The sequence below is a fragment of the Streptomyces sp. NPDC004435 genome, from assembly GCF_042873895.1.
Taxonomy (GTDB): domain Bacteria; phylum Actinomycetota; class Actinomycetes; order Streptomycetales; family Streptomycetaceae; genus Streptomyces.
Genome location: NZ_JBIAMB010000009.1, coordinates 166,751 through 223,264, shown reverse-complemented (window position 1 = coordinate 223,264; position 56,514 = coordinate 166,751). Strand labels below are relative to the sequence as shown.

The following is a 56,514-nucleotide window of genomic DNA, read 5'->3' as shown; positions in this document are numbered from 1 at the left end:
GCGTCGGGACGGCCGGCGACGGCGGCGGTGGGTCGGTCCTGCCCGGGTCGGCGGGCCAGTCCGGATCAGCGGGTCTGTCCCGGTCAGCGGGCCAGTCCGGCCAGCCTCCGGCGGTCGAGCGGGGAGGCGCGGCGGTCCAGGCGCTGTTCGAGGAGGTGGCGGGCGGTGTCGCGGTGACCGGCCTCGACCAGCGCGTACAGCAGGGTCTCCTCGACGACCTCGCGCTGTGCCGCGCTGCCTCCGACGCGGCGCAGCGAGGGCAGCAGTCCGCGCAGTTCCCGTACCGCGAGGGCCCACTCCTCCTCCACGACCGCTTCCAGGGCGGTGCACAGCGGGGCGACGACCTCCCGCTGCACAGGGTCCGCACCGGCCGCGTGGGTGCGCAGGCGGCGGAGGGCGGGGAGGTCGCCGGCGGCGGCGAGGGCGAGGGCGCCGTGCAGCGCCGTGAAGGCGGTCGAGGGGCGTTCGACCAGCTCGCGGGCGACCGCGTCGAGCACGCCGTCGACGGGGACGCGACCGGTCCAGTTGCGCGACATGCGGGCCCGCCACAGCAGGGAGCCGGAGTCGACGAGCGCCCGCACCCCGTTCACCTGGCCGGGGGCGAGCTGGGCGAACCAGCGGCGGCGGACCGCCGCCGAGTCGTCGAGGGCCAGTTCGTGGAGGGCCACGTGCCAGGAGAAGTGCGCCCGGTGGACGGCTCCCCTGCCGTGGCCGCCGATCCAGCCGTCGAGCCATTCCCGGCCGGCACGGTGCTCGCCGGACTCGTAGTGGACGTGGGCGAGGGCGTGCACCGCGTGGCCGGAGGCGGGCTGCGCGGCGAGCGCGGCCCCGGCCAGCTCGCCGGCCTCCTCGATCCGTCCCTGCTCCTGCCGTACGAAGGAGAGGAGCGAGGTGTGGAACCAGTGGCCCTCGAAGGCGGGCGCGGTCCGCTCCACCAGTCCGAGGGCCAGGGTGCCGTCGAGGTCCGTGACGCCGGAGAAGGCGATGGTGGGGACGGCGATGCCGAGCGCGAACGCGTCGGCGGGGAAGCGGCCGAGGTGGTCGACGAGCGCCGTGTCACCGTCGCCCGCGCCGAGGCCCCCGGCACCCGCGTGGCCCTCGTGCTCCCTGATGCGACGCGTGACGACGTCCACGAACGACCGCTCCCGATCGTCGCCGCGTTCCCGCACGCTGCGCTGGGCGTCCGCCAGCGCGCGGGCGACGTCGACGTCCGCTCCGCACTCGTGACCGAGCAGGGCGAGTGCGGCGTGCCCGAGGGCGAACCCGGGATCCAGCTCGGTGGCGCGTGCGAAGGACTCGGCCGCCTTCGCCCGTACGGTGATCACCCGGGCGAGTCCGCAGCGGAAGGACGCGGCCGCCGCCGCGTGGGTGGACAGCGGCAGCCCGAACTGGTCGGTGGGCCGGCGGCGTACCGCCCGAGGCGCGCCGGCCAGGGGGGCGAGCACGGCCTCGGCGACCTCCTTGGCCTGGCTCCGGATCTCGGGGATCGCGGTCGTCTCCCACAGCTCGCCCCGGCGCGGCGCGCCCAGGGTGAACAGCGGCCGGTCCAGACCCCCTCGGGCGTCGCGCAGCCTGCCGCCGTCGGTCGACACGCCGATGCCCAGCGGACCGGGTACGGCGAGGCCCTCGGAGAGCAGCCCGCTCCACAGCGGGTCACCGCCGCCGTCGGCGCGCAGCCCCGGCCCCGTACAGTCCACGACCCAGGCCACGCGCAGTTCGCGCCCGTCGGCGAGGGAGACGGTCGGGCCGCCGTCGCCGCGGAGAGCCACGGAGGCGACCCGGCCGGCGTGGACGCGGAGCCTGCGCGCGGCGCGTGCCCGGGCGACGGTCTCGGCGGTGGAGGGGGCCATCCGGTGCCGGTGCACGTTCCACGGTGTGGCGTCGCGGCCGAGGAACTCCGCCCGCTCGTCGTCGGTGAGGCCCTGCCAGAGCCGGGCGATCTCGGGCCGCAGCCCGTCGAACGCGGGCCGCCAGTCGCCGTGGACGCGGCGCGTGGCGGCGAAGTGGCGCGCCAGCTCCCTGCGGAGGCGGGGGAACGGGAGGGCGTCGAGGCCTGGGGGCGGGGGGACCGGGGGCAGCGGGGCGACCGCGTGCGGCCGGGGAAGCAGCCCGCCGCGCGACACGGCGTGGACCGTGCGGCCGGGGCGGTCGAGGACGAGCGCGAGATCGACGGCGGTGAGTCCGGTGCCGACGAGGAGGACGTCGTCCGCCGCGCCGACGGCGTCGAGCGCGCCGGGCGCCCAGGGGTCGGGGACGAAGCGGTCGGAGGCGACCAGCTCCGCCGGGGCCCACGCCGCCCGGCCCGCCGCGGGCCCGGTGGCGAGGACCACGGTGTCCGCCGTCACCGTGCCGCCGTCGGCGAGCCGGAGATCGAGACGCCCTCCGGCCGCGTCCGCGCACCCCACGGCCCGGGTGCGCAGCCGCCGTACGCGCACGGCGCCGTGCGCCGTGATGATGGCCCGGCCGAGCGTGTCGGCGAGATAGGAGCCGTAGCGGTACCGGGAGGCGAAGTCCGCCGCGGTGACGGTGGGTTCGCCGTGCCGGCAGAGCCAGCGCCGGAAGTGGCCCGGGTCGTCCGGGTAGCAGCTCATGCCGCCGACGGGCACGTTGAGCCGGTGCTCGGGGACCTCGGTGGCGTACGCGGTGCCACGGCCCGCCTCCGGCGCGGGGTCGACGAGGACCAGGTCGAGCGGGACCCGCCGCCGGGCGGCTCCTTCGCACAGCTGGACGGCGACGAGCGCACCGGCCGCGCCCGCGCCGACGACGGCCACGGTGGGGCGGGGACGGGTGGGCGCGACGGACGGCGAGGGCGGGACGGGGACCACGGAGACCTCCAGCCAGGGACGGGTACCGCACGAGAATGTTCACTATGTCGATGAACAAAGTGGAGTGGCAACGCCGCTTCCGGACAACAACGCCGCCGCGGCACACGGTTGACGGCCCGGAAGCACCTCGGCCTGCCGGGCGCGCCGCTCCTCGTGAGACATTGGGTCCGTGAGGATCTCTGCACGAACGGACTACGCCATCCGGGCCATGGCCGAGCTGGCCGGCTCGGCGGACCGGCCCCTCAAGGCCGAGGACATCGCGGGACGCCAGGACATCCCCGTCCGCTTCCTCTTCGCCGTGCTGAGCGACCTGAGGCAGGCGCGTCTGGTGCGCGGCGTGCGCGGCCCCGACGGGGGTTACTCCCTCACCAGGCCGCCGGCGGAGATCACCCTCGCCGACGTCGTGCGCGCGATGGACGGGCCGCTCGTCAGCGTGCGGGACCTGAAGCTGACGGGTCTTGAGTACCAGGGCGCGGCGGCTCCCCTCCCCGACGTGTGGCGTGCCGTACGGACGAGTCTGCGCCAGGTCCTGGAGAGCACGACGCTCGCGCACCTGGCGTCGGGAGCGCTGCCCGAGCCCGTAAGGGAACGGGCCCGCGAGTACGACGACGACGTGCGGACCTACCCGTAGCCTCCATGGTCGTGGGGCGACCCGGCCCGTACGCTCAAGGCGTGCCGTCCCCCACCGAGACTCCCGAGCTCGCCGGATCCGCCGCCGGCCGCCCGCGCCGCCTGGTCGTCCTGCGGCACGCCAAGAGCGCCTGGCCGGACGGCGTCGCCGACCCGGACCGGCCCCTCGGCCCGCGCGGGCTGCGGGACGCCCCGGCGGCCGGGCGCTTCCTGGCGGGGAGCGGCCCCCTGCCCGACCTGGCGCTGTGCTCCCCGGCCCGGCGCGCCCGCCGGACCTGGGAGCTGGTCGCCGCCGAGTTCGACGGCCCGGTGCCGACCCGTCACGACGCGCGGTTGTACGGGGCGGACGTCCCGGACCTGCTCGACGTCCTGCGCGAAGTACACGACGAGGTGGTGACCCTGCTCCTGGTCGGGCACAACCCCGGCCTCGAAGAGCTGGTCCTGCGGCTCGCGGGCAGCGCGGCCGGGGACGCCCTGGACCGGGTACGGACCAAGTTCCCGACCTCGGCCGTCGCCGTCCTGACCTGGTCCGGTACCTGGCCGGACCTCAGCCCCGGCGTGGCGTTCCTGGCGGACCTGACGGTCCCCCGGGGAGCCCGCGACCCGCGCTGAGCGAGGCACAGGTCCCCGCGTCACCGCTCCCCCGCCCCTCGCCCCTCGCTCTCCGAGGTCACCGCGCCGTCCCTCACTCCCCCTGGCCGGCCTGTCTCCAGGGCCACGACGCCCCTCACGGGGAGGTCGGTGTCGTTCGGCGCGCGCCGGCCGCGGCCCGCGCGCCTCCTCGCGCGCCCTCGCACCCACCTCGACCGCTCCGTCCGCGGCATCGTCGGCGTTTCGGCCAACCGCCCCGTCCCGCACGTCTGTTGCGGGAGGCGGATCGGTGCATTCCCCATGCTCCGACACGCGCCGATTCCCGGGGTTCCGGTCACGGCCGAAAGACACCAGTTCGATATTCCTGTCGGGTCGTTGAGCTTCAGGACAGCGCCGGACGACCGTGCAGGAGGACCCGCCGTTGACCTCGATCCCCAGGAACGACCAGTCGCCGAACACACCGCCCACGTCCCCTCCTCCGCCCCCACCACCAGCGGAGATCACCTACTCGGGGCAGTACTCCGTCAATCCGCTCGCCGAGGTCTCCTTCCGTCTGATGTGCGCACGGATCCCCGCCGTCCTGGGCCGGATCGCGCGGCTGTCGTGGCGGATCGACCGGCGGGCCGTGCAGCTGCTGCTCGGCTGTCAACTGGTCACGGGCCTGTCGGCCGCCGTCCTGCTGACGTCCACCGCCCGCGCCATGGAGCCCGTCCTCGGGGAGGGGTCCGCGGGTGACCGTCTCCGTGGCGCGCTGCCGGCGTTGCTGGTGGTGACGCTCGCCGCCGCGCTGACCCGCACGGCGGGGGCGGTGGCCGCGTACGCGGAGCGGCGGATCACCCCACGGCTGACGACGGAGACGGACTCGGCCCTGGTCGAGGCGGTGTGCCGGGTGGAGGCCGCGGCCTACGCGGAGGAGGGGTTCTCCGAACGGCGTGAGGCGGCGGAGCTGGGGGTGATGCGCACGCACGTGATGGTGACGGACGCGCAGCGGTTCGTCTCCGCAGTGGTCCGCATGGTCACCGCCGGAAGTGTGCTGTCGGTCCTGAACCCCCTGCTGCTGCCGCTGCTCCTGCTCGCCGTCCTGCCGGCCGGTGCGGGGGCCGTGCTCAGCGCGCGCGTCGACTACGCGATCCACTACGCGAACGTGGCGGACCGCAACGTCAGGGGGATGATGCGCTGGTGGGCGACCGAGTCGAAGTACAGCGACGAGGTCCGCGCGAACTCGATGACCGACTATCTCGTCCACTGGTACCGGGCGCTCTCCGGCCGGTGCGACCGGCGCACGCTGGCCGCCGCGCCCCGTACGCTGCGGATCGCCCTGCTGTCCGCGCTGGCCGGCGGGGTGTTCCTGCTGGCGACGTGGGGTGCGCTGGCGTGGCTGACGGTGTCCGGCCGCATCGACCTCGCCGTGGCCGCGACGGCCGTCGTCGCCGTGCAGACCATGCTCGCCGCCCTGTCCCAGGTCGTCGTCAACGGCGCGGCGGTCTTCCACACGAGCCTGTACCTCGGTGACATGCAGTCCTTCCTCGACGACGCGGCGGCCCGCGCACCCCGGCGCGGCCCCCACCGGCTGACCGCCCCGGTCGACGAGATCCGTCTGGACGAGGTCGCCTACCGGTACCCGGGCAAGGACAGGCCCGCGGTCGACGGCGTCTCCCTGACCCTGCGGCGCGGTCAGATTCTCGCCGTCGTGGGCGCCAACGGGTCGGGGAAGTCGACGCTCACCCGCCTGCTGACCGGCGTCTACCTGCCGGACAAGGGCTCGGTCTCCTGGAACGGCACCGATCTCGCCGGGGTTGAGCCCGCCACGGTGTGGGAGCGGACCGGTCTGGTCCCGCAGATCTTCGCGCAGTGGCCGCTGCGCGTGCGCGAGAACGTGACGCTGGGCCAGCCGCACAGCCACGACGACGCGCCGGTGTGGGAGGCCGTCGACGCGGTCGGCATGCGCGACGCGGTCGAGGACCTCCCGGCGGGGCTGGAGACCCTCCTGGCCCGGGACGTCTTCGGCGGGACGGAACTGTCCGGCGGCCAGTGGCAGCGCATCGCCTGCTCCAGGGCGCTGTACCGCCGGCCCGGCCTGCTGATCCTCGACGAGCCCACCTCCCAGATGGACCCGCGGGGCGAACACCAGATCTTCGAGCGCATCAAGGCCATCGCCGCCGACCGCATCACGATCGTGGTCACCCACCGTCTGGAGAACACCAGGATCGCCGACCACATCATCGTGATGGAGCACGGCCGGATCACCGAACAGGGCCGGTACGACGACCTGGCGCACGGCGGCGGGACCTTCGCCGAACTGCTGGAACTGTCCCAGGACCGCTGACCGCCGACCGCTCCCGCTCGTCACGTCCCGTCCTGCCCCATGGCAGGACGGGACGCACCCTCGGGCCGCCGTTCCGGTCGGGGCGGACCGGACGGTGCCTCAGGCCCCGGGGTCGCGCAGGCCGACGCGGTCGAAGGCCCAGAACGGCTCCGAGTAGACGAAGGTGCCCGTCATCCACGGCTCGTGGGCGGACAACCGGGCGACCTGGAAGGCGGCTTCGGGGATCCGCGGAGACGGCGAGCGGAAGCCCAGAAGCGCCGTGGGTGCGCCCCCTGACCCTGTCGTCGGCCCGCCGCCCGCTCTGACGGAGCGGGCGGCGGGGACGGAGCGGGCGGCGCCGTCAGTCCTTGTACTCGGGGCAGGTCCGGTCCAGGAGGCGCAGCATGGCCGCCCAGGCCAGGTCGTAGGCGTCGTCGTCCGCGAAGTCGGACGCCGACGTCTCGCCCGCGAGCTGCCGGGCGGTGTACTCGCAGACCTCGGCGGGCGGGACGACCAGGGGGGCGCCGCCGGCCTGGGCGGTGACCTGGATCTCGCAGGCCCGCTCCAGGTAGTACATCCGCAGGAAGGCCTGGGCGGCGGTCTCGCCGACGGTCAGCAGGCCGTGGTTGCGGAGGATCAGCGCCGGGTGGGCGCCGATGTCGGCGACGATCCGGCGCTGCTCGTCGAGGTTGAGGGCGACGCCCTCGTAGTCGTGGTAGCCCACGCGGTCGTGGAACTCCATCGACATCTGGTTGAGCGGGAGCAGTCCGTGCTCCTGCGCGGCGACGGCGCAGCCGGCCTTGGTGTGGGTGTGCAGGACGCAGTGCGCGTCGGCGCGGGCGGCGTGGATCGCGCTGTGGATGACGAAACCGGCCGGGTTCACGGGGTACGGGGTCGGTTCGACCGGATGGCCGTCGAGGTCGATCTTCACCAGGTTGGAGGCGGTGATCTCCTCGAAGAGCAGCCCGTAGGGGTTGATGAGGAAGTGGTGCTCGGGGCCGGGCAGCCGCAGGGAGATGTGGGTGAAGATCAGGTCCGTCATCCGGAAGTGCGCGACGAGCCGGTAGACGGCGGCGAGTTCACGGCGCAGCCTCAGCTCCTCGGAGCCCGCGTCGACGAGGGGCCGTGTGGTCGGCGGGAGGGGATCGGTGACGGTCATACGGGGGCTCCTGCGGCGGTGGGATCGACGACGGGGGTGAGGGGACGGCCGGTGCGGTGCCAGGCGACGATGTTCTCGGCGGGGCGGCAGACGTAGCCGCGGCGCGAGGTGTCCGAGAGGAAGGCGCTGTGCGGGGAGAGCTGGATGCGGGGGTGGTGGCGCAGCGGGTCCTCGGCCGGGGGCGGCTCGACGGGGAACACGTCGAGCGCGGCGCCGGCGAGGTGGCCGGAGTCGAGTGCCGCCACCAGCGCCTCGGCGTCGACGAGTTCACCGCGCGCGACGTTCACGAGGAAGCCGCCGGGACGCATCCGCTCCAGCAGGGCTCCGTCGACGAGTCGGTGCGTGCCCGGGGTCAGCGGGACGTGCAGGGACAGGAGGTCGGCGGAGGCGGCGAGTGCGCCGAGGTCCGCGTGCCGTTCGACGCCGGCCGGCCAGAGGGCGGCGTCGGCGTGCGGGTCGTAGGCCGCCACCCGGCCGAAGACGGGAGCCGCGATCGCCGCCAGGGTGCGGGCGATCCTCCCGAACCCGACGAGGCCGAAGGTCAGTTCGCTCGCGCGGCGCGGCAGGAACTGCTGCCCGGCGAAGTGTTCGTTCCAGCCGCCGGAGCGGACGACGGCGTCGGCCTGGGGGAGGCGCCGGAGCAGCGACAGCGCGGAGGCGAGCGCGTGGACGGCGACGTCCTCGGTGGCGACGTCTGGCAGGTTCGTGACCCAGAGCCCCCTCCGGTGGGCCTCGGCGACGTCGACCATGTCGTAGCCGGCGGACATCGTGGCGAGGATGCGCACGCGCGGCAGACGGTCGAGCAGGGCGGCGTCGACGCGCGCGTATCCGACGATCAGGGCGTCGGCGTCCCGGGCGGTCGCGGCGAGGACGTCGGGGTCCCGGGTGCCGGCGACGCGCACCTCGAATCCCGCGTCCACGAGCAGCCGCACCCCCGGGCGCGGGTCCAGGTCCTCGGTGTCGGTGAAGACGGCGACGGGACGACTCACGGCACTCCCCTCTGGAGACGGATTGACGATTCGTTCGCTCGAATCGACCTCAAGCTACGTTTCATCCGTTCGCGATGTCCAGAGCCGCCGATCCAGCATGCCTGTGACGCATGTCACGGTCGATTCGCCATCGGCGGCCGGTGACCGAGAATGACAACGCACCGGGCGCCCGAGCCCCGAACAGAGGAGAACCTCCTGTGGACCTGGACCACATCGATCTGGCCGTCGTGCGCGAGCTGCAGATCGACGGCCGCCTCACCTACGAGGCCCTGGCCCAGCGGGTCGGCCTGTCCCGGCCCGCGACGCGCGCCCGGGTGCAGCGACTCCTGGAGCCGGGGACCGTACGCGTCGTCGCCGTCGTCCACCCCTCGATCCGCGGGCTGACCGCCTCCGCGCACCTGTCGGTCGACGTCCACGGCGCGGCGGAGCCCGTGGCGCGGGCGATCGCCGCGATGCCGGAGGCGCCGTTCGTCACCCTCACCGCCGGCCGGCGGTCGATCATGGCCGAGCTGCGCACCCCGGGCTTCGAGGCGCTCGACCGGGCGATCGAGGCCGTCCGGTCGGTGCCGGACGTCGCCCTGGTCGATCCGCTGATCAGCACGCGCCACCTGAAGGACCCCTATCTGATGGTGGACGACCCGACGGTCTCGGACCTCGACGAGACCGACCACCGGATCCTCGACGCCCTCGAACAGGACGGCCGGCTGCCCTTCGCCGACCTCGCCGAGCGGGTCGGCCTCTCCCCGGGCGCCACCCGCGCGCGCACCCTCCGGCTGCTGGAGGGCGGGGTGGTCAAGGTGCTCGCGCTCATCCGGCCCGAGGTGCTGGGGCTCGGCTACCTCTGCGGGTTCGCCGTGGGCGTCGAGGGCCCGCGCGAGCCCGTCGCCCGGGAGCTGACGACCTGGGGCGAGGTCTCCTTCCTCTCGGCGTGCGTCGGACGGGCGGAGCTGGTCGGCACGATCACGGCCGAGTCCCTCGCCTCGGCACGGGCGACGCTCGACGCCGCACGCGCCCTTCCCGGCGTACGGGAGGTCGAGAGCTGGGTCCACCTGGAACTCGTCAAGGAGCGGTACGACCTCCGCACCCCGGCGTCGTAGCGCACCACCAGCCGCGAAGGCATCGTCGGCCGCGAAGACACCGCCACAGACGATCCGTAAGTGAAGGGAGCCAAAACTTCCGAACAGAATTATTCCTTCACCTCTGGCCAACGTCTCGTTCGTTCTCTATCGTCCTGACGAACGATTCAGCCGTTCTGGCAACTCTTGGCCGAAAGTAGGCTCCCCCATGCACCACCCGTCCCCCCGGATCCCTGCCGAGCGCACCCTCCTCGTCACCGGCGCGGCCGTCGCCGTGCCGGGCACCGGCGTACGGGCCGAGGCGCTCGCCGTCCGCGGCGACCGCGTCGTCCACGTCGGCACGGCCGCCGACGCCCGCGCCGCCCTCGGCGGCAGCCCCGACGAGACCCTGGAGCTCGACGGCGGCCTGGTCCACCCGGGATTCGTGGACGCCCACTGTCACCCGGTGATGTACGGCCAGGCGCTCGCCTGGGTCGACTGCCGTCCCGAGCGCGTCCCGGACATCGACACCCTCGTCGCCGTCCTGACCGAGGCCGCCCGCGAGCTCCCCGCCGGCGTGCCCGTCCGCGGCTTCGGCTACGAGCACCGCCGCCTCGCCGAGCGCCGCCACCCCACCTGTCACGACCTCGACCGGATCGCCACCGACCGCGAGGTGTACGTGATGAACGCCTCCGGTCACGGCGGCGTCGTCAACTCCCACACCCTGCGCACGTGCGGCATCACCGTCGGCACCCCCGACCCCGAGGGCGGGTCCATCGGCCGGCTCCCCTCGGGAGAGCCGGACGGACAGCTGTGGGACGCCGCCTGCGACATGCTCACCGGCCCCGGCGGGGTGAAGATCGGCAACCACGGACCGAACTTCCACCTCTCCGAGCCCGACGAGATCATGGCCGACCACCTGATGCGGGCACAGGAGACCTTCCTGGCCGCCGGTGTCACGACGGTCGGCGACGCCCAGGCATCGCGCCGCGAGATGGAGACCTACCTGCGGGCCCGCGCCGACGGCTCGCTGCGCATGCGGGTCTCGGCGTACCTCACCTCCGCCCTGCTCGACACGGCCCTCGACCTGGGCGCGGTGCGCGGCTTCGGCGACGACCTGTTCCGCGTGCAGGGCGTGAAGTTCTACGCCGACGGGACGCTCGGCGGCTGGACCGCGTACTTCCCCGAGGGGTACGCCGCCGACTGCTGCCACCACGGGCAGCTCTACCACTCGGCCGAGGAGTACGCGGAGATCGTCGCGAAGGCCCACCGGGCCGGGCTCCAGACCGCCACCCACGCCCAGTCCCCCTTCGCGATCGGCATGGTCCTCGACGCCATCGAGAAGGCCCAGGCCGACGTACCGCGCGCCGGCATGCGCCATCGCATCGAGCACTGCGGCCTGCCGACGGACGAGCAGATCACGCGCATGGGCGAGCTCGGCGTCGTCCCCGTCATGCAGCCCCAGCACCACCTCCGCACCGGCGACGGCACGCTGACGGCGGTCGGCGACCTCGGCCACCGCTACAACCCGGCCGGCCCCTGCCTGCCCGCCGGCGTCCCGGTGGTGTTCAGCTCCGACGCGCCCGTGGCCCCGCCCGCCCCGCTGGAGGCGGTCTCCGCGGCGGCGACCCGCCGCACCGTCCTCGGCACGGTCCTCGGTGACGAGTCGCTGCGTCTCTCGGTCGCCGACGGCCTGCACGCCCACACCGGTGCCGCCGCCGCGGCGCTCCACCGCGAGCACGCCGTCGGCGCCCTGGCACCCGGGATGCTCGCGGACTTCGTCGTGCTCGACGCGGACCCGCTGCTCACCGACCCGGCCGCGCTCGCCTCGATCGGCGTCCGCGAGACCTGGATCGGCGGCGAGCGCGTCTGGGCCGCCCCGGGCCGCTGACACCCGGCGACCCCGGCCCGTCCCCGCCGCACCCCCGTCCCCGCGCGCCCGTCCCCGCGCTCCCGCGCCCCCGCGCCCCTGCGCTCCCCGCACTCCGAGCTCCGCCCCCGCTCCCCCGCTCCCCACCCGCTCCTGCCGGAGGCCCCCGTGTCCCAGTCCCCAGCGGCACGCCCGCAGAACCCGATGAGAGCCGCGCTCGCAGCGCTCGTCGGCACGTCCATCGAGTGGTACGACTTCTACGCCTTCGCCACCGCCGCGGCGATCGTCTTCGACGACGTCTTCTTCCCCGCCGACATGCCGCCGGCGCTCCGCACCCTGTCCGCCTTCGGCACCTTCGCCGTCGGCTTCCTGCTCCGCCCCCTCGGCGGCATCGTGTTCGGGCACATAGGCGACCGGGTCGGCCGGAAGAAGACCCTCGTCATCACGCTGATGATGATGGGCGTCGCCTCGTTCGCCATCGGTCTGCTCCCGACGTACGCGCAGGTCGGCGCCCTCGCCCCGATCCTGCTCATCGTGCTCCGGCTCATCCAGGGCATCGCCATCGGCGGGGAGTGGGGCGGTGCCGTCCTCGTCGCCGTCGAGAACGCGCCGAAGGGCAAGGCGACCTTCTTCGGCTCCTTCGCCCAGCTCGGCTCCTCCGTCGGCGCCCTCCTCTCCACGGGCGCCTTCTCCCTGATGAACCTCTGGGGCGACGAGGCGTTCGACAGCTGGGGCTGGCGCGTGCCGTTCCTCGCCTCCGCCGTCCTCGTCGTCATCGGCCTCGTCATCCGGCTGAAGCTGGAGGAGGCACCGGTCATGGAGGAGATCAAGGCCCAGAACACGGCGGAGACCAAGCTCCCGGTCGTGGAGGTCTTCCAGACCTCCTGGCGCACGGTCCTCGTCGGCGTCTTCGCGCTCGCCACCGCGACCGGCGGCTACTACGTGGTGACGAGCTACCTCCTGTCGTACGGGACGGGCGAGCTGCACCTCTCCGAGTCGATGCTCCTCAACGGCCTCTCCCTCGCGGCCTTCCTGGAGCTCGTCGTCACCCCCGGCCTCTCCTGGCTCGGTGACCGCGTCGGGGCGCACAAGGTGGTCGTGGCCGGCCTGGTGGGCGTCATCGTCCTGTCCGTCCCGCAGTTCCTGGCGCTCGGGACCGGAAGCGTGGTCCTGATCTACCTCAGCATGCTGGGGATGCGGCTCGTGATGTCCGCCCTGTACGGTCCCATCGCCGCGATCCTGGCGGAGGGCTTCGAGCCCCGGGTGCGCTACACCGGGATCTCGCTCTCCTACCAGATCTGCAACATGATCTTCGGCGGCTTCGCCCCGCTGGCCGCGGTCTCGCTGACCGCGCTCGCGGGCGGCCACTTCTGGCCGGCCGCCGCCCTGCTCATGGTGATCTCCGCGATCGGCATCTGGTGCACGCTGCGCCTGCGCCGGCTCGGCACGCCGGAGACGGGCGCCGCTCCGGCGCCGCGGCCGGCCGAGGAGCCCGTACCGGCTGTGTGACGCGACCGAAGCCGGGGTCATGGGCGCGGACGCTCATGACCCCGGCTTCGGCGGCGGGCGGGAGGGGCCTCAGGACCCCTTCTTCTCGGCCTGCGCCGACCGCACGCCCTGGCTGACGCGCTCGCCGAGGGCCGTGTCGATGTTGCTCCAGTAGGCGAAGGCCCGCTGGAGGACCGGCTCGCTGACGCCGTCGAGGAGGTGGCCCACCACGTTCTCGACCAGGCGGTCGCGGGCCTTGTCGTCGAGCACCTCGCGCACGAGGGTGCCGGGCTGGCCCCAGTCGTCGTCCTCCGGGTGGGAGACGTAGGCCGAGCGGGTGATCTCGCCGTCAGCCGTCCAGCTCGGCGGGGTGCCGTGGCGCTCGGGGTCGGCGGCGGGCCCGCCCTTGGAGTTCGGTGCGTAGACCGGGTCCGTCGTCTTCCGGTACGCCATCGCCCCGTCCTTGGAGTACGTGTGGACGTCGACGACGGGAGCGTTCACCGGGAGCTGCTGGTAATTGGTCCCGATGCGGGCCCGGTGGGCGTCCGCGTACGAGAAGAGCCGGCCCAGCAGCATCCGGTCGGGGCTGGGACCGATGCCGGGGACGAAGTTGTTCGGCTGGAAGGCGGCCTGCTCGATCTCGGCGTGGTTGTCGGTGGGGTTGCGGTCGAGCGTCATGCGGCCGACCGGGATGAGCGGGTAGTCGCCGTGCGGCCAGACCTTGGTCAGGTCGAAGGGGTTGAACCGGTACGCCGCCGCGTCCTCGTACGGCATGACCTGCACGTGCAGCGTCCAGCTCGGGAAGTCGCCGTCCCGGATGTGCTCGAAGAGGTCCCTCATGTGGAAGTCCGCGTCCTGGCCCGCCAGGCGGTCGGCCTCGTCCTGCGTGAGGAACTCGATGCCCTGGTCTGTCTTGAAGTGGTACTTCACCCAGAACCGCTCGCCGGCCGCGTTGATCCACATGTACGTGTGCGAGGTGTAGCCGTTCATGTGGCGCCAGGTACGCGGGATGCCCCGGTCGCCCATCAGCCAGGTGACCTGGTGCGCGGACTCCGGGGAGAGGGTCCAGAAGTCCCACTGCATGTCGTGGTCGCGCAGGTTGCTGTCGGCCCGGCGCTTCTGGGACCGGATGAAGTGCTGGAACTTCATCGGGTCCTTGATGAAGAAGACCGGCGTGTTGTTGCCGACCATGTCGTAGTTGCCTTCGCTGGTGTAGAACTTCACCGCGAAGCCGCGCGGGTCGCGCCAGGTGTCCGGGCTGCCCCGCTCACCGGCGACCGTGGAGAAGCGGGCGACGAGATCGGTGCGGACGCCCGGCTGGAACAGCGCCGCCCTGGTGTAGCGGCTGACGTCGTGGGTGACCTCGAAGCGGCCGAAGGCGCCGCTGCCCTTGGCGTGCGGCTGGCGCTCGGGGATCCTCTCGCGGTTGAACTGCGCCATCTGCTCGATCAGGTAGGCGTCCTGGAGCAGGATCGGACCGCCCGGACCGACGGTGAGCGAGTGTTCGTCGCTCTCCACCGGGGCGCCGGAGTCGGTCGTGGTGGCGGGTCGACTGTCGGTCATCGGTCGTACTGCCTTCCCTCGTACTGGACAGGTCCCAGCCTGACCCCGCTCGGGCGAAGCCACCACCGGAGGCGGAGCCGTGCCCGATCGGTGGAGGGGGTGGGCCCGGACGCGCCGGTTCGGGCCCTCCCCCACCGGACGGTCAGGCGATCGGCCCGCCGAAGGGGCCTCCCGGCCAGTAGTACATGCCCACGTCATGGCGGTAGGCGGGGTCTTCGAGGTGCTTCTCCCGGTGGAACTCGGGGGCGTCCTTGATCTGCTCCTTGGTGCGGTCGACGAAGATCTTCCGTTCGTCGATGTCGACCCGCTTCACGGTCGCGGCCGGCAGGAGGACCTCCTTGCCGAAGATCCAGACGCCCGTGTCCACGACCAGGTAGGAATCCTCGACCTCGTCGGAGTGCTTGTCCACCTTCCCGACGTGGCCGTCGAGGGCCTCGACCGCGTAGCCGGTCAGGTCGGTGCCGGCCAGATGACCCGCGGTCGACTTGTAGCTCCACACGTTCTCGCTCACGCGAAACAACTCCTCCGGTCTCTCGCGGCGGGGCGCTCTCCCCGCCTGGGCACCGCCTGCCCCGGGTCGAGCGAGTCATTCCGCCGGACAGAACCGATCCCCGGCCTTCATTTACTGGACGGTCAGGTCGTTGCCATCTCGTTAAACGTTTACTTCTTGACGGCAAACTGTCCGCCCGAGTTGACTTCGCTGCACCTCGGCCGCAATGTCGCGGTCTCGTCAGGGAGGCACCCCACCATGAACGCAATGACCCGTCGCGCCGTCATCGGCGCGGCCGTGGTCTCCACGGCTCTCGCCCTCTCCGCCTGCGGCCAGGCCGCCGGCGGGAACGAGGCGAAGGGCAGCTCGACCAAGATCGGTCTGCTCCTGCCGGAGAACAAGACCGCGCGGTACGAGGCGCTGGACAAGCCGCAGTTCGAGAAGGCCGTCAAACGCCGCTGTCTCGACTGCGAGGTCGTGTACAACAACGCCGTCTCCGACGTCGTGAAACAGAAGCAGCAGTTCGACCAGCTCATCGCCGACGGCGTCACGGTCATCGCGCTCGGCTCGGTCGACGCGGCCAAGTCCGCGGGCTGGGTCGAGGAGGCACACGCCAAGGGCGTCAAGGTCGTCGCGTACGACCGCGCGATCAAGGGCGCCGACGTCTACGTCAGCCACGACAACTACAAGGTGGGCGAGTTCCAGGGCGAGGCCCTGCTCGCCGCCCTGGGCCACAAGGCCGACACCGCCGACGTGGTGATGATCAACGGTGACGAGAAGGACCCGAACGCGGCCCTGTTCAAGAAGGGCGCCCACAACGCCCTGGAGGGCATGGTCGGCAGGATCGCCTACGAGGCCTCCGGGCAGTGGGACCCGAAGATCGCGGGCGAGAAGATGGCCGCCGCCGTCTCCTCCGTCGGCAAGGACAAGATCGACGCCGTCTACTCCGCCAACGACGGCATGGCGGGCGGCATCATCACCTCCCTGGAGAACGCCGGCATCAAGAACATCCCGGTCGGCGGCCAGGACGCCGAGATCGCGGGCATCCAGCGGATCGTCGCCGGCACCCAGACCTTCACCATCTACAAGTCGCCGCTCGACCTGGCACCCACGGCCGCCGAGTTCGCGGTCGACATGCTCATGGGTGTGCCGATCCGCGCCCAGACCGTGACGGACGGCGTGCCGTCGAAGCTCCTCGACCCGGTGGTCGTCGACAGGACCAACATCCAGTCCACGGTGGTCAAGGACGGCATCTACACCGCCGCCGACATCTGCACGGGGAAGCTCGCCGACAAGTGCGCCGAGCTGGGCATCAAGTAGCACCCTCACACCCGTACCCGGCGCCGCGTGAGGCGGCGCCGGGTACGGGTCCGGGTCCGGGCTTCAAGGAGTGAACCGGGGGCGGGTCAGTCGCGTGCGAGCTCGGCCTCCGCCGTGGCGAGAGCCGCGAACTCCTCCTCGGGCGCCCTGGCCACCAGATGGTGCCGGCTGTAGACGGCGAAGTAGCCGAGGGCGAGCACGTACACCCCGAGCGCGATGAGCGCCGCGTCCTTGTCCACCAGGAAGGTCGCCACCAGGGCGGAGAGGGCGAGGACGAAGGCGACGGACGACGTCAGGACTCCGCCCGGGGTCCGGTACGGGCGGGCGAGACCCGGCTCGCGGTGGCGCAGCACGATGTGGGAGAGCGCCATCAGCGCGTACGAGATGGTGGCGCCGAAGACGGCGATGTTCAGCATCCGCGCCCCGTCGCCGGTGCCGGCCGCCAGCGCGAAGCCGATCGCCCCGGGGATCAGCAGGCCCAGGTACGGCGCCTTGCGGCGGCTGGTGAGGGAGAGGAAGCGCGGCAGATAGCCGGCCCTGGAGAGCGCGAAGAGCTGGCGCGAGCCCGCGTAGATCAGCGAGAAGAACGAGGCCACGAGTCCCGCGAGGCCGGCGTAGTTGACGAAGCGGCTGAGCGCGGTCGGCTCGCCGTCACCCTGGAGGGCCACCACCAGCGGGTTTCCGGCCTCCTGGATCGCGGCCGAGCCGCGGGCGCCGGTCGCGGCGAGGAAGGTGACGACCGCGAGCAGCACCAGGACGCCCATCGACAGGGCGAGGGCCCTGGGCATCGAGCGCACCGGGTCCTTGGCCTCCTCCGCCGCCAGCGGCACTCCCTCGACGCCCAGGAAGAACCACATGCCGAAGGGGAACGCCGCCCAGATGCCGAGCAGGCCGAAGGGCAGCCAGGAGTTCGAGCCGAAGGCGGTCGCGTCGACGGGGATGTCGTTCAGGCCGGACACGTGGAAGTCGCTGAGCGCGCCGAGCGCGAAGACGAGGAGCGCGGCCACCGCGACGGCGGTGACGACGAGGCTGAAGCGCAGCGCCTCGCCCACCCCCCACAGGTGGATGCCGATGAAGAGGGCGAAGCAGACGAGGTAGACCGGCCACCCCGATTCCAGTCCGAAGAGTCCGAGCGACTCGACGTAGTCCCCGATGAAGATGGAGATCGCGGCGGGTGCCAGCACGTACTCGATGAGGATGGCGGTCCCGGTGAGGAAGCCGCCCCAGGTGCCCAGCGCCCGGCGGGCGAAGCCGTAGCCCCCGCCCGCGGTGGGCAGGATGGCGGACAGTTCGGCGAGCGAGAAGACCAGACAGGCGTACATGGTGCCCATGAGCACCATTGCGATGGCCAGGCCGCCGAAGCCGCCCTCGGACAGGCCGATGTTCCAGCCCGAGAAGTCGCCGGAGACGACGTACGCGACGCCCAGCCCGGTCAGCAGCAGCCATCCGGCGCTGCCCCGGCGCAGGGTGCGCCGTGCCAGGTAGTCGTCCCCGGCGGGCGTGCTCCTGGAGGTCTCTTCCACGGTCATGGCAGCACTCAGCTCCCCGCAACGATGCCAATGGTGTGGCTGCATACCATTGCGCTGGACAGGTCGCCCGCGCAAGCCCCTGACGCCATCTCGCCGCGGCTCCCCCTCATGGCCGTGCCGTGCAACGGGTTCCCGCGCCGAGGGTTACGGTGAGGGCGAGGGGCTCCACAGGCGGCTTTCGAGAGGAGCGGCGCGGGCATGGGTGACCTTCTCCTGGTCCGCCACGGCGAGACCGAGTGGAGCGCCGCCGGACGGCACACCGGCCGCACCGACCTTCCGCTCACCGCCGAGGGCGAAGCCGAGGCGCGGGCGCTCGCGCCCTTCTTCGCCGGCCGCGCCGTGGCCTTCGTGCTGACCAGCCCGCTGCGGCGGGCCCGGCGCACGGCCGAACTCGCCGGTCTGCGCGACGCGGTGACGGACGAGGACCTGTGCGAGTGGGACTACGGCGGGTACGAGGGGCTCACCACGGCCCGCATCCACGAGGCGCGACCGGGCTGGTCGCTGTGGCGGGACGGCGTGCCCGCGCACGGGGACGGGCGGCCCGGGGAGTCCGCCGAGGACGTGGGACGACGGGCCGACCGGGTCCTCGCCCGGATCCGGCCCCTCCTCACGGACTCCGTCGAGGACGGCGTCGTCGTGGCGCACGCGCATCTGCTCCGCGTGCTGACGGCCCGCTATCTGGACCTGCCGCCGTCCGAGGGGCGGTTGTTCCTGCTGACGACGGCCGCGCTGGGCCGGCTGTCCACGGAGCACGGCCTGCCCGTGATCGCCGGCTGGAACCAGCGCCCCCTCCCCCGCACCGGCGCCGGTAGGTGACCGGCGTGCCGGCTCCTCCCCCGGCGGTCGGTAGCGTGACCGTCTGCCGCATGGAGGGTCCATGCGTCCGGCCGGCCCGCGCGAGGGCCTCCGGCGGAGAAGGACGAGGATGCGATGAGCGAACGGACGAAGCCCGAGGTCGAGGTTCCGGCGGGCGAGGCGCCCACCGAGCTGACCGTCCGGGACATCGTCGTGGGCACCGGTCCCGAGGCGAAGCCGGGGATGGTGCTCCGGGTCCACTACGTCGGGGTCGCCTTCGCGTCCGGGAGGGAGTTCGACGCCTCCTGGGACCGGGGCGAGCCGTACAAGTTCGCCCTGGGCGGCGGCAAGGTCATCAAGGGCTGGGACCGGGGCGTGCGGGGGATGCGGGTCGGCGGCCGGCGCGAGATCGTCGTGCCCCCGCGCCTCGGCTACGGCAAGCAGTCGCCCACCCCACTGATCCCGCCCGGCTCGACCCTCGTCTTCGTGGTGGACCTGGTCGCCGCGTACTCCGCCACCACCGGGTGGAGCACCGCCTGAGCCGCCTCGCCGGGCCCGATCCGGAGAAACGCCCTAGGCAGGGTCTTCAAATGATCATCGCTGGTGGATCATTTGAAGACACCCCCCCTAGGCGTCCTGCCCGCTCCGAGTGAACCAGCCGCTGAACGCCCCCGCCCTCGCCGCCGAGTCGGCCTTCGCGAGGACCGTCTCGGCCGCCGCGCGCCAGGTCGCCCGGTCGGCGCGGGGCGGCGGGACGAAGGGGCCGCGTCCGGGGGCGTCGGCGGCCGCGCCGAAGAAGTCGCCGCCCTTGCGCCGGGTGTCGTCCGTGCCCCAGGAACGGCCGGAGCGGACCGGGGCCTTCTGGAGGTGGGGGATGTGCTTGGCGCAGTGGATGTACGCCTCGTCGACGGCGATCTCGACCCACATCAGGGCCCGCCGGCCGGGCACCGGGTCGACGGTGAGCCCGGCGCCGGGGTGGGCGCGGCGCATCTCGTCGTCGGGGACGACCCTGGCCCTCCCGTTGACGTGCAGACCGATGCGGTCGCGGAGGAAGTCCACCATCAGCACGCCGACGTGCGGATTCTCCTCGATGTTGCCGAGGCTGGCGTGGACGCCGTTGCCCCGGTACTCCGGGTAGGCGAGGGTCGTGTCGTCGAGGACGTGGAGGAAGCCGGGCGGGCCGGCGCGGAAGGTGTTGTCACAGGCTCCGTGGCGGTCGGCGGTGGCCAGGAAGAACATCTCCTGCCGTGCCGTGAACTCGCGCATGCGGGGGTTCAGCCTGTCGAGGACCTGTTCGGCGTAGAACCGGTCGGCGCGTTCGCCGCTGCCCAGTCGCCACTGGACGAGGTGCTCGCCGTCGCTGCCCGGGCGGGTGGTGCGCAGGAGCGCGGTCGGCGGCTCGGTCCGCTCCGTCCCGTCGGTCCGCTCGGTCCGCGCCGTCCGCTCGAAGGTGCTCGGGTCCTGCTGGGAAGTGCTCACGTCGTTGCCCCGGCCAGTTCCTCTAGGGAGTCGTGTCGTATGCGGTGGGTGGGGATGCCGACGCCCACGAGGGCCTCGACACCGCGGCGGATCATTCCGGGCGGGCCGGACAGATAGGCGTCGTGGGTGTACCAGGGGCCGTGCTCGCGGATGGCGTCGGGCAGGCCGCCCGAGGGCAGGCCGCCGGGGGCGTCGTCCAGGACGGAGCGGACCGAGAGCCAGGGGTGCGACTGCCGGAGCCGCAGCAGGGTCTCGATGTCGTACAGGCCGTGGTTCTCGCGGGCGCCGTAGAAGACGTCGACGGTGCGGTACCTGCCGTGCCGGGCGACGTCCTCGACGAGGGCCTTGATGGGTGCGGTGCCGGTGCCGCCGCCCAGGCACAGCAGCCCGTTGTCGTTGCTGTGGTCCACCGTCATGGAGCCGGCGGGGGGACCGAGCCGGATGGTGTCGCCGGGACGGGCGCGGTGCACCAGGGCGTTGGAGACCCAGCCCGCCGGGACGGCCTTGACGTGGAAGGAGAGCAGCCCGTCGGACCGGGGCGCGGAGGCGAAGGAGTAGTGCCGCCAGACCCGCGGCCACCAGGGGGTCTCCAGAGCGGTGTACTGGCCGGCGAGGAAGGGGTACGGCTGGTCGGGTCTGACGGTGACGACCGCGATGTCCCTGGCCCTCATCTCGTGGGCGACCACCTCGGCCTGCCACCAGGCCGGCGAACGGCGTTCGTCCTCGGTCGCCGCGTCGATCATGATCTGCGAGATCGCCGTGTAGGCGGCCACCCACGCGGCCTCGGTCCTCGGCCCCCAGACGGCGCCGGCGTAGCGGGCGAGGGCGCCGATCAGGGCCTCTCCGACAGCGGGGTAGTGCTGGGGGCGCGTGCCGTACTTCCGGTGCCCGCGACCGAGGTGGGTGAGGTACGTGGTCAGCGTGGCCGGGTCGTCCGCGTGGGTCGCGGCGGTGAGCAGCGCCTTGAAGAGGCGGTCCCGCTGGGTGTTCATGGCCGCGGGGAAGAGCTCCCGCAGGTCGGGGTGGCGCAGGAAGAGCAGGGCGTAGAAGTGCGAGGTGACCTGGTCGGCGATCGGCTCGATCTCGGCCATGGTGCGTCGCAGCAGGGCGGCGTCCGACTCGTCCGGCGGACTGTCGCCGCCCCGGCCGGCCCCCGGGTGCGATCCCCGGGGCGTCCGGGGCTCCGACGAGGTGTCAGGCGCCGGTGCGGTCCCCCGGGTGAACCAGCCCCCGGCGTCGCCTGATCCGTCGGACGACGGAGTGGTCGGAGTTCCCATCGCTGCGCCTCGCCTCGAATTGCCTCGCCTTCACGCCCACTCGTATGAGGGCGGGCCGACCATACATCGGCGGTCCGAGGGTGCGGGAAATTTGCTCAGAACCGGCCCGCGAACGCGTTTTCGCAGCTCAGAGCATTGTTACTCATTAGTTCGAACGGTTTGTATACACGTTCGAGGATTTTCAGGAGGTGAATCCCCGACGGAAAAGTCACGCCACCGACAGAACTCCTTCACAACCTTCGCAGAATTCCTCGGACCCTCACTCGGCCCTCGCGGGGGGCCCAGGTGGGAGGGCCGGGTAGGCGGATGCGACACCGGTGCCCCGCCGGGCACATACACCCCGGGGATGCGGGCAGTCGCTGCGTGCGGGACGTCACCCCCTTCTCGTCCCGTCACCGTTCACCCGCGGGCCCGGCACGAGCGTGGCCCCCCAACGAGAAACCGAGGCACGCCATGCTGCTGGTCGGAGTCATCCTCCTCGTCATCGGATTCGTCACCGGGATCTCCATCCTCTGGACGATCGGACTCGTCCTGGTCGTCATCGGCGCCGTCCTGTGGATCCTCGGAGCCATGGGCCACGCGGTCGGCGGTCGGCGCCACTACTGGTGACCCCCGGACCGGACCACCGGTGACCCCGGACCGGACCACTGGTGACCACCCGGACCGAGCGGCCCGGACCGATCGGGGTCCGCCCGGCGCCCGCCCGGCCCCTCGCGCCCGAACCCTCGCGCCCGGACGGGCGGGCCGGGCCCGGGGAGCGCGAGCCCACCCGCGGCCGCGGCCGCCGTCGACCGGCCGCCCCACACGAAAGGTGCGTGCGATGACCGGCTACGACCCTCCTCAGGACCCGGGGGGCGCTCCGCTCTCCGGCGGCACCGCGCGCCCCGGCGAGACGCCTCCCGCGGAGTCGGGCACCGGCTCGGGCACCGGACCGTACCGTCCGCTCACGCGCGGCTGGGGCCGGGGCCCGCTCGTGGCCATCGTCGTACTGTCCGTTCTGGTCGCCCTGTTCTTCCTCGCCTACGCGATCACGCTCGCCGTGTGACCCGCGGGCGTACACCCTCTGCGGCCGGCGTCGCCCCGGTCCCGGCCGGGCCCGCCGGGGCGGGCTTGCCCGCGACGATGCGGGGCAGACGGCGTCCATGACAGTTCCGACCGTTCCTCACGTGCCCCCCGTCCCCAAGACCAGCGTCCTGGTGCTCGACTGCTCCGATCCGGAGCCCTTGGCACGGTTCTACGCGGCCCTGCTGGACGCCGTCGTCGAGCCCGCCGAGGGCGACCCCGACCTCCTGCTCGTCTCCGGCGGTTCCGGAGCGGTGCTCGGGATCCGCCGGGACCTCGGGCACGCGCCGCCGAGCTGGCCGCGCCCCGAGGACTCCCTCCAGGCGCACCTGGAGATCCTGGTGGCCCCGGACGCGCTCGACGACGCCGAGCGCGAGGCGGTCTCGCTCGGCGCACGGCCCGTCGCGGCCGAGCGCGAGGGCACCCGCAGCGACCGCCGTACGGATCTCCGCCGCTACATGGACCCGGCCGGACACTCCTTCGTCCTCGTCACGGCCGCCCCCGCCCGGACCCCCTCCCCCGCCCGTGACGACGAGCGGGCGGCAGCCCGTACCCCCACCGGCACAACCCCCCTGCCGTGAGCCGGTCCCGCCTCACCGGGCGGGACCGTCCGCCCCGGGAGCGGAGGAACCGAGGTACGCCTCGCGCACGGCGGGGTGGGCGTGGACCTCGGCGGGGGTGCCCTCGGCCAGGACCTCGCCGAGGTCGAGCACCACGACCCGGGAGCAGAGCTCCATGACGAAGGCGACGTTGTGCTCGACGAGCAGCACCGCGCAGTCCTGTTCCTCGGCCGTCCGGCGGATGACGGCGGCGAGCAGCCGGCGCTCCTCGACGGTCGTGCCGGAGGCGGGTTCGTCCAGGAGCAGGACCCGGGGCGGGTCGGCGAGCGCGCGGGCGAGTTCGACCATGCGGGCCTGTCCGACGGGCAGGCCGCCCGCGTACGAGCCGGCCAGCGCGTCGATTCCGCACGCGTCGAGCACGGCGGCGGCCCGCTCCCGGTGGCCGCGCGCTCCGGCGGAGCGGAGTCCGCCGCGCCAGTCCCGGGCGACCACGAGGTTGTCGGCCACCGTCAACTGGCCGAAGAGCTGCTGGCGTTGGAAGGTGCGGCGGATGCCGTGCCGGGCCCGCCAGACCGGGGACCGGCGGGTGATGACCGTGCCGTCGTACACGATCTCGCCCCCGTCCGGCCGCCGCATCCCCGACAGCACGTCGAACAGCGTCGTCTTGCCCGCGCCGTTCGGCCCGATCAGACCGCAGATCTCCCCGGTGCGGACGGAGACGGTCACGTCGCGCAGGGCGTGGACGCCGCCGAAACGGACGTCGATGCCGCTCGCGTGCAGCAGTGGGCGGCTCATCGGCGTACTCCCGTCCCCAGGTATGCCTCGGCCAGCCGGTCCCTGTCCACCTCGGACCGGGGCCCGGACCAGGCGATCCCGCCCTGTGCGAGGTACGCCACGGTGTCGGCGACGCCGAGGGCTTCGGCGGCCTTCTCCTCGACCAGCAGCAACGCGGTACCGCGGCCCCGGAGTTCGGTCAGGAGCCGGAACACCTCGTCCACGACGCGCGGCGCCAGTCCGAGTGACGGCTCGTCGGCGACGAGGACCGCGGGCGGCCGCTGGAGGAGCGGGGCGAGGGCGAGGAGCTGCTGCTCGCCGCCGGAGAGCGACCCGGCGAGGACGGTGCGGCGGGCCGCGAGCGCCGGGAAGCGCGCGTACACCGCCTCGCGGTCCTCGGCGTCCGCCAGCTGGAGCGCCAGGTTCTCCTCGATCGAAAGACCGGAGAAGATCCCCCGCCCCTCGGGGGCCAGCCGCACCCCGCGGCGTGCCCGGGCGACCGTCGGGTCGCGGGTGGCGTCCTCGCCCCGTACCCGCACGAGTCCTTCGGCGGGCCGCAGCAGTCCCGCCGCCACCCGGCAGAGTGTGGACTTCCCGGCCCCGTTGGGGCCGAGCAGGACCAGCGCCTCGCCGCCGCGCACCACGAGGTCCACCCCGTGCAGCACCTCCGCGCCTCCGTACCCGGCGTGGACGCCGCTCAGTTCGAGCGCGGGCTCCGCAGGTGCCGGGCCGGAGCCGCCGTCCGTCGTATCGGAGGCGATCGCGGAAGCCGTCAGGGACCCGGCCGCCGGCCGCGGCACGGAGACCGACACCTGCCTCACCGCAGCAGGCTCCGGACCCGGGCCCCGCCCCGCCTTCGTCCGCCTCACCGCCCCCACCGCACCGCGCCGGGCCGCCCGCCTCGACGGAAGCGCGGCGCAGTACCCGTCCGGGTCGTTGGCGAGCGCCAGGCCCGCCAGGCCGAAGAGGATCACGGGCAGGTGGGCGGAGTCCGTCACGTACTCGGCCATCAGGTGCGGGACGACCGCGAAGACCAGCCCGGCCACCACCGCGAACTGCGGTCTGCGCACCCCCGCCGCGACGACGACCGCCAGCCACACCAGCCCCGTCATCGCCGTGAAGTCGGTCGCCGTGATGCGGGTGTTGTACGAGGCGTAGAGCACGCCTCCGAAGCCCGCGAGGCCCGCCGACACCGTGAACAGCAGGAGTTTCGTGCGGACCACCGACACCCCCGAGGCCGCCGCGGCCTCGGGGGCCGAGCGGACCGCGAGCATGGCCCGGCCCCAGCGGGAGCCGCGCAGCCAGGTGAGCAGGGCGACGGCGACCGCGCTGAGGAGGACCAGGGCGAGGCCGAGGGCCCGGTCGTCCCCGAGGTCCACGGGGCCCACCACCGGTCGCGGTATCGCCCATCCGGTGTCGCCGTTGCGCAGCCACCCGAGCTGGAAGAGGACCTGATCGGCCAGGAAGGCGAGGGCCAGGGTGGCCAGGGCCAGTGATCTGCCGCCGAGCCGCAGGGCGGGCAGCGCGACGACCGCGCCGAGCAGGGCGGCCGCCGCCGTACCGGCCGCCGCGGCCGCGAGGAAGGGCCAGCCGTGGCTCATCAGCAGGCCGGCGACGAGCGCCGCGCCGGTGACGAACGTCGCCTGGGCGAGCGACACCATGGCGCCGACCCCGGTGACCACGGTGAACGACATGAAGACGAGGCCGATGGCGAGCCCTTGGGCAAGGATGCCGCTCCAGAAGGGGGTGGTGACGGTGTAGAACGCGGTGCCGAGCAGCACGCCGGCCACCGCCCACGCGCCCCACCGGCGGACGCCGCTCCGTCCGGCGAGGTAGTCGACCGGTGGCGGGTCCGCGGCCGCGGTGCCGGCGGCGCGCTGCCGCCGGACCAGGACGACGAGGCCGCCGAAGAGGATGAGGAAGGGGACCGCGGTGCGGAAGCCGGTGATGTCGTCGGTGAACGACGCGTACCCGGCCACCAGGTTCTGCAGCACTCCGAGCCCGAGCCCGGCCGCGAAGGCGAGCGGCACGGACACGAACCGCCCGAGGACGGCCGCGGTGGCCGAGACGAAGAGGAACAGCGTGTAGTCGTGCGCCGAGAGCCCGAGGAGCGGGGTGGCCAGGACGCCGGCGAGGCCCGCGAGGCCGGACGCCAGCATCCACGCGATCGAGGAGAGCCGGTCCGCGCTGATGCCCCTCAGTTCGGTCAGCGTGCGGTCGTCGACTGCCGCCCGCAGCCGGAGACCGAGCCGGGTGCGGCGCATCAGGACCCACAGGGCCGCCGCCGCGAGCGCGGTGGCGATCCAGGTGATCAGCTGGTCGGAGTCGATGCCGACGCCGTCGATCGGCTGCCAGGCCACGGCGGGGCTCGGGCCGACGCCGGGCAGTCCGAACTGGTTCTCGGCGGGCTGGACGGGGGCGCCGGCCCGCTCCAGGAGTTCGACCACCCACAGTCCGGCCGCGGGCAGCGCGACGAGCAGGCCGATGGTGGCCACGATCTGCGCCGTCTCGCCGACCCGGGCCAGTTTCCTGAACATCAGCCGGTCCAGGGCCCAGCCAAGGCCGGGCGCCACGACGAGGACCAGGACCAGCGCGGTGGGCACGGCCGGCCAGCCGAAGCCGGAGTGAAGCTCGTAGAAGGCCAGCGCGCAGAGGTACGCGGTGGCGCCGTGCGCGAAGTTGAAGAGCCCGGAGGCGGAGGAGGAGAGGACGAGGCCGGTCGCGAGCAGCGCGTAGAGCGCGCCCGAGACCAGTCCGCTCAGGACGAAGCCCAGCAGGTCACCCACGTGCCGCGCCCCTCAGCCGAAGGGGATCGGCGGGTAGCACTTGAAGGGCACCGCCACCTCGTACCGCCCGTTCTTGAGCTGGACGAGCGCTCCGCAGCCGAAGCTCTCCTTCTTCCCCTTGGGCAGGGCGCGGTCGCCCACCAGCGTTCCGGTGTCGGAGAATCCGTCGGCGGCCTTCTGGAAGGACTCCACGGTGAGGTCCTCGCCGGCCTTCGCGGCGATCGCGAGGAAGAGGTCGGCGCTCATGTACCCCGTGAGCATGTGCATGTTGAGCGGTACCTCCTTGCCTCCGGCGGCCTTCCTGATGTCGTCCTTGAACTGCCGCATCGCGGGGCTGTCCGACTCGAAGGGCTGGAACTGCAGCAGGACGTGGACGCCGTCGAGGGCCTGTTTCGTCGCGTCCTTCGCGAGGAGCCCGGGGTCGTAGTCGGTCGGGTCGGAGAGGACCCCCCTGTAGCCGGAGCGCTTGAGCGCGGTGAACAGGCCGATGTTGTACGGCGTCTGCATCACGGAGATCACGGCGTCGGGCGCGCCGCCGCCGGGGCCCGAGCGCAGGATCTCCTTGGTGTACGCCGACCAGTCGCTGGGCATCGAGGTCGCCGGGACGACGGCCTTGGCGTACGGGACCTGGAAGCCGGCCGCCTTGAAGCCCTGGGTGAAGGTGCGGATGCCGAACTTGCCGGCGTCGTTGTCGCCGGCGATCAGGGCGACCGACTTGCCGCGCGCGCCGCCGAGGACGGAGGCGAGGCTCTCGGGCCAGGTCTGGTTGAGCGTGCCGCCGGGCGTCGGGACGAGGCAGCCGTTGAAACCGTAGATGTGGGCCGGGCCGCAGAACGAGGGGAGGGTGCCCCAGCCCACCGTCGGGACCTTCTGGGAGTCGAGGAAGTCGGCCCCGGCGAAGGTGACCGAGCTCATCGGGGCGACGGCGAAGACCTGCTCCTGCTGGACGAGCTCGCGGGCCGCGGCGAGGTTCCTGGCGGGGTCCTGGCCGTCGTCCTCGGCGCCCAGGTACGCGATCTTCCGCCCGTTGACCCCGCCCTCGGCGTTGGCCCGGTCGTAGCGCGCGCGTGCGCCGAGGTCGGTGTCCTTCTTGGAGTAGCCGCTGGCGGTCGTCATCGACACGATGCCGCCGACCTTGATCGTGTCGGCGGTGACTCCGCGCGCGGAGGCGGCGGCCGGCGTGTTTCCGCCGGTGGAGGCGGAGTTGCAGGCGGTGGCGAGGAGCAGGGCGAACGTCGCGGCGACAACGCGCAAGGGTCGAGACACAGGCGATCCCTCCATCGGGTGCCCGCATTCTGTGAGTCATCTGACGAACCGTCAATAACTGATGGTCCGTCAATTCTGCGCCGTCCGAATGATCTCTGGTTTGAAGGTGCCCCTGCGCCGCCAGTCTGTGTAGGGGCACCACAGGGAGGAATCCTCATGACCGCACCGCGCAGGACCGAAGGCCCGTCGAGCTGGACCGCGGAGACCCTGAGGACGGAGGAGTGGCTGCTTCCGGCGACGCCGGAGGCCGGCGTCCCGACGGGGGAGGCCGGCGTCCCGACGGGGGACGCTCCGGCGGAGAGGGCTCACGCCGGCCTCTGGCACGGCACGGGGTTCGTCGTGCTCCGCGGCCTGGATCTCGCGGGCCTCACCGACCAGGAGTGCGTCGAGCTGTGCGCGCGTACGGTCGCCCGGGTGTGCGCCCCGGCGGGGCTCCGCCTCCAGCGGTCCGCCCACGAACTCCTCACGGCGGCCACCGCGCCGGCTGTCCCGCGCACGCCCGGCCCGGGCACCCCCGCCCCCCCGGACGGCGACACCCAGACACTCCTCCCGCACATGGACCGCGGCGAGGGCCCCCGGCCACCCAGGCTCCTGGCGCTGCTGTGCGTCAGGCCGGCCCCCGAAGGCGGCGAGTCACTGCTGGCCAGCGGCCCGGCGCTGCGCGATCGCCTCGCGGCCGAGCGGCCCGAGGCCCTGAGGGAGCTCTCGCAGGACTTCCGCTTCGGACGCGGGGCGGACTTCGACCGCGTCCGCCCGGTGTTCGACCTCGACGGCCCGATCCTGCGGGTGCACTACAACCGCTACTGGATCGCCCGCGGCCAGGAGGAGACCGGCACCCCCTTCAGCCCCGCCCGGCGCAGCGCCCTCCAGGCCATGGAGGCCCTGCTCCAGGACCCGGCGATGGTCGTCACCCTCCCCCTGCGCCGAGGGGACCTGCTCCTCGTCGACAACTCCTCCGTCCTGCACGGCAGGACGCCCTTCAGGAACGGCGGAGCGCCGGGCACCCAGCGCTGTTACGCGCGCGTCTGGGCGGACTGACCCGGCGCTCCGGGGGCTCGAGGCCGCCGCGACGGCAGTCCGATTTCTGGTATGGACCTGACAAGCGGGGACCGTTAGCGTGTCGGTGGCACTCCTTGAGAGCGCTCTCAGCGTTTGACTCCCCCACACCTGGAGGTCCCGTGAAACGCACCACCCCCCTGCGCACCGCCCTCGCCGCCCTGCTCCTGACGGTCGGTCTGGGCGCCGCCCACGCCGGTGCGGCGAGCGCCGCCCCGTCCGCGGAGCCCGGCGCCGCGACACCGCCCGCCTCCGCCTCCGCCGGACTGCTCGACGCCATGCGGCGGGACTTCGGGCTCACCCCGGCGCAGGCCGAGGAGCGGCTGCGTGCCGAGAAGGCGGCCGTCGCGGTGGAGAAGGCCGCCGAGCGGCACGCCGGCGCCGCCTATGCCGGCGCGTGGTTCGACCCGGCGGCCGGCCGGCTCGTGGTCGCCGTGACCGACCGCGCCGAGGAGGCCGGGGTGCGCGCCCTGGGCGCCGACACCCGCCTGGTCCGCCACAGCGCCGCCGCCCTGGACCGCGCCAAGGCCCGGCTGGACACGCTCCGCGCACCCGCCGGAGTGGCCGGCTGGCACGTCGACCCGAGGAGCAACAGCGTCGTGGTCGACGTCGTCCGCTCCGAGCGGCAGACCCCCGCCGTGCGGTCCTTCCTGGACCGGGCCGGGGCGGGCGGGCTCGTCACGGTCGCCGAGACGGCCGAGGCGCCCCGCACGTACGCGGCGGGCACGGTCGGCGGCGACCCGTACTACACCGGCAACGTCCGCTGTTCGATCGGCTTCTCCGTCCACGGCGGCTTCGTGACCGCCGGGCACTGCGGGCGGGCGGGCGCGGCGGTGCGGGGCTGGGACGGCTCCGCGATGGGGACCTTCCAGGGCTCGTCGTTCCCCGGTGACGACTACGCGTACGTCTCGATCCACAGCGGCTGGTGGACCGTGCCCGTGGTCCTCGGCTGGGGCACCGTCCCCGACCAGCTCGTACGCGGCTCGAACGAGGCCCCGGTCGGCGCCTCGATCTGCCGCTCCGGCTCGACCACGCGCTGGCACTGCGGCACGGTCCTGGCCAAGAACGAGACGGTCAACTACAGCCAGGGCGCCGTGCACCAGATGACGAAGACCAGCGTCTGCGCCGAGGGCGGCGACTCCGGCGGCTCGTTCCTCAGCGGCGACCAGGCCCAGGGCGTCACCTCCGGAGGCTGGGGCAACTGCTCCTCCGGCGGCCAGACGTGGTTCCAGCCGGTCAACGAGATCCTGGCCCGCTACGGCCTCCGGCTCCACACCGCCTGAGCCGGCACGGGCGGGGCGGAACGCCTGACGGAAGCACTGGCGGAAGCTCTGGCGGAAGCCGCCCCGCCCTCCTCGGCGCCGCCGCGTCCCAGGGCGGCGCCGAGGAGGCAGGACGCAGCCCCCGACCGGTTCCGGTTCGGGGGCTGCGTCCGGGTCCTGAGCTCGGTCCCGTTCCGGCGTCAGCCGGGGGTGTGGGCGGTCTTGGCCGACGCGGTGTCGTCCTCGTCCGGGGCCGGCGACTCGGCCGGCGGCCGCGGGGTCGGCGGGGTGCGGACGAGCAGGGCGACCAGCACGGCCAGGGCGCCGAGCGCGGCGCCGACGCCGAAGCCCCAGCGGATGCCCGTACCCAGCGCCCCCGTGACGTCGGCGCCTTCGGCCGCCGCCGCGGCGGCGCGGCCCGACATGACGCTGATGACCAGGGCCGTGCCGGCGGCCGCCGCGACCTGCTGGAGCGAGCCCAGGATGGCGGAGCCGTGGGGGTAGAGGTGCGGAGGCAGCACGGAGAGGCCGGAGGTGAAGACGGGGGTGAAGACGAAGGCCATGCCGGCGCTGAGCGCCACGTGCAGCACGAGCACGAGCCACGGCGAGGTCTGCTCGGCCGTGAGCGCGAGCAGCGCGAGGCAGAGCGCCGTGAGCACCGCTCCGGGGACGACCAGGCGCGGGGCACCGAACCGGTCGTAGAGCTTGCCGACCTGCGGGCCGAGGAGACCCATGGTCAGACCGCCGGGGATGAGCAGCAGGCCCGTCTGCAGCGAGGTCAGGTCGCACACCTCCTGCAGGTACAGCGGCAGCAGGATGAACGCGCCCATCAGCGCCATGAAGGACACGCACATCAGGCCCAGTGCCACGGAGAAGTGACGGAAGGTCAGGGCGCGAAGGTCGAGCAGGGGCGTCGACGAGCGCTGGAGGACCAGCTGCCGCCACACGAACAGGCCCACCAGCACGGCGCCGATCAGCGTCGTGGCGACCGGGGACACCGCCGCGTCGGCCGCGTTCTCGGCACCGAGCCCGCTCAGGCCGTACACCAGCGCGCCGAAGCCCGCCGCGGCCAGGGGGACGGAGACCCAGTCGATCGGTCCGGCCTGCGGCTCGCCGATGTCGACCAGCTTGAGCCGGCCGAACACCGCCATCGCCCCGGCGATGGGCAGCACGGCCAGGAACAGCAGGCGCCACGACCCCAGCTCCAGCAGCACGCCGGAGAACGCCGGTCCGAGAGCGGGCGCGACGGAGATGACGAGGGTGATGTTGCCCATGACCTTGCCGCGCTCGTGCGGCGGCACGAGGGTCATCAGCGTCGTCATGAGCAGCGGCATCATGACGGCGGTGCCGCTCGCCTGGATGACCCGGGCGGCGAGCAGCACGGGGAAGACGGGAGCGGCGGCGGCCAGCGCCGTGCCGGCGAGGAACAACGCCATGGCGAGGCTGAAGGCGGTCCGGGTCGTGACGCGCTGGAGGAACCAGCCGGTCACCGGGATGACGACGGCCATGGTCAGCATGAAGGCGGTGGAAAGCCACCCTGCGGCCGCCGCGCTGACCTCGAACTCCCGCATGAGCCGCGGGATCGCGTTGACCATGATCGTCTCGTTGAGGAGGACGACGAACGTGGACAGCACGAGGATCCGCAGCACGGCGGTGACGCGGGCGGGTGAGGGGGTGGGCGTTGCGTGGGGTGCTTGCATGGCGCCTTCCGTGAGGTGAGTGTCCTCCGCGGGTCGCGGGTCTCAGGGCAGACCTCGGCGCCGGGAAGAACTCATCGGTGTCGCCCGATCCTGTCGGCACGACCGCCCGAGCTCAATCGATTTTCTCGATTTCCGTCGGTCGGAGCACGGCTCGCCGCGCTCTCCGGTGCTCCCCGGGCGGGCGACCATAGGGTTGGCGCGTGCTGCTGAACGTGAACGCGACCTTCGTGGTCCTTCTGGTGGTTCTGCTCGCCCTCGCCGCCGGAGTGGTCGCCCTCGCCGGGCTCGGACGCCCGCGCGACACCCTCGTCGCCGGGGCACGCGCGGCGGCGCAGCTCGTCGCGGTCTCCTTCGTGATCGGCTGGGTCGTCCGCGCGGTGCCCCTGCTCCTCTGCTTCCTGCTGCTGATGTACGCGGTGGCGGTGCGCACGGCGGGCCGCCGGGTCGTCCCGGCGCCGGGGCGTTCCTGGCCGTGGACGGCGGTTCCGATCGGCGCCGGCGTCGTCCCCGTCGTGCTCGCGCTGCTCGTCACCGGGGTCGTACCCGCCCGGGGCATCGCGCTCGTCCCCGTCACCGGCATCCTCATCGGGGGCGCGCTGACCGCCACCGTGCTGTCCGGGCGCCGGGCGCTCGACGAACTCGCCACGCGCCGGGGCGAGGTGGAGGCCGGCCTGGCGCTCGGGCTGAGCGAGCGCGAGGCGCGCATGGAGGTGGCGCGCGGAGCCGCCGCCGACGCGCTCCTGCCGGGCATGGACCAGACGCGTACCGTCGGCCTCGTCACCCTCCCGGGCGCGTTCGTGGGCATGCTCCTCGGCGGCGCCTCTCCCCTGCACGCGGGCGCGGTCCAGCTCTTCGTCCTTGTCGCGCTCCTCCTCGTCCAGGCGGTCGCCACCGCCCTCACCCTGGAGCTCGTGGCGCGCGAACGCCTCGTCCGCCCCGAACCACCTCTCCCCTAGGGCCTGTTGTCACCGGAGCGGATCCGTCCAGGCGGCACGCACGGCGCACCGCGCCCCGGTGTGAGCGCCCCCCGCGTGATCTCCGCGCGCCCTACCGGTGCCCTCCGGCGGGTGGCCATGATGAGGGCGCGCACCGCTCAGGAATCTGGCGATCCGCATCCCCGTCCTCCGGCCGGGAGCCCTGCGGTGGAAGGAGCTCGCTTCGTGTTGCTTCTCGTCTCCCCGGACAGCGTCGAGGAAGCCCTCGACTGTGCCAAGGCCGCGGACCACCTCGACATCGTCGACGTCAAGAAGCCCGACGAGGGCTCGCTGGGCGCCAACTTCCCCTGGGTCATCAGGGAGATCCGCGACGCGGTGCCGGCCGACAAGCCGGTCTCCGCCACCGTCGGCGACGTCCCGTACAAGCCGGGGACGGTGGCGCAGGCCGCGCTCGGCGCGGTCGTCTCGGGTGCGACGTACATCAAGGTCGGGCTCTACGGGTGCACGACGCCCGAGCAGGGCGTCGACGTCATGCGGGCGGTCGTGCGGGCGGTGAAGGACCACCGCCCGGACGCGCTCGTCGTCGCCTCCGGCTACGCCGACGCCCACCGCGTCGGCTGCGTCAACCCGCTGGCCCTGCCCGACATCGCAGCCCGCTCCGGCGCGGACGCGGCCATGCTCGACACCGCCGTCAAGGACGGGACGAGGCTCTTCGACCACGTGCCGGCGGACACCTGCGCCGAGTTCGTACGCAGGGCGCACGGCTCCGGTCTGCTGGCGGCGCTCGCGGGCAGCCTCGCCCACGCCGACCTCGGTGCGCTGACCCGTATGGGCACCGACATCGTGGGGGTGCGGGGAGCGGTCTGCGAGGGAGGCGACCGCAATGCCGGGCGGATCCGTCCCCAGCTGGTGGCCGCCTTCCGGGCCGAGATGGACCGGCAGGCCCGGGAACACGCCGTCGGCGTCCTCGCGGCCGACTGACCGCCGGCATGCCGAGCACCGAGACGGGCGGCGTCCCCGGGCGCCGCACCGGACGCTTCCCCGTCGTCGACCCGGCCACCGGGGAGACCTTCGCCGAGGCCCCCGACCAGCGGCCGGAGGAACTGGACGGCGTGGTCGACCGTGCCCGACGGGCCTGGTCCGGCTGGCGCGCGGACCCCGCGGCCCGTGCCGCCGCGCTGTGCGCCGCGGCGGACGCCGTGGCGGCGGCGGGCGACGACCTCGCCCGGCTGCTCACCCGGGAACAGGGCAAGCCCCTGGCCGAGTCGCACGCGGAGGTCGCCCGCACGGCGGCCCGGCTGCGCTACTTCGCCGGTCTGACCCCCAAGACCCGGCGGATCGACGACGGGCGGCCCGTGCGCAGCGAGGTCCGGTGGCGCGCCCTCGGCCCCGTCGCGGCGATCGTGCCGTGGAACTTCCCCCTCCAGCTCGCGGCGGCGAAGTTCGCGCCGGCGCTCGCGGCGGGCAACACGGTGGTCCTCAAGCCGTCTCCGTACACCCCGCTCGCCACCCGGCTGCTCGGTTCCGTCCTCGCCGCCGTCCTGCCCGAGAACGTCCTGACCGTCGTCACCGGCCGCGAACCGCTCGGCGCCCGGCTCGCGTCCCACCCGGGCATCCGCCACGTCACCTTCACCGGTTCGGTGCCCACCGGCCGTGCCGTCGCGGAAGCGGCCGCCGGCTCGCTCGCCCGCGTCACCCTGGAGCTGGGCGGGAACGACGCGGCCGTGCTCCTGGACGACGTGGACGTGGAGCGGGTCGCCGACCGGCTGTTCTGGGCGGCGTTCCGCAACTGCGGACAGGTGTGCATGGCGGTGAAGCGCGTCTACGCCCCCGTCCGGCTGCACGCCCAGGTCGTCGAGGCGCTCGCCGAGCGCGCGAAGAGCGTCACGGTCGGTCCCGGCCTCGATCCCGGCACCCTGCTGGGGCCGGTCAACAACGCCGCGCAGCTGGCCCGCGTCGAGCGGGTCACCGCGCGGGCCCTCGCGGACGGCGGGAGGGCCGCGGCCGGCGGCCACCGGCTGGACGGGCCCGGCCGGGCGGGGCACTTCTTCGCTCCGACGATCCTCACCGACGTGCCGCCGGGCAGCCCGGTGGTGACCGGGGAGCAGTTCGGGCCGGTGCTGCCGGTGCTGCCCTACCGGGACGTGGACGAGGCCGTCGACGCGGCGAACGGCACCGGCTTCGGTCTCGGCGGCTCCGTCTGGGGCACCGATCTCGACCGGGCCGAGGCGGTGGCCGACCGGCTCGACTGCGGCACGGCCTGGATCAACCACCACGCCGAGCTGTCCCTCGCCCAGCCGTTCGCGGGCGTCAAGGACAGCGGGGTCGGCGTCGCGGGCGGACCGTGGGGGCTCTACGGGAACCTCCGCCCGTTCGTCGTCCACCGCCCCGAAGAGGTGGCGGGGTGAGGTTCCGGGCCGCCGTCCTGCGCGGGTACGAGGACCCGTTCACGGTCGAGGAGGTGACCCTGAGGACCCCGCCCGGTCCGGGCGAGCTCCTGGTCGAGATCGCGGGCGCCGGGATGTGCCGTACCGACCTCGCGGTACGGCGCTCCGCCGGCCGCAGCCCGCTGCCGGCCGTCCTCGGCCACGAGGGCGCCGGGGTGGTGGTGCGGTCGGGCGGCGGACCCGGCACGGCGATCGGCGTGGGCGACCACGTGGTGCTGAGCTTCGACTCCTGCGGGCACTGCCGGAACTGCCGCGGCGCTGCCCCCGCGTACTGCGACTCCTTCGCCTCGCTCAACCTCTTCGGGGGACGCGCCGAGGAGCCGCCCCGGATCGTCGACGCGGCCGGGAAGGCGCTGGCGCCCCGCTGGTTCGGCCAGTCCTCCTTCGCCGCGTACGCCCTCGTCCCCGCCCGCAACGCCGTCCGGGTCGATCCCGGCCTTCCGCTCGAACTGCTCGGGCCGCTCGGCTGCGGCTTCCTCACCGGCGCGGGAGCCGTCCTCAACACCTTCGGCGCGGGCCCCGGCGACACCCTGGTCGTCCTCGGTGCCGGAGCGGTCGGCCTGGCCGCGGTGATGGCGGCCGGCGCGGCCGGCGTACGGACCGTGGCGGTCGACCGGCATCCCGGCCGGCTCGCCCTGGCCGAGCGCTTCGGCGCGGTCCCGCTGGCCGCCTCCACGGCGGGCCTGCCCGAGCGGATCCGGCGGCTGACCGACGGCGGCGCGCAGTACGCCCTGGACACCACGGCCTCGCCCCCGCTCATCAACGACGCGCTCCGGGCACTGCGCCCCACCGGCACCCTCGGCCTGGTGGCACGCCTCCCCACCGCGCTGTCGCTCGAACCGGGCACGCTCGACCGGGGCCGTGCCGTCCGCCACATCTGCGAGGGCGACGCCGTGCCGGGGCTGCTGATACCCCGGCTGACCGCCCTCTGGCAGGCCGGACGCTTCCCCTTCGACCAGCTGATCCGCACCTATCCGCTCGCCGACGTCAACGAGGCCGAGCGCGACTGCGAGGCGGGCCGCGTGGTCAAGCCCGTACTGATCCCGGACGGCAGCGGCCACCGCCGAGGGCGACCACGCGGCACCTCGCCCACCCGACGCACACCTCCCCCACCGTCCCTTCCGCCAACGGAGACCCCATGACCGGCACGGCGCCCCTCGCACCGAAGCAAGGGCACAAGCATGAGCAACAGCAGTCGGACGCCGAAGGCGTCGACGGAGGCGTGGACGGAGGCGTGGGTCTGACCTCGCTCCTGGTCGCCGCGGCGCGGGCGATCGAGACGCACCGCCCCGACAGCCTGGCCCGGGACGACTACGCGGAGCACTTCGTGCGCGCGGCTCCGGCCTGCGCGGAGTGGCCGGTACGCATCGAGCAGGTGCCGGACGGGGACAGCAACCCGCTGTGGGGACGGTTCGCCCGCTACTTCGGCCTGCGGACCAGGGTCCTCGACGACTTCCTCCTCCGGTCCGTTCGGGGGGACGCCCGCCAAGTGGTGCTGCTGGGGGCGGGGTTGGACACCCGCGCCTTCCGGCTGGACTGGCCGTCGGACCTGGTGGTCTTCGAGATCGACCGGGCGGGTGTGCTGGAGTTCAAGCAGCGGGTGCTGACCGGCCTGACCGCCGCCCCTCGGGTGAAGCGCGTGCCCGTGCCGGTCGACCTGCGTGCGGACTGGGTCGCGGCGCTGACGGCCGCCGGATTCGACCCGGCCGTGCCGAGCGTCTGGCTGGCCGAGGGACTGCTCTTCTATCTGCCGGGTCCCGTCGAGACGCGCCTCCTCGACACGGTGGACGCGCTGACCGCCGGGGGCGGTGCGCTGGCCTTCGAGGCGAAGCTGGAGAAGGACCTGACGGCGTACCGCGACAGTCCGGTCTACACGGCGACGCGGGAGCAGATCGGGATCGACCTGCTGGGCCTGTTCGATCTGGGGCCGCGCCCCGACTCGGCGGGCGGGCTGGTGGCGAAGGGCTGGTCCACCTCGATGCACACGCCCTTCGAATTCACCCGCCGGCACGGGCGCGGTCCGCTCCCCGAGCCGAACGACGCGCTGGAGGGGAACCGCTGGGTGTTCGCGCACAAGCCCCGGCTCTGACGGGGGCCGAGGGGCGGGCGGGCGGTCCTGCGGGCCGCGCGGCCGTTCCCTCGGCCCGCCTCTCGCGGGAGGGCCGTGTCCGCTCGCGGGAGGGCTGTGTCCTCTCGCGGGAGGGCGTGTCAGGCGGTCCGGACGGCCACCAGCTGGTCGCCCGGGATCCCGGCCAGGTCCGGCGCGTAGTAGTCCACGATGCCGGCGGCCCAGGTGGCCACGGTGATGCGGTCGTCGGCGTCCGGGCCGAAGGCGTCGAAGAGGGCGTGGATGTTCGCGTCCTCGAAGCCGATCGCCGTCATCAGCGACAGGAAGAGCGGGCGCTCGATCAGGCCGTCCCCGTCCGGGTCGCCGAGCGCTGACAGCGCGACGGCGAACTCGGCGACCGTGGGCCCGAAACGCTCGGGGTCGAGCACGAACGGACGGAACTCGTCGACGGTGATCACGCCGTCGCCGTTGGCGTCCAGTTCGGTGGCCAGCGTCGTCCACCAGCGGCGGAAGGAGGTCCGGAGGGCGTCCCTGGCCCCTGCGTCCGAGGCGGTGGCCACCTCCAGGACGCGGCCCGTCATGAGGTCGAAGTCGTCGGAGTCGATGACTCCGTTGCCGTTCGCGTCGAAGAGGGAGAACACCAGCTCCACGCGCTGGGCGGCCTCGGTTCGCATCTGGGTCACCTGTCTCTCGCGGCCCGTGGTTCCGATCGCCCGGGCCTGGTCGGTGAGTCCTACGTAACCGCGCGAGGGGGCGTGCGTGGCGGCGATCCGTTCTCCCGTACCGGAAGGAGTGACGGCGCTTCGGCCATCGGTCCGGGCGTACGCCGGGGCGGGCGCGCGACCCTTCGCGCGCCGGGGCGAGACCGGGCGCGCTCAGGCGTACTGGCGGCAGCGGCCGGGGAAGGCGGCGCGGGTCCGCGAGGCGACGAGGGCGAGGGCCGCCGCGGACCCGGCGGTGTCGGGTCCGGAGCCCAGTTGCAGGGCCAGGCCCTCGACCAGGCCGTGCAGTTCGAGGGCCGTCAGGTCCGGGTCGGTGGCGTCGGGGACCTCGCCGCACTCCTTGCCGTTGCGCACGGCGCCGGCGAGCCTGGCGCGGATGAGCCGGCCGGTCTCCGCGTGGGCGTGGGCGAGGCGGGGGTTGTCGACGGTGCGGCCGACGAAGGCCAGGGTCACGCGGTGCGCGGATCGCCTGCCCGGGTCCACCGGGAGCCATTGGGCGAGCCCTTCGGCGACCACGTCGCGGATCGGCAACCGCTGGGTCCTCGACCGTTCTTCGAGCGCCGAGACACGCTCCAGGACCTGCTGGACCACCCGCTCGTAGGTGAACAGCAGCATCTCGTCCTTGGAGGCGAAGTAGTGCTGGACGTGCCCGACGGACACCCCCGCGGTCTCGGCGGTGCGCGCCACCGTCACGCGGTCGAGCCCCTGCTCGGTGATGAGTCGCTGGACCGCGTCGGCGACCTGGATCCGCCTGGCTTGATGATCGACGACCTTCGGCATGGGGTCAGCCTAACCCTCCGTCAACCTTGCGGAATGCTTTTACCGTATGGTCATATGGCAAAAAGCGTGGTGGGCGGAGCACGGGGAGGGCTGCGGCATGGGAACGCGAGCGGGGCGGCGAGCGGATCGGCGGGACGGGAGGCGAACGCTGCGGGACGGGGGGCGAACGCGGCGGGGCGGGTGGTTGCTCGGGCGGGCCGCCGCCTGCTGGGCGGCGGTGCTCGCCGCGGGGATCGGGACGGCGTCCGCGGCGATGGCGGAGGGCCACCCGGCCGACTCCGCCGTCGTACGGGGCGCGGACGACCGGGGCGCGGACGACCGGGAACGCTGGTCGGACATGGACGCCTTCGTCCGCGAGCGGATGGCGGCGACCGGGACGCCCGGCGGCGCGTGGGCCGTCGTCGAAGGCGGTGCGGTCGTGCACGAGCAGACCTACGGCCGGGACGGGCGCGGTGCGGCCGTCACCCCGGACACGCCCTTCCTCTGGGGCTCGCTGGCCAAGCCGGTCACCGCCCTCGCCGTGATGCAGCTGGTCGAGGACGGCCGGGTGCGACTCGACGCGCCGGCACGGACGTATCTGCCCTGGTTCCGGCTCGCCGACCGGGAGGTGTCGGACCGCATCACCGTGCGGCATCTGCTGACCAACACCAGCGGCATCCCCGCCTCCGCGACGGCCGAGGTGCAGGACCGCTACGACAACGCGCCCGGCGCCCTGGCCCACGCGGTCCGCGACCTCGCGCGGATCGAGCCCGGCGCCGAACCGGGCACGGCCTACGCGTACTCCAGCGCCGGGTACGCCGTCCTCGGCGCGCTGGTCGAGGAGGTCTCCGGACAGTCGTACGGCGCGTACGCGCACGAGCGGATCCTCGGCCCTCTCGGCATGGAGCACGCCATCGCCACCGAGGACGACGCCGAGCGCGAGCGGCTGGCGCCGGGCCATCGCCCCGTCTTCGGCAGGCCGACCGTCTTCGACGCGCCGTACGACACCGCGGGAGCCCCCGCGGCGCACGTGGGCGGCAGCATCGGGGACGCGGCGCGGCTCGTGCTCGCACAGCTCGGCGGGGGCGAGGTGGACGGCCGGCGGGTGCTGTCGGCCCGGGGGATCGCCGAGATGCACCGCGGCCAGGCCGACAGCGACATCGACCGGTTCGGGCTCGGCTGGTCGGTCGGCACCCTGCCGGGAACGGGCGAGCGGACGGTGTGGAAGTCCGGATCGCTGCCCGGGTACGACGCCATGATCATCATGCTCCCCGAGAGCGACCGGGCCGTGATCGTCCTGCAGAACGCCTTCGACCTGCTCCGCGCCCAGGAGTTCCACCACGCGGCCGTCGGCGCCGCCCGGATCCTGTCCGGCGCGGAGCCGGGCGCCGCGTCTGCCGACCCGCTCGCCACCGTGCTGCCCTGGTCCGCTGCCGCCCTCGCCGTACTGCTGACGCTGTGCGCTGCGGCTCCCGCCCTGCGGATCCTGCCCGGCCGGCGGGCCGCGGCCCGCGCGCGCTCCCGGCGCCGGATCCTCTGGACGACCGCCGTCTCGGCCGGCGCCTCGCTGGCGCTGGTGGCGCTCCTGTGGTGGGTGCTCCCCGCGAGCCTCGGCGGCACGCTCGCCTCGGCCCTGCTGTGGCTGCCCGACACGGGATGGAGCGCCGTCGCCGTGATCGCCGCCGCCCTGTTCCTCGCGGTGGAGCGCGTGGCGCTGGCGGCGGTGGACCTCCGGCGCGGGAGGGCGGTCGGGTCGCAGGCTCTCACGCTCACGTCACGCCCGCGGTGAGACATCGGACCGGTCGCCGCCGCCGGGCAGTGACCGGTGCCCGGCCACTGCCCGGCGGCGGAGCATCGGGAACACTGGGCCGGGTGATCGTCGCGCAGCCCGTCCTCGAAACGCACCCGTCCGACGGCTTCGGCCTCTGGCCCGTCGCCGAGCCCGGGCCGTCCGGCTTCCTCGCGCTCGACGGCACGCTCACCCCCGCCGAGGTCGGGGCGGCGGTGATGTACCTCGCCGCCTGCAACGACATCGACCCGGACGGCGACCGGCCACCCCGTCCCGCCGACCCCCTCGCCTCGTTCCTCCACGGACTGCTGACCTTCGACACCCTCTTCGCCTCGGGCGGCCTGCGCGTCACCGACCGCGCCACGGGCGTCACCTTCCTGCCCGGCTGCTGCGACGGCATCGAGGACTGGCGCGGCTGGTACCGGCTCGTCGCCGGCGAGGGCCGGCTCGGCTTCGGCCACGCCCCCGTGACACCGACCGCGGAACGGGTCGGCGGCACGATCCGGCTCACGGTCGACGCCGAGCGCAGCGACAGCCCGTTCATCGAACTGACGCCACCCGCACTCCGCGACCTGCTCACGGGAGCGGAGCGCGACCTGACCGCCTTCCGCGTCCTGGCGGACGACTGGGCCTCCGTACACCTCCCGGCTCACCGGGCCCTGGTCGGCACGGCCCTCGCCCGGGTCCTCGACCTGCCCGCCCAGCCGTAGCCCTCCCCTGCCCCGACCGGCCCTCACAGCGGGATCGCCCGCCCGGACGCACGGATCTCCCCGAGGCCCCGCGCAAAGCACGCCGCCGGGGCCATCGGCCGGCGGCCGAGGAGGAAGAGCGGTCCCGCCGTACCGAACGCCCGGCCGCCGTCACGCGGGTTCCGATCCGCGCTCCGGTCCGGCCCCGTAAGAGGACGCCGCGCTCCCCATGAGCATGGCCGCAGGCCGGCAGCGACCCCTGCGCACACCATCGGAGGTACGAGGGCCCCGCCCGCGCGACGGGAGCGCCGGCCGGAGCTACGTTGAAGAGGTCAGGGGCAGAGCGAGCGGCCCTGCCCTTGACCCAACCCTCCGCGTTGGCGCCGGTCAGGGAACCGGGACAGCCCACCTCGTGTCGTCGTGGGGTCGCCGACGACCGCCCCCCCTCGGCTCCCCTCGGCTCCTCAGCCGACGCGGGCCGCGATGGTGCGCGCGCAGGTCAGTGACTCGGTGCGGGTCGTGTCGACCTCCAGGTCGTACGCCACCCCCACGTGCACCGTGTCCGCCTGCATCGCGGCCATCCCCTGGACGCGGTCCCCCCTGGCGATCTCCCGGCCCGCGGCGACCTCGGCGTCACACCTGACGCCGACCCAGAGCACGTCCACCCCCTCGGCGGCCTTCCGCCATCGCCGCTGGGATTCCGCGCCGCCGAGGAAGACGTCGTCGACGACGACCCGGGCTCCCGCTCGGGCCATCGTCGCGATGCCCTCCCTCCAGGCCGCCTCCAGCCTCCCGAACTCCGCGCCGACGCTCACGCCCCCGTCCGCCTCGAACACGATCCCGTCGTCCGACGCCTGCATCCTCGCGGGCAGCGCGTCCACGAAGGAGTCCACGCCGAACGCGAGCCACGGGTCCGGCAGCACCTGCTGAAGGCAGCGCACGATCCCGGACTTCCCGGAGCTGGAACCGCCATTGAGAATGATCATCTGAATCGCCACCGCGCCACCCTAGGGCTCCCCGCATCCCACACGCAGGGAATTCGGGCGGGGCGGCACCGTGGCCCGGTCGGCAGGCTGCCCTGGCGTGGTCACCCGCCGCCTCTACCGGCCCTCCTCGGCCCGCTCCTTCTCGCTGACGGCCGCCACGGGCCCGGGATCTCGGAGGCAGGAGGCGACGACCACGAGGGGCCAGACCGACTGGATGCAGGTGACCAGGCGCTCCGCGACTCCGGAGGCGCCGTGGCGGTTGATCTCGACGAGGAACCAGATCGCACCGGCGCCCATCATGAGGGTGGCGGCGAGGGCGGGTGCGGGGCGGAGCCCCCAGGGGGCAGCAGGGTCCTTCCGGGCCGCGAGGACCGGCCACAGGGCGAGGAGCGTGAACCCGACGGCGGCCAGCGAGCCGTGACGGAGCGATCCCCCGCTGCTGGGCGCCGGCACGAGTGCGACGAGCAGCGCCGCCACGCCTCCGCCGGCCAGCGCGAGCCGGCCGGCGGAGACAGCCGCCCGCAGTCCCCACGCCGTGACCAGGTGACAGACGCCGAGGCCGAAGAGGGCCGAGGTCATCACCCAGAACCCCGGAGCGCCGTAGGCCGCGAGGACGCTGATCGTCTGGGTGACGGGATCGTAGGCGGAGCCTTCCAGATGCCCGGCGACCGCCCAGCCGGCGATCAGCAGGACGGGGGCGCATCCCGACGAGACCAGGGCCCAGAGGGGTACAGATCGCATCGCCCCACCGTAAGACCAGCACCGGCCGCCCGGACGGACCGTCATGACTCGGCGCGTGGCGCGGGGTTCGGTCGCCTCCCGGGGGCGTGACGCCGGGCGGCGGGTCGCGTGGCAGGGGCGGCGGGTCGCACGGCAGGGGCCGGCGGGCGGTCCCGCCGACCACCCCCATCCGCTCCGGGACGACACGTCGCGATACCGCGGGACAGGGTCATCTCACGGGGACCGCCCCGTCGGAGGGCGCCTCGCCGGAGGTCGTTGCGTCCGTCGTCGCCGGGGACACGTCGCCGCCGGGGCCTCGGAGGACCACGTACACGAAGAGGGCGCCCATGACGGCGACTCCGGCCCACATCGCGTGGTGCCAGCCGTCCACGAAGGACTGCTGTGCGGCGCGGAGGAGATCCGGGGCGCGGGAACCCGCGCCCGCCGACGCCTCGACGGCGTGGGCGATGCCCTCCCTGGAGGTGTCCGCCGCCCCCTGGGGAATGCCGTTCAGCCGGTCGTCGACGGCGTCGCGGTAGCCGGCCGACAGGAGGGCGCCGAGCAGCGCGACGCCGAGCGCGGTACCGAACTCGCGGGTGACGTCGTTGAGCGCGGACGCCACGCCCTGCTTGCCGCGCGGCAGCGAACCGGTGATCGCCTCGGTGGAGGGCGTCATCGCCAGGCCCATCCCGGCGCCCATGGCGAGCATGCCGGGCAGGATGCTCGCGTAACCGCCGTCGACCGAGACGAAGACCGCCATCAGGGCCAGGCCGACGGTGGCGAGAGCGATGCCGCCGGCCATGGTCGGGCGGGAGCCGACGCGTACGGCGAGCCTCGGGGCGAGGCCGGAGGCGGCCATCATCATCACGGCCATCGGCATGAGCGCCAGCGTGGACAGCAGCCCGGACCAGCCCAGCACGGCCTGGAAGAAGGGGAAGAGGACCACGGCTATCCCCGCCTGCACACCGAAGACGACCAGCAGGGTCACGGCACCGCCGGCCAGACCGCGTGCCCTGAAGAGGCGTACGTCGAGGAGAGCGGCGTCACGGCGATGCAGCTGCCGGGCCACGAAGCCGACGGCCGCGGCGAGGCCGACGACGAGACCGGTCAGAGTGGCGGGCGACGTCCAGCCGCGCTCGGGGCCCTCCTGGAGGACGAAGATCAGGCCGACCACGGCGACGGTGGAGATGAGCGCGCCCACGGTGTCGAAGGTGTGCTCGGAGCGCTCGCGGGAGTCGGGGACCCACCTGACGGCCATGGCCAGGGCGGCGGCGACCAGGACCACGGGCAGCACGAACAGCCCCCGCCAGTCCGCGACGTCGACGAGCAGCGCGGAGAGGAACATGCCCAGGATGCCGCCGCCCCCGGCCACCCCCGTCCACACGCCGATCGCCTTGCCGCGCTGTTCCTCGGGGAAGGTGGAGGTGATGACGGCGAGGGTGATGGGCATGATCACCGCCGCGCCGACGCCTCCGACCACGCGCGCGGCCAGCATCACCTCGGCGTTCGGTGCCAGGCCCGCCACGACGCTCGCCGCGCCGAAGACGGCCAGTCCGGTGATCAGCATGGGCTTGCGCCCGATCCGGTCGCCGAGCGCGCCGAGCGGCAGCAGCAGCGCCGCCAGCGTGAGGGTGTAGATGTTGATGATCCACAGAACGGTGCTCTGCGAGGCGCCGAACTCGACCGCGAGGTGGGTCTGCGCGACGTTGAGTCCGGACACCGACGCGATCACGGCCATCAGCGCGACGGAGACGGCCGCCAGGATGCCGCGCAGCTGACGCGCGTCCGGCACTCCCCCGCCGCCGTCGTCAGGGACCGGCGTCGGGGCGGAGTGGTTCGTGTTCATGAGTTCCTCTCATGGTGCGGCCCCGCGGGGCCGGTGGAAGAGCGGGTACCGGATCGGGCGCCGGCACGTGGCACGGTCCGGGGGCGGGTGGAGGCGGTTCTCGTAGGCGCCGCCGCGACCGGCGCGTACGAGAACCGACCGGCCCGAGGCGGGTGGGCTCCGCGTCGTCGGCCGCTGTCGCGCGCGACGACCGATCGGCGGGGCGGACGCCCGGGCCCCGGACCGGCTGATCACGACGCTAGGCGCACCTTGCATCCAGGGCATACTCTTTTGCGTATGACGCAAGAAGAAGGCGATCTGGACGGCCTGGTACGCAAGCGCATCCGCGCCCTGCGGGTGGCACAGGGCTGGTCGCTGGAGGAGCTGGCCGGCCGGACCAACCTCAGCCAGTCCTCCCTCAGCCGCATCGAGAACGGACGGCGCCGCCTCGCGCTCGACCAGCTGGTCCTCCTCGCCCGCGCTCTGGACACCACGCTGGACCAGCTCGTGGAGACCGCCGACGACGACGTCGTCATCAGCCCGACGGTCGACGCGGCTCGCGGGTCGATGCGCTGGCCCGTCAAGAGCGACCCGGGCATGACGGTGGTGCGCCAGCGCATGACCGAGCCGCCGCCGGAGAATCCGGCCCGGATGCGCGCCCATCCCGGGCGCGAGTGGCTGGTCGTCCTGTCCGGGACCGCGATCCTCATGCTCGGCCACCGGCGATTCCGCGTCGAGGCGAACCAGGCGGCCGAGTTCCCGACGATGATGCCGCACGCGATCGGCGCCGACGGCGGCCCCTGCGAGATCCTGGGCATCTTCGACCGCGACGCCCGCCGCGGCCACCAGCGCCAGGACGCGGAGGGCGACCCGACGCCGTAAGGACTGCCCCTACGGGCGGTGCAACGTTTGCGCCGCCCTCGCGCGGTCAGTCGCACAGGTGCGGGGGCCCCGACATCGGAGAGGACCGCATCGTGCCGCACGACGGAAGGCCCCAGGAAAAGCCCCACGGACAGCCCGCCGGGAAGCTCGACGGGCGGAGCGTACTCGTCCTGACGACCAACTACGGCACCGAGCAGGACGAACTGCGGAAGCCGGTCGCGGTCCTGCGGGAGAACGGAGCCCGCGTCACCGTCGCCGCGCAGAAGGACGAGCCCGTCCAAACACTCGTCTCGGACCGCCGTCCCGGTGCCGAGATCCCTCCCGGCACGACGCTCGCCGAGGCGACGGCGGACGGCTTCGACGCCGTGATCGTGCCTGGCGGCACCGTCAACGCCGACCATCTGCGCACCGACGCCGACGCACGCCGCCTCGTCACGGCCTTCGCCGAGGCCGGCAAACCGGTGGCGGCCATCTGCCACGGTCCGTGGCTCCTCGTGGACAGCGGACTGGCCGAGGGCCGGGAGCTGACCTCGTACCCCTCGCTCCGCCCCGACCTGGAGAACGCCGGCGGCACGTGGCTGGACCGCGAAGTCGTCGTGGACACCGCCGGTGGGCACCCCCTGATCACCTCCCGGCGACCGGGCGACCTCGACGCCTTCTCCGCGGCGATCATCCGCTGCCTGGACGGCTGACGGAAAGCGGCTGCGCCCCCGGCGCACGCTGTGCCATCGTCGTGATCCGACCGCGCGGTGAGGGAGGGACACGTGGACGAAGTCGGGGGCGGACCGACGGCGGCGGCCTGGTTGGTGACGGCGAACGTCGTGGCCTGGCGTCGGTGCGGGGTGGGCGGGCAGGAGCTGCGGGCCGGGACGAAGTCCTTCCGGGGCGGGGCGAAGGTGTACGTGGTCCGCGTGTACTGGGGGCCGGGGGGTGATCGGCTCTCGGTGCTCGGGCGCGAGCGGCACAGCAGTCGGTGGATCAACATCGACATGGCGACGCGTCATCTGCACGGCTTCCGGCCGAAGCTCGTCCACACTCCGCGGGTGCTGGAGCGCCTGGGCGAAGCGGGTCGCGTGCGCGAAGCCGGTGCGGAGCCGCCGGCGTACGTCACGGACTGCGCCACGACGCTGGAGCGGTACGCGCGCCGCTACCGCGCCGAGGTGCGCGGGCCGCACCCGGACCGGTGCCTCTGTCACTCCTGCCTCACCGGCGAGTCCGTGGCGGACCTCCTGGGGACGTGAGCGCGCGCAGGCCCTCCACCGTTCCCTTGCCATCGGCGCGCGGAACGACCACGCGGCCCTCGGCGCGGCGGTAGCGGTGGGCGGGTGTCGGCCGGCCCGGCGACGGGTGACGGCGCCCCGGGCGGGGGTGTCAGTGCGCTGAAGTATTGTTCCCGCCACCGCACACCGACTACTGAGGATCCAGAGAATTGACTGCGCTGCCTGTCTTCCCGCTGCCGTTTCAAACCACCCGTTCCGTGGCGGCGTTCGCGACCCCCCGCACGCTGCGGGAGCTGGAGATGATGGAGTGCAGCGCGCACATCCGGGCGAAATCCGGGTGGTTCGACAAGATGCGCGACGCCGACATCGTCGCCCGGTGGACGCGGGAGGCGACCGCCCAGGGGCTGACCGAGGCGCAGGTCCGGTACGTCCTCGACGAACTGGCGCACTACGCCACGCTGCGGGACGGGGAGTCCGGCGTCGAGGTGTCCGCCGTGGACGGGGTGTGGCAGTCGGACAGGCTGGTCGACGACAAGCTCAGGTCCCGGCTGCGCGAGGCGGTCCGGGTGCTGGAAGAGGTCCCCGCCGAGGAGCTGGACTGGCATCCGGGGTCCGACGGCCAGGTGCTCGACCTCGTGCATCCCTCGCTGTTCTGCCTGGTGAGGGAGGCGAGCGGCGCCCCGGAGCGGGCTTGGGTCAACCCGACGGACCAGTACTCGAAGCACGAGTTCTCGGAGCGGTTCCAGTGGCTGCCCACGGACGTCGAGGTGAGCGAGGACGGTGACGTCTCCTTCCTCTCGTACGTCAACAACGTCCACCCGGAGACGCATCACGAGCTGGCCGCCGTCCTGCCGGACCTGTGCGCCCGCTTCCTGCCGCTGTGGGAGAACGTGCTGACCGATCTGCGCCATCCGCGGCCGGTGCGGATCGATACCGATCCCTATGGGTGGTACGGCGAGGCGCCCGCGTACCCGAACAAGGCCGACTACAGCGACGACGCGGCCCACCGGGAGGCCTACCGCGCGTGGAGGGAGGCCCATGACGTCTGGTGGGACAACCGCCGCCTCACCGTCCCCGACGCCCCCGGCTACACCCCTCCCGCGGTCCCCGACGCCTCCGCCCGGGTCGATCTGCGGGGACGTCGCCTCCAGGTGATCGTCAAGCTCGCCACCATCCAGCTGACGCCGGACAAGCCGGAGTACGCCGGCGGTTCCTGGCACGTCGAGGGGATGCTGAACGAGCGGATCGTGTCGACCGGCCTCTACTACTGGGACAACGAGAACATCACCGAGAGCCGGCTGAGCTTCCGGGCGGCGCTCGACGACCCGGAGTACGAGCAGAGCGACGACGAGGGCATGCGCGAGGTCTACGGCCTGGAGAACGAGGACGCGCTGAACCAGGTGCTCGGTTCGGCCTCGACCGAGGAGGGCCGCTGCCTCGCCTTCCCCAACGTCCTCCAGCACCGCGTCGGTTCGTTCCGCCTCGCGGACCCCACCCGGCCCGGACACCGCAAGATCCTCGCGTTCTTCCTGGTCGACCCCTCGGCGCCGATCGTCTCGACCTCCGACGTGCCCCCGCAGCAGCCGTGGTCCGACAGCTCGACCATGACGCTGGAGCAGGCGAAGGACTACCGCGAACAGCTCATGCGGGAACGCAAGTTCTTCGTCGACGAGCACAACGAGCAGCTCTACGAGCGCGAGTTCTCCCTCTGCGAGCACTGACCCCTCGTGGGACCGGCGAGGGCGAGCGGCGCGCCGTGACGCCGCTCGCCCTCAGGAAGGCCGGGGGAAGGCGGAGGAGGCGGAGAAGGGACCGTCCAGGGCTGCCCATTGCAGGAGCAGGACGGTCTTGCCGTCGGTGACGCGTCCGTCGCGGGTCATCGACAGGGCCTCGGCGAAGGGGACTTCGAGGACTTCGATGTCCTCGCCCTCCTCCGGCACCCCGCCGCCGGTTCCCGTGCGGTCGGCCGGGGTGTAGGGGGCCGCGTAGAAGTGGAGGCGTTCGGTGACGGAGCCGGGGCTCATGTAGACGTCCATGACCGGGGTGACGTCGGTGAGGGTGACGCCCAGCTCCTCGGCGGCCTCGCGGCGGACGGCCGTGAGCGGGTCGTCCTCGTCGAGAAGTCCGGCGGCGGCCTCCACGAGCATGCCGTCGGGGTGGCCGTTCACGTAGGCCGGGTAGCGGAACTGACGGGTGAGCAGGACGCAGCCGCGTTCCGCGTCGTACGGGAGGACGACGGCGCCGTTGCCGCGGTCGTACGTCTCGCGCTGCTGCGTCTCCCACGCTCCGTCGCGGCGGCGGTAGTCGAAGGTCGTGCGCCGCAGGACGTGCCAGCCCTGTGAGGTGAGCTCGACGTCGCGGATCACGACGTCGGGGTTCCGGGAGAGGTCGCGTCCCGCCCGGTCGAGGCCGGTGCGGCCCCGGTGGTCAGGGGCGTCGACGCCGGGGCGCAAGGCGGGGCGGGCTCCGGCCGCGGGCGCGGGCGCGGCCACGGGCGCCGTCGCAGCCGCCGTCGCAGCCGCCACGGCCGGGGTCGCGGTCGCCGGTGTCGCTCCGGTCCCTGCCGTCGCCCCGGTCTCTGCCGTCGTCCCGGTCCCTCCCGGCGCTGCCTTGTCGTTCGTCCGGTCTGTCATGCGGTCTCCTCCGGGCTGCGGTGCGGGTTCTCGGCCGCGTCGCGGTGCACGGGCGAGGCGCGGGCGGTGTCGACCTGCCGGTCGGCGAGGGGCTTCGCAGGCCGCGGCCGGTCACGGGGGCGCTACGATACACGCAGAAACGCGCAAGAACAGGAGAGAACGTGCATGCTGGCTGCTGAACGCCGAGCTCATCTGCTGGACGTACTGGCCCGCGAGGGCAAGATCGTCGCCAAGGACGTCGCCGCCGACCTGGGTCTCTCCGAGGACAGCGTGCGGCGGGCCCTGCGCGACCTCGCGGCCGAGGGCCTGTGCCAGCGGGTGTACGGCGGGGCGCTGCCGGTGTCCCCCGCCGTGGCCGACTACGGCGCGCGCCGGTCGGTGTCTCCCGAGGGCAAGCGGAAGGTCGCCGCGGTCGCCGCCCGTCTCGTACAGCCGGGCAGCGCGCTCATCCTCGACGGCGGCACCACCGCGCTGGCCGTCGCGCGGGCGCTGCCGCACGAGCTCGACTGCACCGTGATCACCCACAGTCCGACCGTCGCGGCGGCGCTCCTGGACCATCCGCGCGCGGAACTGTTCCTCCTCGGGGGCCGCGTCTTCAAGCACTCGGCGGTCGCCTGCGGCGCGGCCGCGGTCGAGGCCGCGCAGAACGTCTCCGCCGACCTGTGCCTGCTCGGCGTCACCGGGGTCCACCCCGAAGAGGGGCTGACCACCGGCGACGCCGAGGAGGCGGCGATGAAGCGCGCGCTGGCGGGCCGCGCGGCGGAGACGTACGTCCTCGCCTCCGCCGAGAAGATCGGGGCGGCCTCCCGGTTCCGCGTCCTGCCGTGGGAGGACGTCACCGGTGTGATCACCGACGCGGGCCCGGACGACGCCGTCGTCGCGCGCCTGCGGGAACTCGGGCCGGAGATCCTGACGTCCCCCTGAAAGCCCTCGGCGGCGGACGCCGTGAGCGGGGCGGCGAGGACCGGGACTACAGGTCGTCGCAGATCGCGCGGGCGCGGTCGAGGTCCTTCTTGACCGTCTCGTCGAACTGGAAGGTCATGTTGTGGCGTTCCTGCGAGCGACGTATCGTCTCGGCGAGTTCCTTGAACGACGCGTCGCCCGCGGCCGCCGCCGCGGAGAGCGTGCCCGCCGCCGCGTACCGGTTGAGGGCGATCGTGCCGGCGGGTCCCTGGTCCGTGTACTTCTTCTCATCGAAGCCGTCGAGCGCCTGGCAGGCGGCTCGCGCGTCGGCGGCGGCGGTGCCGCCGCCGGAGGCGCCGTCCCCGCTCAGCGCCCAGAAGGCGCCCACGCCCCCGGCTCCGAGGGCGAGACCCGCGGCGAGCGCGAGCACGACGACGCCGGTGCGCTTGCCGACGGGTCCGGGCGGGGGCGTGGAGGGCACGGGGGGCGCGTTGAAGGGGGTGTGGGGGTAGGGCTCCTGAGGCTGCATCCGGCCCAAGGTAGCCGTCCTGCCCGCGCGCAGGAAGCGGGGGCGGTGGGGAAGGCCGGGGCGCTCGGCTCCCCCGTACCCCGACTCCCTCCCCTCCCTTCCCTCCCTCCCCCGTCGCCCGTCCTACCCGCCGACGCGGGACTTGAGGCGCTGCGCGAGCGTGGCCCGGTGGGTGTCGTCCGACGCCAGGTCCAGGGCCGTCCAGGCCATGGCGAGGCCGCCGTCCAGGACCGCGCGGTCGGCTCCGGGCGTGGTGCCGTAGCGGGTGAACTCGGGGTTGTGCATGATCGCGTCGCCGCAGTCGTAGCCGATCATGGGGTGGATCGTCGGGACGAGGTGGGAGACGTTGCCCATGTCGGTCGAACCGCCGCGCAGGGCCGGGTCGATGTCCTGGACGTCGCGGCCGAGGGCGCGGGCGGCGTTCAGGTAGGTACGGGCCATGGCGAGGTCCTGGCGGAGGTCGGCGTAGTCGTTGCCGACCGGGTCGAGGGTGAGTTCAGCGCCGGTGGCCAGCGCGCCGGCCTCGAAGCAGGCGCGGATACGGGTCTGGAGGCCGCGCAGCTCCTCCATGGTGCCGGCGCGGACGTCGTAGTCGGCGGTGGCGAGCGCGGGGATGACGTTGGCGGCCTCGCCGCCCCGGGTGACGACGCCGGAGACGACTCCGCCGGGCGGCATCTGCTGACGGTAGGCGGCGATGGCGACCTGGGCGATCATCAGGGCGTCGGCGGCGTTGGTCCCGCGCTCGGGCATCGCCGCCGCGTGGGCGGCGACCCCGTCGTACCTCACCTTCCAGCTGCTGATGGCCTGGGAGGTCATGCCGACGGCGTCCTGCGGGGCGGCGTGCACCATCATCGCGGCGGCGACGTCGTCGAAGGCGCCGGCCTTCAGCATGTCGACCTTGCCGCCGCCGGACTCCTCGGCGGGGGTGCCGAGGAGTTTGACGGTGAGGCCGAGGTCGTCGGCGTACGGGGCGAGGGCGAGGGCGGCGGCGACCGCCGCCGCGCCGTTGACGTTGTGGCCGCAGGCGTGGCCGATGCCGGGCAGGGCGTCGTACTCGGCGCAGATGCCGATGACGAGGTCGCCGCTGCCGGCGGTGGCCCGGAAGGCGGTGGGCAGTCCGTAGGCGCCGCGCTCGGTCTCGAAGCCGGCGGCCTCGACGAGGTCGGTGATCCGGCGGGCGGCCCGGTGCTCCTCGTAGGCGAGCTCGGGGTCGGCGTGCAGGGCGTGGCTGAGGTCGATCAGGTCCTCGCGGCGGGAGGCGAGGGTGGCGCGGGTGCGCTCGCGCAGCGCGGCGGGGGTCATGCGAGCTCCTTGGCGGGCTTCGGGGTGCGGTAGAGCAGGGCGAGGGCGGCTCCCGCGACGGAGACGGCCGCGCACAGGGTCCAGGAGGTGGTGTAGGCGCCGAGGGTGGGGAGCACGCGGCCGGCGGGGGTGTGTCCGGCGAAGACGGTGAGGACGACGGCCGCGCCGATGGATCCGCCGACGTTGATCAGCAGTTCGTTGATGCCGGAGCCGACGGCGGTGCGGTCGTGCGGCACCGACTCGACGGCGAGCGTGCGGGTGGAGTGCTGCATGAGGCCGGTGCCGAGACCGGCGACCGCCGTGCCCGCGAGGAAGGCGGCGAGGTGGGTGTGGAACGCGGCGGAGACCACGTACCCGATCGCCATGAGGAGGGAGCCGCAGACGAGGGTGAGCCGGTCGGACACCGCGCGGGCGAACGCCGGGGCGAGGAGCGCGGCGAGGGCGAGCGCCAGGAGGTTGGGGAGCATCGCCAGGGCGATGGCGAAGGGGTCGAGGCCGGGGCCGTACCCGTCCTGGGCGGTGGCGGTGCCGAGGAAGACCGGATTGGCGACCTGGAGGCCCAGCATGCAGAAGGTGAAGGTCAGGGTGGTGAGGGAGACGACGGCGACGTTCCGGTGCCGGAACATCCGGACGTCGATCATCGGCTCGTCGGTACGCAGCTCCACCAGGACCCACGCCACCGTGACCGCCGCACCGCCGATCAGGCAGACGAGCGTGCGCGGGGAGGCCCACTCCCAGCCGGGGGTGCCGCCGAGGCCGAGCCCCAGCATCACGGCGAGGAGACCGACGCAGAGCAGGATGCCGCCGGCCCAGTCGACGGGGCCGCCGGGCCGGTGGTCCGACTCCGGCAGGAAGCGCCAGCTGAACGCGAGGGCGAGCGAGGTGGCGACGGCGGGCACCCACAGCGCTGCCGTGGGGCTGTCCACCGAGCGGGCCACCAGGCCGCTCGCGACGAGCCCGAGGGCGAGTCCGCCGACCAGCGCCGCGACCATCACGCTGATGCCCCGGCGGCTCTCGGCGTCGCCGCCCGAACGGTTGCGGAGGATGCCGACGAGGAGCGGGAAGAAGCCGGCGAACGCGCCCTGGAGGATCTGCCCGCCGAGGAGGGTCGGGAAGTCGCGGGCGACGCCGACGAGGAGGGAGCCGAGCAGCACGATGGCGAGGTTCCAGCGCAGCACGCGGCGGTGGCCGTGCAGGTCGCCCATGCGGGAGAGCACCGGGGTGAAGGCGACGCTGGCGAGCAGGTTGGCGATGCTGATCCAGTTCAGGTCCGCCGCGGAGACCTTGAGGGTGTCCGTGAGGCTGCGCAGGATCGGGGAGAGGAAGCCCTGCGTGATGCCGCTGGAGAGCTCGACGAGGATCACGGAGGCGAGCACGGCCGCCGCCGGCGTGGGACGGGGTGTGACTCTACTGGCGGCCGGGGGTGCAGCGGTGTCGGTCATACGTACCACCTGTTCGGTGCGGGCCTCGCGAGCGGGCAGGAAGCGGAGGGGGTGTGCGGGGTGGGGAGGGGTGAGGTGGGGCGGGGTGGAGTGAGGTGGTCGGCGCTCCGGCGCGAACCGCACCACAATGTGGCCATCGGGCACGGACCTCGACAAGAGTCGTGGGCACTGTCGGGGGAAGAAGACAATGGAGGGGTGCTCGACGGCGGAATCTGGCGGCAGGGCCCCCGGACCATCGCCGATCCGGCGCACCGTGGACCGGTCGGCGGGCGGCCCGTACGGTGCGGCGGGCGCGACGGCCCGCCCCCCTGGCCCCGGGCCCGCCGGCCCTGTCCCCTTCCGGAAGCGGAGGCGCACGTGACCGACCCGACCGGCTCCGTCCCGGCGCTGGACGCCGTGGACCACACGATCCTGCGGGCCCTGCACCGCAACCCCCGCGCCCCCTTCGCCGAGATCGGCGCCACCGCGGGGGTGCACGAGCGGACGGTCGCCCGGCGGCTCGAACGGCTGACCTCGACCGGCCGGGTCCGGTTCACGGCGGCCCTGACCCCGGAGTACCTGGGCGAGGGGGTGACCGCGGAGATCGCCGTACGCTGCGCTCCCGGCCGCGTGCACGAGACCGCTCTCTCCCTGGCCCGCCGGGCGGACGCGCGCTCCGTCGAGGTCGCGACCGGCGATCTGGAGGTGTACGCCGAGTTCACGACGCCGGATCACGACGCCCTGCTCACCTTGATCGATTCCGCGATCGGGCGGCTGGACGGCGTGGTCGACGTCCGCTCCCAGGTCGTCCTCCGGCTGCTCCTGACGGCGAGCGACTGGGCCCCGTACGACGACCGCCCGACGGACGTCCGGCGCCGCGTACGGGAAGGAAGGCCCCTGCCCGCTCCCCCGCCGGTGGACGAGCTGGACCGCCGGCTGGTGGCGCTGCTCGGCACGGACGCCCGGATGTCCACCGCGCGGCTGGCGCAGCGCCTCCAGGTGGGCGAGACGACGGCCCGCCGCCGGCTCGCCCGGCTGATGGCCTCCCACGTCCTGCACCTCAGGCTGCACGCGGACCCGGCCGTCCTCGGCTATCCGCTGGAGGCCCGCTTCCGGCTCTCGGTCACCCCCAGCCGGCTGGAGTCGGCGGTCCGGGTGCTGGCGGCGGAGCCCGCCATCCGCCACCTCGTCCTGACCACGGGGACCAGCAACATCCTCGGGTACGCGAGCCACCGCGACACCGTCGACCTGCACGCGTTCACCACGAGGGTGTTCTCCGGCCTCGACGGGGTCACGGCGACGGAGACGGCCGTCCTCATGCGCACGTACAAGCGCGCGAACATCGCCGAGGCCGGTCCCGGCGCACCGCAGCCCTCGCCCCCGCCCCCGGCGCCGCCCCCGCCATCACCGCCCCGAACCGCCCCGCCCCCGAGCGCGTGACCGCGCTCCCCCTTACGTCCTCCTCCCGCCCCGCCCCACCCGTCGGCCCGGCGTGACGCTGCGCGAAGGGGCAGCGCTTCCTGCCCCCGGCGACCCGGGGCGGGCCTGGACGGGGCACGCACCGGTGGGGGCCGAAACCGCCTACGGCACGGCCCAGGGCCGCCATCTGGCCCTGGCCGAGGTCGAGTTCTTCGGCCACAGGTACTAGGCCCGACGCGCGACGACCACCGCCCGGCAGTCCGCGCAGACGCGGCTCCTCCGCGCGGCAAGGAGGGGGCACGGGCGTCGGCGGATCCGTCTCGTTCGGCGGAGGCTCGCGTGACCTGGGGGGTGGGGGGCGCGTTGGGGGGCCATGCGCAAGATCATCACCTGCGGTCTGATGGCCGCCGCGGCGCTCTCCGCCGCCACGCCCGCCTTCGCCGACCACGACAGCGACTTCGGGAGCGGCGTCGACGCCGCGAACAACTGGAACTTCACGGCCGCCGACGTGTGCGTCCAGGAGCTCGCCGTGGTCCCCGCCCTGAGCGACTGGACGGGCGACCACAAGAACAACTGCTCCAACGGCAACGTCATCGACCACTCCCGCTGAGCCCTCCCGCCGCCGCCCCCGTACCGCCCGCCTCGTGAGAGGCTGGCCGGCATGGGGGCATCATCGGGTGATCAGGGGCTTCAGGACTTTCCGGCGGGGATCCAGGTCGGGGACGTGCTCGGCGGGACGGTCGCCGAGGTCACGCGGACCGGTGGACTGACGGTCACCCTGGACGGATTCGCCGCCCGTCCCGTCGGCACCGTCTCTTCCCAGGACATCCACTGGGCCTGGAACCGGCCCCCGGTCGTCGACGTCGGCCACCGGATCACGGCCCAGGTGATCGCCGTGGACCCGGACGAGGGCGAGGTCCGGTTGGCCATGACCGCGACCCGGCACCCGGAGCTGTGGGCCTTCCTCGCGGCGCGCGAGCCCGACGAGATCCTTTCCGGGACCGTCACGGCGATCGAACGGTTCGGCGTGTTCGTGGCGCTGGACGAGGGACCCGCCCATCCGGTCTTCCCCGGGGTGGGGTTCATCTCGATGGCCGAACTGTCCTGGCGCCGTGTGGAGTCGGTGACGGACGTCGTCCTCATCGGGCAGCCCGTCTCGTGCGAGTTCCTCCAGTTCGACACCTGGAACGGCGAGGCCCGGCTGTCTCTGAAGGCGACGCAGCCGGACCCCTTCGACGCCCTGGACGACAGCATCGCCACCGACGGCCGGCGGTTTCGGGGCGTCGTCACGAAACGGCTCTCCTTCGGTGTCGTCGTCCGGATCGCCGACGGCGTCGAGGGCCTGATCCCGCTCCGGCCCGTGCCGGAGGACGAGGTCGCGGAGAACAGGGGCGCGGAGGTCAGCGCCGAGGAGGGCGACGAGGTGACGGTCGT

50 protein-coding genes (1 of these 50 running past the window's edge) are annotated in these 56,514 nt (G+C 73.7%); 29 read left to right on the top strand and 21 right to left on the bottom strand.

Annotated elements, in window-relative coordinates; all coding sequences use genetic code 11:
- Positions 1-83 precede the first annotated feature (83 nt).
- Complete coding sequence (locus ACFYT9_RS18730) at positions 84-2,771, bottom strand: FAD/NAD(P)-binding protein (RefSeq protein WP_389165320.1); 2,688 nt, start codon at positions 2,769-2,771, stop codon at positions 84-86.
- Between the two features lie 223 nt (positions 2,772-2,994).
- Between ACFYT9_RS18730 and ACFYT9_RS18725 the strand changes: the two genes are divergently transcribed.
- From ACFYT9_RS18725 to ACFYT9_RS18715, 3 genes are all read left to right on the top strand, one after another.
- Positions 2,995-3,456, top strand: a complete 462-nt coding sequence (locus ACFYT9_RS18725) for an RrF2 family transcriptional regulator (RefSeq protein WP_387279709.1) — start codon at positions 2,995-2,997, stop codon at positions 3,454-3,456.
- 41 nt (positions 3,457-3,497) lie between these two features.
- Entirely contained in the window at positions 3,498-4,067 is a 570-nt protein-coding gene (locus ACFYT9_RS18720) for a SixA phosphatase family protein (RefSeq protein WP_389165123.1), read from the top strand.
- Between the two features lie 535 nt (positions 4,068-4,602).
- Positions 4,603-6,372, top strand: coding sequence for an ATP-binding cassette domain-containing protein (locus ACFYT9_RS18715; RefSeq protein ID WP_389165318.1), 1,770 nt, complete (start codon positions 4,603-4,605; stop codon positions 6,370-6,372).
- Positions 6,373-6,712: 340 nt separating this feature from the next.
- Here the strand turns inward: ACFYT9_RS18715 and ACFYT9_RS18710 are convergent, their stop codons facing one another.
- Both ACFYT9_RS18710 and ACFYT9_RS18705 read right to left on the bottom strand, forming a co-directional pair.
- Positions 6,713-7,510, bottom strand: coding sequence for a class II aldolase/adducin family protein (locus ACFYT9_RS18710; RefSeq protein ID WP_387271907.1), 798 nt, complete (start codon positions 7,508-7,510; stop codon positions 6,713-6,715).
- Positions 7,507-8,499 carry a C-terminal binding protein gene (locus tag ACFYT9_RS18705; protein ID WP_389165121.1) on the bottom strand — a complete coding sequence of 331 codons (993 nt, stop codon included), beginning with the start codon at positions 8,497-8,499 and terminating at the stop codon, positions 7,507-7,509. The genes ACFYT9_RS18710 and ACFYT9_RS18705 overlap by 4 nt, the downstream gene beginning before the upstream one ends.
- Before the next feature lie 197 nt (positions 8,500-8,696).
- Here ACFYT9_RS18705 and ACFYT9_RS18700 point away from each other — a divergent pair, with 197 nt between their 5' ends.
- The 3 genes from ACFYT9_RS18700 (at position 8,697) to ACFYT9_RS18690 (ending at position 12,933) form a co-directional block, all read left to right on the top strand.
- Positions 8,697-9,596 (top strand): Lrp/AsnC family transcriptional regulator, encoded by a 900-nt coding sequence (locus ACFYT9_RS18700; RefSeq protein WP_376600401.1) that lies wholly within the window; start codon positions 8,697-8,699, stop codon positions 9,594-9,596.
- Between the two features lie 187 nt (positions 9,597-9,783).
- Entirely contained in the window at positions 9,784-11,445 is a 1,662-nt protein-coding gene (locus ACFYT9_RS18695) for an amidohydrolase (protein ID WP_389165120.1), read from the top strand.
- 147 nt (positions 11,446-11,592) lie between these two features.
- Positions 11,593-12,933 carry an MFS transporter gene (locus ACFYT9_RS18690; protein ID WP_389165118.1) on the top strand — a complete coding sequence of 447 codons (1,341 nt, stop codon included), beginning with the start codon at positions 11,593-11,595 and terminating at the stop codon, positions 12,931-12,933.
- A 69-nt stretch (positions 12,934-13,002) separates the two neighbouring features.
- Here ACFYT9_RS18690 and ACFYT9_RS18685 read toward each other — a convergent pair whose 3' ends face one another.
- Together ACFYT9_RS18685 and ACFYT9_RS18680 are read right to left on the bottom strand one after the other, a co-directional pair.
- Entirely contained in the window at positions 13,003-14,475 is a 1,473-nt protein-coding gene (locus ACFYT9_RS18685) for a catalase (RefSeq protein ID WP_376599140.1), read from the bottom strand.
- A gap of 142 nt (positions 14,476-14,617) precedes the next feature.
- Positions 14,618-14,986 (bottom strand): PRC-barrel domain-containing protein, encoded by a 369-nt coding sequence (locus tag ACFYT9_RS18680; protein ID WP_376599141.1) that lies wholly within the window; start codon positions 14,984-14,986, stop codon positions 14,618-14,620.
- Between the two features lie 237 nt (positions 14,987-15,223).
- Here ACFYT9_RS18680 and ACFYT9_RS18675 point away from each other — a divergent pair, with 237 nt between their 5' ends.
- Positions 15,224-16,285 (top strand): sugar ABC transporter substrate-binding protein, encoded by a 1,062-nt coding sequence (locus ACFYT9_RS18675; RefSeq protein WP_389165116.1) that lies wholly within the window; start codon positions 15,224-15,226, stop codon positions 16,283-16,285.
- Positions 16,286-16,371: 86 nt separating this feature from the next.
- Here the strand turns inward: ACFYT9_RS18675 and eat are convergent, their stop codons facing one another.
- Complete coding sequence (gene eat, locus ACFYT9_RS18670) at positions 16,372-17,814, bottom strand: ethanolamine permease (RefSeq protein WP_389165114.1); 1,443 nt, start codon at positions 17,812-17,814, stop codon at positions 16,372-16,374.
- A gap of 198 nt (positions 17,815-18,012) precedes the next feature.
- Here eat and ACFYT9_RS18665 point away from each other — a divergent pair, with 198 nt between their 5' ends.
- Entirely contained in the window at positions 18,013-18,630 is a 618-nt protein-coding gene (locus ACFYT9_RS18665; RefSeq protein ID WP_389165112.1) for a histidine phosphatase family protein, read from the top strand.
- Positions 18,631-18,744: 114 nt separating this feature from the next.
- Entirely contained in the window at positions 18,745-19,149 is a 405-nt protein-coding gene (locus tag ACFYT9_RS18660) for an FKBP-type peptidyl-prolyl cis-trans isomerase (protein WP_389165110.1), read from the top strand.
- Positions 19,150-19,236: 87 nt separating this feature from the next.
- Here the strand turns inward: ACFYT9_RS18660 and ACFYT9_RS18655 are convergent, their stop codons facing one another.
- Both ACFYT9_RS18655 and ACFYT9_RS18650 read right to left on the bottom strand, forming a co-directional pair.
- The gene (locus ACFYT9_RS18655) at positions 19,237-19,941 is read right to left on the bottom strand and encodes a pyridoxamine 5'-phosphate oxidase family protein (RefSeq protein WP_376599164.1); all 705 of its coding nucleotides are present in this window, start codon (positions 19,939-19,941) and stop codon (positions 19,237-19,239) included.
- 143 nt (positions 19,942-20,084) lie between these two features.
- Complete coding sequence (locus ACFYT9_RS18650) at positions 20,085-21,179, bottom strand: globin domain-containing protein (protein WP_389165107.1); 1,095 nt, start codon at positions 21,177-21,179, stop codon at positions 20,085-20,087.
- Between the two features lie 639 nt (positions 21,180-21,818).
- Here ACFYT9_RS18650 and ACFYT9_RS18645 point away from each other — a divergent pair.
- The 3 genes from ACFYT9_RS18645 to ACFYT9_RS18635 all read left to right on the top strand — a co-directional run bounded on the left by ACFYT9_RS18645 (position 21,819) and on the right by ACFYT9_RS18635 (position 23,008).
- Positions 21,819-21,974, top strand: a complete 156-nt coding sequence (locus ACFYT9_RS18645) for a DUF6131 family protein (RefSeq protein WP_376599150.1) — start codon at positions 21,819-21,821, stop codon at positions 21,972-21,974.
- Between the two features lie 211 nt (positions 21,975-22,185).
- Positions 22,186-22,410 (top strand): DUF6480 family protein, encoded by a 225-nt coding sequence (locus ACFYT9_RS18640; protein ID WP_376599152.1) that lies wholly within the window; start codon positions 22,186-22,188, stop codon positions 22,408-22,410.
- A 97-nt stretch (positions 22,411-22,507) separates the two neighbouring features.
- Positions 22,508-23,008, top strand: coding sequence for a VOC family protein (locus tag ACFYT9_RS18635; protein WP_389165104.1), 501 nt, complete (start codon positions 22,508-22,510; stop codon positions 23,006-23,008).
- A gap of 12 nt (positions 23,009-23,020) precedes the next feature.
- Here the strand turns inward: ACFYT9_RS18635 and ACFYT9_RS18630 are convergent, their stop codons facing one another.
- From ACFYT9_RS18630 to ACFYT9_RS18620, 3 genes are read right to left on the bottom strand one after another with little or no spacing between them, the layout of a single operon-like run.
- The gene (locus ACFYT9_RS18630) at positions 23,021-23,782 is read right to left on the bottom strand and encodes an ABC transporter ATP-binding protein (protein ID WP_389165101.1); all 762 of its coding nucleotides are present in this window, start codon (positions 23,780-23,782) and stop codon (positions 23,021-23,023) included.
- The gene (locus ACFYT9_RS18625; protein WP_389165099.1) at positions 23,779-26,547 is read right to left on the bottom strand and encodes an ATP-binding cassette domain-containing protein; all 2,769 of its coding nucleotides are present in this window, start codon (positions 26,545-26,547) and stop codon (positions 23,779-23,781) included. The genes ACFYT9_RS18630 and ACFYT9_RS18625 overlap by 4 nt, the downstream gene beginning before the upstream one ends.
- A 12-nt stretch (positions 26,548-26,559) precedes the next feature.
- Positions 26,560-27,813 (bottom strand): ABC transporter substrate-binding protein, encoded by a 1,254-nt coding sequence (locus ACFYT9_RS18620; RefSeq protein ID WP_389165096.1) that lies wholly within the window; start codon positions 27,811-27,813, stop codon positions 26,560-26,562.
- A 156-nt stretch (positions 27,814-27,969) separates the two neighbouring features.
- On the opposite strand from ACFYT9_RS18620, the gene ACFYT9_RS18615 reads away from it, so the two are divergent.
- Together ACFYT9_RS18615 and ACFYT9_RS18610 are read left to right on the top strand one after the other, a co-directional pair.
- Positions 27,970-28,851, top strand: coding sequence for a TauD/TfdA family dioxygenase (locus ACFYT9_RS18615; protein WP_389165093.1), 882 nt, complete (start codon positions 27,970-27,972; stop codon positions 28,849-28,851).
- 140 nt (positions 28,852-28,991) lie between these two features.
- On the top strand, positions 28,992-30,152 hold the full coding sequence (locus tag ACFYT9_RS18610) for a S1 family peptidase (RefSeq protein WP_389165091.1): 1,161 nt from the start codon (positions 28,992-28,994) through the stop codon (positions 30,150-30,152).
- 179 nt (positions 30,153-30,331) lie between these two features.
- On the opposite strand, the gene ACFYT9_RS18605 is transcribed toward ACFYT9_RS18610, so the two are convergent.
- Positions 30,332-31,831 carry a DHA2 family efflux MFS transporter permease subunit gene (locus ACFYT9_RS18605; protein ID WP_389165088.1) on the bottom strand — a complete coding sequence of 500 codons (1,500 nt, stop codon included), beginning with the start codon at positions 31,829-31,831 and terminating at the stop codon, positions 30,332-30,334.
- A 200-nt stretch (positions 31,832-32,031) separates the two neighbouring features.
- On the opposite strand from ACFYT9_RS18605, the gene ACFYT9_RS18600 reads away from it, so the two are divergent.
- The 5 genes from ACFYT9_RS18600 (at position 32,032) to ACFYT9_RS18580 (ending at position 37,302) form a co-directional block, all read left to right on the top strand.
- Entirely contained in the window at positions 32,032-32,787 is a 756-nt protein-coding gene (locus ACFYT9_RS18600) for an ABC transporter permease (protein ID WP_389165085.1), read from the top strand.
- Positions 32,788-32,991: 204 nt separating this feature from the next.
- Positions 32,992-33,747: a (5-formylfuran-3-yl)methyl phosphate synthase gene (locus ACFYT9_RS18595; RefSeq protein ID WP_389165083.1), complete on the top strand. Its 756-nt coding sequence runs from the start codon at positions 32,992-32,994 to the stop codon at positions 33,745-33,747.
- 8 nt (positions 33,748-33,755) lie between these two features.
- Positions 33,756-35,174, top strand: a complete 1,419-nt coding sequence (locus ACFYT9_RS18590) for an aldehyde dehydrogenase family protein (RefSeq protein ID WP_389165081.1) — start codon at positions 33,756-33,758, stop codon at positions 35,172-35,174.
- Positions 35,171-36,355, top strand: coding sequence for an NAD(P)-dependent alcohol dehydrogenase (locus ACFYT9_RS18585; protein WP_389165078.1), 1,185 nt, complete (start codon positions 35,171-35,173; stop codon positions 36,353-36,355). The genes ACFYT9_RS18590 and ACFYT9_RS18585 overlap by 4 nt, the downstream gene beginning before the upstream one ends.
- Positions 36,352-37,302 (top strand): class I SAM-dependent methyltransferase, encoded by a 951-nt coding sequence (locus ACFYT9_RS18580; protein ID WP_389165075.1) that lies wholly within the window; start codon positions 36,352-36,354, stop codon positions 37,300-37,302. Before ACFYT9_RS18585 ends, ACFYT9_RS18580 begins: the two co-directional genes overlap by 4 nt.
- Before the next feature lie 119 nt (positions 37,303-37,421).
- Here the strand turns inward: ACFYT9_RS18580 and ACFYT9_RS18575 are convergent, their stop codons facing one another.
- Complete coding sequence (locus ACFYT9_RS18575) at positions 37,422-37,955, bottom strand: EF-hand domain-containing protein (RefSeq protein ID WP_389165073.1); 534 nt, start codon at positions 37,953-37,955, stop codon at positions 37,422-37,424.
- A 201-nt stretch (positions 37,956-38,156) separates the two neighbouring features.
- Positions 38,157-38,783: a TetR/AcrR family transcriptional regulator gene (locus tag ACFYT9_RS18570; protein WP_389165071.1), complete on the bottom strand. Its 627-nt coding sequence runs from the start codon at positions 38,781-38,783 to the stop codon at positions 38,157-38,159.
- A gap of 184 nt (positions 38,784-38,967) precedes the next feature.
- Between ACFYT9_RS18570 and ACFYT9_RS18565 the strand changes: the two genes are divergently transcribed.
- Positions 38,968-40,551, top strand: a complete 1,584-nt coding sequence (locus ACFYT9_RS18565; protein ID WP_389165069.1) for a serine hydrolase domain-containing protein — start codon at positions 38,968-38,970, stop codon at positions 40,549-40,551.
- An 83-nt stretch (positions 40,552-40,634) separates the two neighbouring features.
- Positions 40,635-41,261, top strand: coding sequence for a hypothetical protein (locus ACFYT9_RS18560; protein WP_389165067.1), 627 nt, complete (start codon positions 40,635-40,637; stop codon positions 41,259-41,261).
- A 443-nt stretch (positions 41,262-41,704) separates the two neighbouring features.
- Here the strand turns inward: ACFYT9_RS18560 and cpt are convergent, their stop codons facing one another.
- From cpt to ACFYT9_RS18545, 3 genes are all read right to left on the bottom strand, one after another.
- A complete protein-coding gene (gene cpt / locus ACFYT9_RS18555) occupies positions 41,705-42,226 on the bottom strand; it encodes a chloramphenicol phosphotransferase CPT (RefSeq protein WP_389165064.1) in 522 nt (173 codons plus the stop codon).
- A gap of 114 nt (positions 42,227-42,340) precedes the next feature.
- Positions 42,341-42,967, bottom strand: a complete 627-nt coding sequence (locus ACFYT9_RS18550) for a DUF998 domain-containing protein (protein ID WP_389165062.1) — start codon at positions 42,965-42,967, stop codon at positions 42,341-42,343.
- Between the two features lie 208 nt (positions 42,968-43,175).
- Positions 43,176-44,792 carry an MFS transporter gene (locus ACFYT9_RS18545; protein ID WP_389165059.1) on the bottom strand — a complete coding sequence of 539 codons (1,617 nt, stop codon included), beginning with the start codon at positions 44,790-44,792 and terminating at the stop codon, positions 43,176-43,178.
- Between the two features lie 276 nt (positions 44,793-45,068).
- On the opposite strand from ACFYT9_RS18545, the gene ACFYT9_RS18540 reads away from it, so the two are divergent.
- From ACFYT9_RS18540 to ACFYT9_RS18525, 4 genes are all read left to right on the top strand, one after another.
- Positions 45,069-45,653, top strand: coding sequence for a helix-turn-helix domain-containing protein (locus tag ACFYT9_RS18540; protein WP_387271848.1), 585 nt, complete (start codon positions 45,069-45,071; stop codon positions 45,651-45,653).
- 92 nt (positions 45,654-45,745) lie between these two features.
- Complete coding sequence (locus ACFYT9_RS18535; RefSeq protein ID WP_389165057.1) at positions 45,746-46,345, top strand: type 1 glutamine amidotransferase domain-containing protein; 600 nt, start codon at positions 45,746-45,748, stop codon at positions 46,343-46,345.
- Positions 46,346-46,417: 72 nt separating this feature from the next.
- Complete coding sequence (locus ACFYT9_RS18530) at positions 46,418-46,894, top strand: hypothetical protein (RefSeq protein ID WP_387271846.1); 477 nt, start codon at positions 46,418-46,420, stop codon at positions 46,892-46,894.
- A gap of 188 nt (positions 46,895-47,082) precedes the next feature.
- Positions 47,083-48,594: a DUF4246 domain-containing protein gene (locus tag ACFYT9_RS18525; protein ID WP_389165054.1), complete on the top strand. Its 1,512-nt coding sequence runs from the start codon at positions 47,083-47,085 to the stop codon at positions 48,592-48,594.
- Between the two features lie 51 nt (positions 48,595-48,645).
- On the opposite strand, the gene ACFYT9_RS18520 is transcribed toward ACFYT9_RS18525, so the two are convergent.
- Positions 48,646-49,326, bottom strand: a complete 681-nt coding sequence (locus tag ACFYT9_RS18520; protein ID WP_389165315.1) for an NUDIX domain-containing protein — start codon at positions 49,324-49,326, stop codon at positions 48,646-48,648.
- A gap of 345 nt (positions 49,327-49,671) precedes the next feature.
- On the opposite strand from ACFYT9_RS18520, the gene ACFYT9_RS18515 reads away from it, so the two are divergent.
- Positions 49,672-50,430 (top strand): DeoR/GlpR family DNA-binding transcription regulator, encoded by a 759-nt coding sequence (locus tag ACFYT9_RS18515; RefSeq protein WP_376605454.1) that lies wholly within the window; start codon positions 49,672-49,674, stop codon positions 50,428-50,430.
- A 46-nt stretch (positions 50,431-50,476) separates the two neighbouring features.
- Here the strand turns inward: ACFYT9_RS18515 and ACFYT9_RS18510 are convergent, their stop codons facing one another.
- The 3 genes from ACFYT9_RS18510 to ACFYT9_RS18500 all read right to left on the bottom strand — a co-directional run bounded on the left by ACFYT9_RS18510 (position 50,477) and on the right by ACFYT9_RS18500 (position 53,682).
- Positions 50,477-50,938 (bottom strand): hypothetical protein, encoded by a 462-nt coding sequence (locus ACFYT9_RS18510; protein WP_389165051.1) that lies wholly within the window; start codon positions 50,936-50,938, stop codon positions 50,477-50,479.
- Between the two features lie 123 nt (positions 50,939-51,061).
- Positions 51,062-52,240, bottom strand: coding sequence for a M20 family metallopeptidase (locus tag ACFYT9_RS18505; protein ID WP_389165048.1), 1,179 nt, complete (start codon positions 52,238-52,240; stop codon positions 51,062-51,064).
- Positions 52,237-53,682, bottom strand: a complete 1,446-nt coding sequence (locus tag ACFYT9_RS18500) for an MFS transporter (RefSeq protein WP_389165046.1) — start codon at positions 53,680-53,682, stop codon at positions 52,237-52,239. The genes ACFYT9_RS18505 and ACFYT9_RS18500 overlap by 4 nt, the downstream gene beginning before the upstream one ends.
- Before the next feature lie 357 nt (positions 53,683-54,039).
- On the opposite strand from ACFYT9_RS18500, the gene ACFYT9_RS18495 reads away from it, so the two are divergent.
- The 3 genes from ACFYT9_RS18495 to ACFYT9_RS18485 form a co-directional block, all read left to right on the top strand.
- The gene (locus ACFYT9_RS18495) at positions 54,040-55,101 is read left to right on the top strand and encodes an Lrp/AsnC family transcriptional regulator (protein ID WP_389165043.1); all 1,062 of its coding nucleotides are present in this window, start codon (positions 54,040-54,042) and stop codon (positions 55,099-55,101) included.
- A 352-nt stretch (positions 55,102-55,453) separates the two neighbouring features.
- Positions 55,454-55,690, top strand: a complete 237-nt coding sequence (locus tag ACFYT9_RS18490; protein WP_389165040.1) for a hypothetical protein — start codon at positions 55,454-55,456, stop codon at positions 55,688-55,690.
- Between the two features lie 51 nt (positions 55,691-55,741).
- Positions 55,742-56,514 carry the 5' portion of a S1 RNA-binding domain-containing protein gene (locus tag ACFYT9_RS18485; protein ID WP_389165037.1) on the top strand. Its footprint extends 85 nt past the window's final position, so 773 of the gene's 858 nt are visible here — the first part of the coding sequence; it begins with the start codon at positions 55,742-55,744; its stop codon lies beyond the right edge, outside the window.

Bases quoted from the DNA above. Each gene is read 5' to 3' on its own strand.
- ACFYT9_RS18510 (WP_389165051.1), bottom strand. From the start codon at position 50,938: ATGCAGCCTCAGGAGCCCTACCCCCACACCCCCTTCAACGCGCCCCCC.
- ACFYT9_RS18635 (WP_389165104.1), top strand. From the start codon at position 22,508: ATGACAGTTCCGACCGTTCCTCACGTGCCCCCCGTCCCCAAGACCAGC.
- ACFYT9_RS18630 (WP_389165101.1), bottom strand. From the start codon at position 23,782: ATGAGCCGCCCACTGCTGCACGCGAGCGGCATCGACGTCCGTTTCGGC.
- ACFYT9_RS18665 (WP_389165112.1), top strand. From the start codon at position 18,013: ATGGGTGACCTTCTCCTGGTCCGCCACGGCGAGACCGAGTGGAGCGCC.
- ACFYT9_RS18710 (WP_387271907.1), bottom strand. From the start codon at position 7,510: ATGACCGTCACCGATCCCCTCCCGCCGACCACACGGCCCCTCGTCGAC.
- ACFYT9_RS18645 (WP_376599150.1), top strand. From the start codon at position 21,819: ATGCTGCTGGTCGGAGTCATCCTCCTCGTCATCGGATTCGTCACCGGG.
- ACFYT9_RS18660 (WP_389165110.1), top strand. From the start codon at position 18,745: ATGAGCGAACGGACGAAGCCCGAGGTCGAGGTTCCGGCGGGCGAGGCG.
- ACFYT9_RS18640 (WP_376599152.1), top strand. From the start codon at position 22,186: ATGACCGGCTACGACCCTCCTCAGGACCCGGGGGGCGCTCCGCTCTCC.
- ACFYT9_RS18685 (WP_376599140.1), bottom strand. From the start codon at position 14,475: ATGACCGACAGTCGACCCGCCACCACGACCGACTCCGGCGCCCCGGTG.
- ACFYT9_RS18605 (WP_389165088.1), bottom strand. From the start codon at position 31,831: ATGCAAGCACCCCACGCAACGCCCACCCCCTCACCCGCCCGCGTCACC.
- ACFYT9_RS18545 (WP_389165059.1), bottom strand. From the start codon at position 44,792: ATGAACACGAACCACTCCGCCCCGACGCCGGTCCCTGACGACGGCGGC.
- ACFYT9_RS18675 (WP_389165116.1), top strand. From the start codon at position 15,224: ATGAACGCAATGACCCGTCGCGCCGTCATCGGCGCGGCCGTGGTCTCC.
- ACFYT9_RS18575 (WP_389165073.1), bottom strand. From the start codon at position 37,955: ATGCGAACCGAGGCCGCCCAGCGCGTGGAGCTGGTGTTCTCCCTCTTC.
- ACFYT9_RS18695 (WP_389165120.1), top strand. From the start codon at position 9,784: ATGCACCACCCGTCCCCCCGGATCCCTGCCGAGCGCACCCTCCTCGTC.
- ACFYT9_RS18500 (WP_389165046.1), bottom strand. From the start codon at position 53,682: ATGACCGACACCGCTGCACCCCCGGCCGCCAGTAGAGTCACACCCCGT.
- ACFYT9_RS18490 (WP_389165040.1), top strand. From the start codon at position 55,454: ATGCGCAAGATCATCACCTGCGGTCTGATGGCCGCCGCGGCGCTCTCC.
- ACFYT9_RS18615 (WP_389165093.1), top strand. From the start codon at position 27,970: ATGACCGCACCGCGCAGGACCGAAGGCCCGTCGAGCTGGACCGCGGAG.
- ACFYT9_RS18505 (WP_389165048.1), bottom strand. From the start codon at position 52,240: ATGACCCCCGCCGCGCTGCGCGAGCGCACCCGCGCCACCCTCGCCTCC.
- ACFYT9_RS18550 (WP_389165062.1), bottom strand. From the start codon at position 42,967: ATGCGATCTGTACCCCTCTGGGCCCTGGTCTCGTCGGGATGCGCCCCC.
- cpt (WP_389165064.1), bottom strand. From the start codon at position 42,226: ATGATCATTCTCAATGGCGGTTCCAGCTCCGGGAAGTCCGGGATCGTG.
- ACFYT9_RS18515 (WP_376605454.1), top strand. From the start codon at position 49,672: ATGCTGGCTGCTGAACGCCGAGCTCATCTGCTGGACGTACTGGCCCGC.
- ACFYT9_RS18580 (WP_389165075.1), top strand. From the start codon at position 36,352: ATGACCGGCACGGCGCCCCTCGCACCGAAGCAAGGGCACAAGCATGAG.
- ACFYT9_RS18715 (WP_389165318.1), top strand. From the start codon at position 4,603: ATGTGCGCACGGATCCCCGCCGTCCTGGGCCGGATCGCGCGGCTGTCG.
- ACFYT9_RS18650 (WP_389165107.1), bottom strand. From the start codon at position 21,179: ATGGCCGAGATCGAGCCGATCGCCGACCAGGTCACCTCGCACTTCTAC.
- ACFYT9_RS18540 (WP_387271848.1), top strand. From the start codon at position 45,069: ATGACGCAAGAAGAAGGCGATCTGGACGGCCTGGTACGCAAGCGCATC.
- ACFYT9_RS18590 (WP_389165081.1), top strand. From the start codon at position 33,756: ATGCCGAGCACCGAGACGGGCGGCGTCCCCGGGCGCCGCACCGGACGC.
- ACFYT9_RS18570 (WP_389165071.1), bottom strand. From the start codon at position 38,783: ATGCCGAAGGTCGTCGATCATCAAGCCAGGCGGATCCAGGTCGCCGAC.
- eat (WP_389165114.1), bottom strand. From the start codon at position 17,814: ATGACCGTGGAAGAGACCTCCAGGAGCACGCCCGCCGGGGACGACTAC.